The organism is Psittacicella gerlachiana, from assembly GCF_003585965.1.
GTDB classification, from domain to species: domain Bacteria; phylum Pseudomonadota; class Gammaproteobacteria; order Enterobacterales; family Psittacicellaceae; genus Psittacicella; species Psittacicella gerlachiana.
In genome coordinates, this window is sequence record NZ_NRJF01000020.1 from 1 (window position 1) to 45957 (window position 45957).

At 38.9% G+C, this 45957-nt stretch carries 2 protein-coding genes; both read right to left on the reverse strand.

What is annotated here, in order from left to right:
• Window positions 1-338: 338 nt before the first annotated feature.
• Window positions 339-1493, reverse strand: coding sequence for an MBL fold metallo-hydrolase (locus tag CKF59_RS00635; protein ID WP_119534054.1), 1155 nt, complete (start codon window positions 1491-1493; stop codon window positions 339-341).
• A 503-nt stretch (window positions 1494-1996) separates the two neighbouring features.
• Complete coding sequence (locus CKF59_RS07835) at window positions 1997-45841, reverse strand: hypothetical protein (protein ID WP_222985449.1); 43845 nt, start codon at window positions 45839-45841, stop codon at window positions 1997-1999.
• Between the last annotated feature and the right edge of the window lie 116 nt (window positions 45842-45957).

Consider the following 45957-nt stretch of genomic DNA (forward strand, 5'->3'; position numbering starts at 1 on the left):
ATTGAATTTCTTAGTTTATACTAAATCTTAAGCAGCAGAAATTTTAATTCCGTCGAATTCGACGGAATTGAATCAGAATCTGGATGTAACATATTTACATTGTTATCTATAAATAAATAGAATGGTAACTTAGTATATTAAGGAGAACTTACATGGCAAAAGTAAAAAGAGATAAGATTGAAGTAAAATGATTTGAGATTCAAATTTATACTGAAGATTTTGAGAATGACTATATAAGTCTAACGGATATTGCAAGATATAAAAGTGATGTGATATTACCCCCTAGGGGGTAATATCACAATGCAATTATTTTAAGAAATTGACCTTATACAAATTTACTACTTAACTTGTTCCCACCAAGTTTGAGTTGGAAGATCCATATAACTAAAAGTTGTGCCAATAATTGGAGTCCCCACAATTAATTCCGGATAGATTTGTGCTTTTTTCTCGAGATAAATTTTAATTGGAGTATCCCATTTATGTTTGGCAAGATCAAATTTACCCCAATGAATTGGCACTACCCTTTTTGCTCCAAGATCTTTAGCCGCTTGTAATGATTGCTCAGGGAACATATGAATAAATGCCCATTGCTCATTATATTGCCCGTTTTCAATAAATGCGAGATCAAAGCCTCCAAATCTCTCTCCAATTTGTTTGAAGTGATCACCATAACCACCATCACCAGAGAAAAATACTTTAAAGTTATCTGCAGTTGTTATTACCCAAGATCCCCATAAAGTACGTGCATTGTCGTTAAAACTACGTCCGGTAAAGTGTTGGTTTGGAGTTAAGGTATAAGTAATTCCATTGATTTGAGTACTTTCCCACCAGTAAAGCTCGGTTACTTTTTGTGGATCTACACCCCAACGCTCTAAGTGAGCTTTTACCCCGAGCGGAACAACAAAATGATCCACTCGAGTATGTAATTCTTTAATTGCTTTATAATCTAAGTGATCATAGTGGTCATGAGATAAAACTACTACATCGACATGAGGAATATCACTAGTTTTTGGTAAATATTCCATTTTAAATGGTTTACCAATAAAAGATACTGGTGAAGACTCATAAAACACGGGATCGGTCATAATAACTTGATTCTCAAGTTTTCCTACTAAAGTCGAGTGACCTAACCAAATAAACTCTCCATTGGTTAATGTACTTACTTGTGGTTGCACACTAGGGAGCGGAGACTTAGGCGCACGAGGATTTTCTCTAAAAGTATTCTCGGCAATAAAATCGTAGAGTAAACGCCAGCGAGACTTATTCTCTTGTCCTTCAACTTCCACACTCACAGGTATTTCTACGAGATTCGAAAAAGTTTGTGTTTGCACATTGTAAGTTGGAGCTTGCTCCATCCGAGCAAGAGTTTGAGCATTAGGTTTGCCGCCAAATACAGGAGCAAATTTTACAAATAGAAATAAAGCTACGCTTAAGACTACTAAAACTATTAATAGCCATTTAAAAATAAACCAGAATATTGCTAAAAATTTCATACTTTATGTTGTTTTTTACGTTTTCTTATTGTGTTATTACTGCCAAATTTCTTTGGCTATACAGAAGCTCTTAATTAAGATTTATGCTTATCAATTATAAGCAACATAAAAGTAAATAACAAGATATAAAAATTGATAACTCTTATGAATATAAGTTAATAATCATCTCCTTTTGTTTACCCCTCTTTGCTTCTTGTTAGCTTTGGCATAGAGTTTAAGAATGCTAATTATTTTGATCATAGCTCTTTAATATTTATCTTTAATACTTCTTAGTTTTCCCTACACTTTCTTTCCCCCTCCTGTTTAATATCAAGTTATTCCCTTAAATCTCTATAGTTGCTCCCATGCAACTTTAATCATCTCCTTATCCTACAAAATATAATTCAAACTTATAACTCCTTTGAGTTCATGCCAAACTTTTCCTCCTCATAAATAAAAAAAAGTGCTAATTAGCCCAAAAGCTAACTAGCACTTTTAAATTTATTTGTATTTTGTGAGATTAATTACTTCTCAGAACTTTTCTTATTTCCTTTCTTTAATAAAGTGTAGGTTTTTAAATAACCTGGAACTAAGATACAAGCTCTTTCGAATCTCTCGCGATCAATGCCTGAGATATCGTACTTGCTAATTAATTCTCTAATCGCAAGGTTATTGATATCTTCATCACTTACTCCATAACGTTCAAGTACGTCGTCAATTGTGATGTAACATGTCGAAATGCGGAATTCATTTCTCATTACTCCTATACCTTCACCTGCTGGTAATGGTAAGTCACTTTCAGCAACAAAACTTGTATCTTTACGGATTAAGAGATCGCTTTGCTCCGCTAATAACCAATCACTGTAATTAGTTGGTGGAATTTCTGCATCATTACGTTTTACAGCTTTATAGCGAGTAATTGGAGTGTTAGCTACAAGAATACGGCGTTTGTTCGAGAACAGATCCGCATAACCTGTATCGTCTCCAGTAAATGATGAGTCTTTGAGATCTATTACATCCCCACGAATGTTCAGATCTGCTGCTCCACTTGAGTTAGTATTTCTCGTAATCACATCCCCATCGGTAGCTGTAAGGTTCACGGTAGCTTGAGTATTTTCTAGAGCCGTGATTGTAACATTATCTAGAGTTACATTGCTTCCGGTTACACTTACAACTCCACTTTCATTGGCGGTAGAAGAGATTGCTACATTACTTAACTCCACACTTGCGGTAGCATTAATAGTTACATTAGCTCCACCAAGAGCACTTGCACCACTTACATTAATGCTATTATTCGCACGTAAGTTAGTATCACCTGCACTACTGTGAACTGTAGTTCCAGAAATACTTAAGTTTTCACCAGTAATATTAGCACCTTGAGCAGCACTAATATTTGCCTTGCTAATGGTTACTTCCGCACCACTTAGAGTAACTTGACCACCTACAGAAGCATTAGTACCTGTAATCGTTAAGTTATTTGGTGTGGTTACTGCTAAATCACCTCTAGCAGTCAGGTTACCATCAGTTAAGCTTACTTGGTTACCACTTAGACTTACGTTATTTGCGATAACATCTAATTTATCCGTTACTAAGTTATTGCGTGCATCTAATCCTAGATCTTCTTCTACAACAATGCTTGTACCATTTTCTACAGTTAAGTTACCTGTAGTTACATTTAAGCTGTTAGCAATCACTTGGAGATTATTACCTAAAGTGATGTTCTCAGCGGTAATGTTAATTGTACGCACCGCAGTGAGGCTTCCACCTTTCACGCTTACATTACCACTTGGAGATGCAAGGTTAAGATCTCTACCTGCTGAGAATGTAGAATCAGTTGCCGTCAGATTATTTGTACCCGTTACACTGAGATCGCCATGGGTCGTTGCTAAGCTTGAACCTGAGATCTCGGTTTGCGTAGTACTTAAATCTCCAAGAGAAATCTCTTGCTCTGCACTTAACTTAGAATCTGCCACATTAATTGTCGTACTACGGAAACTAATGTTTGCCCTTGCGGTTAAGTTAGAGTTGTTACTTACCTTAATGTTCGTGCCTTTGAGAGCTACGTCAGTTGCATTTACTGCGGTATTACTTACACTTACATCACCAGCTGTTGCTTCTAACAGAGCTTGTCCTGCAGTTGCATTCACTTGGCTATCAGCTAAGTTTAAGTTTTGAGCAGTAATAGTAACAGCTTCCCCCTCTACCTGAGCTTGGCTTAAATCTACTTTAGTGGTTGCAACAAGAGTAGCATTACCAGTTTGCGTTGTGAGACTCGCATTGGTAGCTGTAATCGCCGTAGTCGCTTTTACAGTTACCCCAGTATTTGCATTAACTTGAGCATTCTCTAAAGTAACCTCGCCTGTGGTTGCCTCAAACGTAGCATCCGCTTGGGTAGTCACGCTAGTATTAGTAACTTTTAAGCTCTCACCTTTGATATTTACGCTATTAGTTTGAGCATCTACACTTGTGTTATCAAGAGTAGTTACCCCCTCGGTAGTTTCTACAGTCGCTGTACCAGTTTGAGCGGTTAACTCGCTGCTTGCCATATCAAGACTACGACGAGATCTTACTAACACACGATCTTTAGCTTGAGCTTTGAGTCCGGTAATGCTTGCACTATCTTGAGCGACAAGACTAATATTTTCTTGGCTTGCGCTTAGACTTGCATTGTTAACTACTACTTGGTTTGCACTTAGAGCTACATCTTCCCCTGTGATACTACTATGATTCGTAATCGCAAGGTTAGTTGTTGCACTTAGATTTACGCCACCTTGAGTTGCGGTTAAGTTCGCCTTGTCTACCGAAATATTAGCTGCACTTACCGCTAGTGCCGAAGTGGTTGCGGTTAAGTTAGAATCTGTGAGCGTAACATTATTTTGTACATTTACATTTACCGCTTGTCCTTTCACATTAGAAGCTGTTACTTCTAAGTTAGAGTCCGTAGCCGTAGCTGTAAAGTTCACAGCTCCACTTTCCGCAGTTACTCCCGAATTAGCTACAGTAATATTATCTTTTGCGGTGAAGTCTACATTTGCCTGTTCAGCGGTGTAGTTACCACCAGTTACGCTAATATTACCTTGGGTTGCGCTGATCGCTACTCCTTGTCCTGCATTTACAGCAGAATTACCTAAAGTAACATCTCCCGTTTGGGCTGTTACTTGAGCTGTAGTTGCAGCCTTAACTTCACTATTAGTTAGAGTTACACTTGCTCCGTTTACACTTGCATTCGTCGCTGTTGCATTGACTTTACTGTCAACTAAAGTCGCTTGATTGCTTGCGTTAACTTGAGCTTGTGCTCCTGTCACCGTAGTATTAGTTAAGCTTACATCAGTACCAGTTACTTGAGATCCTGCCGTAGCATTTACGGTAGTGTTATTTAACTCTGCCGTACCTGTACGAGCTTGAACTCTTGTATTACCAGCAGTTGCCGTTACACTTGCGTTATTTGAAGTAACTTCATTACCTTCAACACTTGCTTGAGTACCTGTAACCTGAGTATTTGCACTGAGGTCTACTTTACCTGCCGAAGCATTTACGGTTGCAGAACCTGTTTGTGCAGTTACTTGGCTTGCGGTTGCAGTTACGCCCGTAGTTGCATTTACGCTTGCTTGAACCTTACCAGAAACATTTGCTTGAGTTAAGGTCACACTACCTGCAGTTGCTTGTACTTGAGCACTTGTACCATTAACGGTGCTATTAGTTAGAGATACATTAGTACCCGTAACTTGTGCTTTTGCACTTGCTTCTACAGTAGCATTATTTAACTCTGCTGTACCTGTGCGTGCTTCTACTTGAGCGTCGCCTACAGTCGCAGTGAGACTTGCATTGTTTAGAGTAACTTCATTACCGCTAACGCTTGTGTTAGCCCCTGAAACTTCAGTATTTGCATTTAAGTTAACCTTACCAGCGGTAGCATTGATCGTCGCTGCTCCGGTTTGAGCAGTTAAGCTACTATTGCTTACATTTACCTCTTGACTTGCAGTTACTGCTACATTGCCCGTAGCCTCTACTTTAGTATCACCTAAAGTTGCAGCACCAGTAGTAGCATTAACCTGAGCCTCTTTCGCAACAAGAGCTACATTCGTCAGAGTTACATCTTGTCCACTAATGCTTGAGGTATTAGTATTTGCATAAACACTTACATTATCTAAAGTCGCAGCTCCTTTAGTTGCATTAACTGTAACAAATCCTTCTTTACCAGTGAGGTTAGAATTGCCATTAATGCTTACACTGCTTGCTGTAATGTTCACTGAGCGTTCTGCTACAAGTGCAGTTTGATTTGCAATCTGTACTTTACCTGCAGAAGCACTTAAGTTCACATCCATGCCCGCTTTCGCTACCACTCCAGAAACATTCACCCCATTAGTACCACTTACACTTACGTTACCAGCAGTTGCGGTTAAGTTAGCGTCAGTGATATTTGTTCCCGCAGTTGTAGTATCGCCGATAGATACATCACCTTTAGTTTCTGAGAGGCTACCATTAGTCATGTCTATAGTGTTACCACGCACTACAGCATGGTTAGCTGCACTTGCACTTAAGTTGTTGAAGTTAACCGCTTGACCTGCTACCACTGAGAGATTTTCGCTCGTTGCGGTTGCATTGCTATTGTTAACCTGAACATTATTTGCACTTAAGGCAATTGCTTTACCTGTGAGGTTACTTGTTGCAATTGTGAGATTATGCGTTGCTGCTAAGTTTACATCTCCGTTACCTGAACTTAAGTTCGAGTTATCTACAGAAATATTACTTGCATTTACGGTGAAGCTTGTAGCCGTTGCGGTCACATTAGAACCAGAGATAGTTACATTGTTTTGTACCTCTACATTTACTGCAGTTGCCGTAATGTTAGACTTAGCTACCTGAAGATTTGAATCTTCCTCTGTGGTTGTAAAGTTCACCACCCCATTAGTAGCCTGTACTTCTGAACTTTCTAGGGTAATATTATGACCCGCTTTAAAGTCTACATTGTTATTAGCTGAAGCATAATTGCCCTGAGTAGCAGTAATGCTGCCATTACTTGCATTTACCACTACCGCATTGCTTGCATTTACGCCAGAGTTATTGAGGCTGATATTACCTTGTTGTGCAGTTACGCTTGCTTGATCTCCTGCTTCTAATTGAGCATTAGGTAGAGAGACATTGCCTACTGCATTTACAGTAATATTGCCTTTAGCGGTCACTTGAGCTTTATCGCCCGTAGTACCATTATTTACGATATCTTGAGCTGCCGTTAAGCTAATGTTACCACCTGCAGTCATTGGCGTTGCAGTGAAGGTTAAGTTAGCGGTAGTTGCATTTACTTGGATATCTTTAGTTGCGGTTACGCATGAGTTAGCTAAGGTTACATTGCCACCTTTAAGGTTAGCACTGCCTGTAGCCTGAACTTGCGATTTATCGCTAACCGCTAGATTTACATTTGCACTTAAGTTTACATCACCTGAGGTTGAAGTAACATTAGTGCTTACTGCGGTAATGTTATTTGCATTTACCGCAAGAGTTTGTTGTGCTTCAAGGTTGCTGTTAGTTAAGGTTACATTGTCTGCAACTTTAACGTCGATACTACCTTGTTTTGCGGTGATATTAGTGTTAGTTGCCTCTAAATTACCCGCTTTAGCTTCAATTACTACCTGACCAGCATTATCACTTACCATGATATTAGTACCGGTAGCAGTTATATTGCCTTTAGTTGCAGTAATGTTCGCTAAAGATTTCGCACTAATATTTGTACCCTTGCCTAAGCTTACGCTTGTAGCATTTACTTGAGCCGTTGTACCATTAATGGTCGCATTATTAATTACAGCTTGACCTTTGGTTGCGTTAACAATTGCATTAGCAGTCGCATTAACTTCACCATTAGTAATGCTTACATTAGCTCCGGTTACACTTGCGTTACCAGCAGTTGCTCCTACTTTACTATCAACTAAAGTTGCATTCGCAGTTGCTTCTACGCTTGCATTGCTACCTGTTACGCTTACTTGCGTTAAGCTTACATTAGCTCCGCTTACGCTTGCGTTTTGGTTCGAACTTACTTTAGTTTGCACTAAAGTTGCATCACCTGTAGTTGCAACTACCTGAGCTAGACCATCTTGAGCGGTAATGTTTGCTCTTGTAACTTCAACCTCGCTACCCGTTACGCTTGCTGCACCAGCAGTAGCTGTTACATTAGAATCAGTTACGCTTGCTTTACCACTAGTTGCATTAACTGTAGCGGTAGTACCATTAAAGCTTGCGTTCACTAGGCTTACTTCTTTAGCTGTTACTTGCGCCTGACCAGCAGTTGCATTAACCGTAACATTGTTCAGCGTTGCCGTATTATTTGCTGTTACGCTTGCGTTGCTACCTTGAACATTTACTTTAGTTAAGGTTGCATTTGTACCCGCAGTTACACTTGCATTGTGGTTAGAACTTAACGTTACATTATCTAAAGTCGCATTGCCCTTAGTTGCGGTAACTTGAGCAGAGCCTCCTTGAGCGGTGATATTTGCTCTTGTAACTTCAACTTCGCTACCCGTTACGCTTGCTGCACCAGCAGTAGCAGTCACATTAGAGTCAGTTACGCTTGCTTTACCACTAGTTGCATTAACTGTAGCGGTAGTACCATTAACGCTTGCGTTCACTAGGCTTACTGCTTTAGCTGTTACTTGTGCCTGACCTGCAGTTGCATTAACCGTAACATTGTTCAGCGTTGCCGTATTATTTGCAGTTACGCTTGCGTTGCTACCTTGAACGCTAACATTCGTTAAGGTTGCATTTGTACCCGCAGCTACACTTGCATTGTGGTTTGAGCTTAGCGTTACATTATCTAAAGTTGCATTGCCCGTAGTTGCATTTACAGTAGCTTGACCGTCTTTAGCTTCTACTTGAGCTCGAGTTAAGGTTACATCTGTACCTGTAACTGTTGCTGCACCAGCAGTAGCATTTACGCTCGAGTCAGTTGCACTTACTTGAGCCTTAGCAATTACACTTGCATTGCTTCCGCTTACTTTAGCTTTAGTTAGGGTTGCGTTTACGCCAGCTGTAACTGTAGCGTTACCACTAGTTGCAGTAACATTAGCCTCAGTTAAGCTTGCATTGCCGGTAGTTGCATTCACTTCCGCTGCCGTACCGTTTACTGTCGCCTTAGTTAAGGTTACATTTGCTCCGGTTACTTGAGCTTTAGCGGTTGCATTTACCGTAGCGTTATTTAAGTCAGCATTACCTGCACCTGCGTTTACGGTAGCCTTGCCTTTAGTTGCGGTAACACTTGCGTTGTTTAGGGTTACGCCAACGCCGGTTACACTTGCATTGTTACCCGTCACACTAGTGTTTGCACTTAAGTCAACTTTACCAGTAGAAGCATTTACGCTTGCGTCACCTGATTTAGCAGTGAGGCTAGTATTAGTTGCAGTTACACCTGTAGTTGCGTTAACGGTTACACCTGTAGTTGCATTTACTTTGGTATCTACGAGGTTTGCTTCACCTGAGGTTGCGTTCACTTTAGCCTCTGTACCTGCTTCCACAGTTACATTGGTTAGGCTTACGTTATTTCCTAAGATACTTGCCGTATTTGCTGTAGCGTTTACGGTTACATTATCTAGGCTTGCATCCCCATCTGTAGCATTTACAGTTACATAACCAGCTTTACCAGTGAGGTTAGATTGTTTAATGGTTACACTGTTTGCCGTAACATTTACAGATCTGCCAGCTTCTAGGCTAGTTTTGTTCGTGATTTTCACTTCACCCGCAGATGAACTTAAGTTCACATCCATACCAGCTTTAGCTGTCATTCCAGAAACGTTCACCCCATTTGCACCACTGAGACTTACATTACCTAAAGAAGCCTCTAACTTAGCTCCGGTCACATTAGTTGCTACTGTTGACAGATTACCTAAAGAGATATCCCCTTTGCTTGCCTCTAAAGTACCATTGGTTATATCGATACTATTACCACGAACAATTGTGTGATTTGCAGCCGTTGCCGTGAGGTTATCTAAAGTAACTGCCTTAGTTGCATAAATACTAATGTTCTCATTAGTTGCAGTTACCGTAGTATTAGCAGCACTTACTTGATTACCAGCAAGAACAACTGCCGTACCATTGACATTGCTTTGGTTGAGGCTAAGGTTCTCAGTTGCAGTAAAGTTAACTTCACCAGCTGCCGTTAAGTTCGAAGTAGTTGCACTAATGTTATTTGCGGTTACGACAAGACTACTTGCTGTAGCTGCCACATTAGCATTGCTAAAGCTTACATTGTTTTGTACACCTACGTTAACTTTTTGGGCAGTTACATTGGTATTGCTCACTTGTAAGTTAGAGTCGCTAGCAGTTGCACTGAAGTTCACGTTGCCGTTCTTCGCTTCTACTACCGAGTTCTCTAAAGTAATGTTATTTGCTGCTTTAAAGTCCACACCACTACTTGTTGAAGTATAGTTACCACCACTTGCAGTAATGTTACCTTTAGTTGCACTTACCACTACTTGGTTGCCTGCACTTACGCCTGAGTTATTGAGACTCACATTACCATCTTGAGCAGTTACTTGAGCCTGATCACCCGCTTGTAATTGTGCATTTGGTAGAGAAACATTGCCTACCGCATTTACGGTTATGTTACCTGCTTTAGCCGTAACTTGAGCTTTAGCTCCATCTGTACCGCCGTTTACGATATCTTTAGCAGCGGTCAAGCTAATGTTACCACCTGCAGTCATTGGTGCTGCATTAAAGGTAAGGTTAGCTACCGTAGCATTTACTTGGATATCTTTAGTTGCGGTTACGCTAGAGTTCGCAAGAGTTACATTACCACCAAAGAGGTTAGCACTGCCAGCAGCATTAACTACTGAGTTCTCAGTTACGCTGAGGTTCACGCTCGCAGTTAAGTTTACATCTCCAGCACTTGAAGTAAGGTTAGTATTTACTGCCGTAATATTATTTGCCCCTACCTCAAGAGTATTTTGCGATACCACTTTACTGTTAGTTAAGGTTACATTATCTGCAACTTTTACCGCTACACTGCCTTTGCTTGCAGAGATATTAGTATTAGTTGCTTCAAAGTTACCTTTTTGAGCTTGGATCTCAACTTTACCACTCTCCTCAGTTACAGTGATATTGGTACCTGTTGCTTTAATATCACCTGTAGTTGCGGTAATCTTAGCTTCTGTTTGAGCAGTTACATTAGTACCATTACCTAAAGTTACGCTTGTTGCATTAACTTTAACTACTGAACCATTGAGAGTTGCATTACTAATCGTTGCCTCTCCTGAGGTTGCATTCACTAAAGCCGTACCTGAGGTTGCATTTACTTTACTATCAGAGATTTCTACACTTGTACCAGTTACCGTTGCATTAGTACCAGTTACTTGTGTTCCCTGCGTTAAGCTTGCTTTTCCTGCAGTTGCTTGCACGGTTGCGTTACCTTTGGTTGCCACAATGCTACTATTAGTTGCCGTAACGTCAGTTGCTCCGGTTACCGTTGCAGAAGTATTACCTCTTACGTTTGCATTCACTAAAGTTACTTCACGAGAAGTAGCAGTTACATTCGCATTAGTTTGAGCCGTAACATTAGCATTAGTTAAGCTTACATTAGCTCCACTTACTGAAGCATTTTGTTTCGCAGTTACATTAGTGTTAGTTCCCTTAACATCCTTACCTGCAACTACACTTGCGTCACCGCTTGTTGCATTTACAGTTACGTTAGTTAAGGTCGCATTACCGGTTGTAGCATTCACAGTTGCATTTCTACCCGTAACACTTGCATTAGTTAAGCTTACGTTTACACCATTTACGGTAGCATTTTGTTGTGCTGTTACATTAGTGTTAGTTCCCTTAACATCCTTACCTGCAACTACAAGTGCGTTACCGCTTGTTGCATTTACAGCTACGTTGGTTAAGGTCGAATTACCTGTTGTAGCATTCACAGTTGCATTGCTACCTGTAATGCTTGCATTAGTTAAGCTTACGTTTACACCACTTACGGTAGCATTTTGTTGTGCTGTTACATTAGTATTAGTTCCCTTAACATCCTTACCTGCAACTACACTTGCGTTACCGCTCGTTGCATTTACAGTTACGTTAGTTAAGGTCGCATTACCTGTTGTAGCATTCACAGTTGCATTGCTACCCGTAACACTTGCATTAGTTAAGCTTACGTTTACACCACTTACGGTAGCATTTTGTTGTGCTGTTACATTAGTGTTAGTTCCCTTAACATCTTTACCTGCAACTACAAGTGCGTTCCCGCTGGTTGCATTTACAGTTACGTTAGTTAAGGTCGCATTACCCGTTGTAGCATTCACAGTTACATTGCTACCTGTAACACTCGCATTAGTTAAGCTTACGTTTACACCGCTTACTGAAGCATTTTGTTTCGCAACTACTGTAGTGTTATCTAAAGTAGCATTACCATCTTTAGCGTTCACCACAGCATCGTTCACAGTTGCGTTCACCGTAGAGTTAGCTAGGCTTACACCTTGACCAACCACTTCTACGCTTGAAGCTGTTACATTAGCTTTGCTTAGATCTACTGCACCGGTTGCATTTACACTTGCCTTACCTGCAGCTGCAGTTAAGTTAACATTTGCACCTGTAATATTCTCACCAGCAACTACACTTGCGTTACCGCTGGTTGCGTTTACAGTTACGTTCGTTAAGCTTGCATTGCCTGATGTAGCATTTACAGTTGCATTGCTACCTGTAACACTCGCATTAGTTAAGCTTACGTTTGCACCGCTTACGCTCGCATTTTGAGTTGCGGTTACCGTAGTGTTATCTAAAGTAGCATTGCCATCTTTAGCATTCACTACCGCATCGTTAACGGTTGCGTTCACCGTAGAGTTAGCTAGGCTTACACCTTGACCAACTACTTCTACGCTTGAAGCTGTTACATTAGCTTTGCTTAGATCTACTGCACCCGTTGCATTTACGCTTGCTTTGCCTGAAGTTGCGGTTAAGTTAACATTTGCTCCCGTAATATTCTGAGTCGCAACTACACTTGCGTTACCACTCGTCGCATTTACAGTTACATTAGTTAAGCTTACATTCGCACCACTTACGCTCGCATTTTGAGCAGCAGTTACCGTAGTGTTATCTAAAGTAGCATTACCAGCTTTAGCGTTCACCACAGCATCCTTAGCGGTTGCATTCACCGTAGCATTCGCTAAGCTTACGCCTTGACCCACAACTTCAGCACTTGTACCAGTTACATTAGCTTTGCTTAGATCTACTGCACCGGTTGCATTCACTCTTGCGTTACCTGAAGTCGCAGTTACAGTAACATTTGTTCCCTTAATATCTTTAGTTGCAGCTACACTTGCATTGCCAGTAGTTGCATTTACTTTAGCGTTAGTTAAGGTCACATTACCACCTGTTGCTTTAACAGTAGCATCTTTACTTGCTTGTACGCTTGCATTAGTTAAGTCAACATTCGTACCTGTTACCGAAGCAACATTTGCACTTGCAGTTAAAGTAGCATTATTGATCGTTGCGTTACCTGCGGTTGCATTTACGGTTAACACTCCTTCTTTAGCGATAAGAGCTGTTTTCTCAAGGATATTAACTTCTTGAGCAGTAATGTTAATTGAGCGATCCGCTGTTAAGCTTGAGTTAGCTACATTAACCTTACCTGTAGGAGCACTTAGATTTACATCTAACTTCGCTGTTACGCTTGTTGCAGATACATTCACTCCATTATTACCACGTAAACTTACGTTACCTTCGATAGCGTTAAGTTTAGAAGTGCTAATGTTCGTTGTAGCTGTATTTGCATCTCCTAAAGAAACATCTCCTTTAGTAGCATTCACCGTACTTTGTGCAAGATCAATAGATGTCGCACGGACAAAGCTGTGATTTGCAGCGTTCGCAGTTAAGTTTTCCATTACTGCAGAAGTAACCGCTCTAATCGTAATATTCTCGCTAGTTGCAGTTACCGTTGCATTGTTAACTTTAACTTGGTTACCTGCAAGAGTAACATCTGTACCTTTCACCTGACTATGGTTAGTGAGGCTGAGGTTCTGACTTGCATTTAAGTTTACATTACCCGCAGTTGAAGTTAAGTTAGAAGCATCCACACTAATATTTGCCGAGCTTACATCTAGGCTATTAGTTGAAGCTACATTTGCATTCGCAAAGGTCACATTGTTCTTAACTTTTACGTTTACAGTTGTTGCTGTCACATTAGAGTCAGTTACGATCAGGTTAGAATCAGCATCACTTGTCGTGAAGTTTACATAACCATTTGTAGCATTTACTACTGACTTACCTAAAGTAATGTTATTCGCAGCCACAAAGTCTACGTTGCTATTGGTAGAAGTATAGTTTCCACCAGTTGCAGTGATATTGCCATGTTTAGCATCTACTAACACTGCATTTTGGGCACTCACACCCGAGTTATCTAAGTTAATGTTACCGTTTTGAGCAGTTACATTAGCTTTATTGCCAGCCGTTAATTGAGCATTAGGTAGAGATATATTACCTGTTGCTACTACGGTAATGTTACCACCTGCTTTAACTTGAGCTTTTTCAGTAGCCGTACCACCGTTCACGATATCTTTATTCGCTACAAGAGTGATATTGCCACCAGCATTCATTGGCGCAGCATTGAAGGTGAGGTTACCTATAGTTGCATTCACTTTAATGTCTTTAGTTGCATTAATTTGTGAACTTGTTAAGGTTACATTACCACCCACAAGATTTGCTGAACCTGAAGCATTTACATTTGAACCGTTCGTTACACTTAAGTTCACAGAAGCGGTGAGATTTACATCTCCTGCACTTGAAGTAAGGTTGGTATTATCTACCGAGATATTAGCCGCACTTACACCAAGAGTATTCACTGAAGAAATATTCGCACTAGTAAAGGTAACGTTATTCTTCACGTTTACATTTACATTTTGTGCAGAAACATTTGAAGCAGTTATTTGTAAGTTAGAATCTTCACTCGAAGCAGTAAAGTTCACACTTCCTTTTGAAGCATTTACTACTGATTTATCAATCGTAATATTGTGAGCTGCAATGAAATCTACATTCTTCTCATCAGAAACATAGTTCCCACCTTTAGCGGTAATATTACCTTGAGTAGCATTTACCACCACTTCATTTTTCGCACTTACTCCAGAATTATCTAAGTTGATATCTCCAGTCTTCGCCGTAACGTTCGCTTTGTCTCCAGATTTTAATTGAGCATTAGGTAGAGATACATTACCTGTAGCTACTACAGTAATGTTGCCCTTAGCAGTTACTTGTGCTTTTTCCTCTGCACCTGAACCGCCATTAACTATGTCTTTAGCAGCCGTGAGAGTAATGTTACCCTCTGCAGTCATTGGTGCTGCATTAAAGGTGAGGTTACCTTTAGTTGCATTAACACTAATGTCTTTCTCAGCTGTTACGGTTGAATTAGCTAGAGTTACATTACCACCTATTAGGGTTGCATTGCCTTTAGCTTGAACCACTGAGTTGTTAGTAACACTTAAGTTAACTGTCGCATTTAGCTCTACATCTCCAGTAGTCGAAGTAAAGTTAGTGTTATTCGCACTTATATTATTCGCCGATACTTGGAGACTATCTTTTGAAAGTACTTTACTGTCAGTTAAGCTTACATTGTCTTGTACTTTTATTGCAACACTACCTTGAGCAGCTGAGATATTGGTATTAGTTGCATTTAAATTGCCATCTTTAGCATTAATTGCCACTTTACCACTTGTACCTGTTACGGTGATATTAGTACCGGTAGCATTGATATCACCTGTAGTTGCGGTAATGTTCACTGCTTTTTGTGCAGTTACATTAGTACCATTACCTAAGGTTACGCTTGTACCATTAACCGTTGCATTTGTAGCATTTACGCTCGCATTGTTAATTTCAACTGCACCATTAGTTGCATTAACTACGGCATTATTGGTTGCATTAACTTCACCATTTGTGATTGCCACACTTGCACCAGTTACTGTTGCGTTACCATTAGTCGCAGTAACATTGGTATCTACAAGAGTTGCTTTACCGCTTGTAGCGTTAACAGTAGCATTAGTACCTTTAACTGTAGTGTTAGTTAAGCTTACATTTGCACCATGAACACTTGCGTTTTGGTTAGAGCTTACCGTAGTGTTGTTGAGAGTTGCATTACCAGTTGTAGCGTTAACTGTAGCATCGCCACCAGTTGCCGTTACATTGGTTCTTGTAGCTTCAACTCCTTTACCACTCACGCTTGCCTTACCAGCAGAAGCGTTCACTTCTACATTAGTTAAGGTTACTTTGTCAGTAGCAGTTACTGTTGCGTTACCAGCAGTAGCTGTAACATTAGTATCTACAAGACTTGCTTCACCACTAGTTGCTTCAACTGTTGCATTAGTACCTTTAACCGTAGCATTAGTTAAGCTTACATTAGCCCCATGAACACTTACGTTTTGGTTAGAGCTTACCGTAGTGTTGTTGAGAGTTGCATTACCTGTTGTAGCGTTAACTGTAGCATCGCCACCAGTTGCCGTTACATTGGTTCTTGCCGCTTCAACCCCTTTACCACTTACAGTAGCATTACCGTTAGAAGCAGTAACGTTTACATCAGTTAAGGTTACCTTGTCAGTAGCAGTTACTGTTGCGTTATTACCTGTAACATTAGTATTAGTTAAGTTAGCTTTACCTTCGGTTGCATTAACGAGAGCATTACCATCTTTAGCGGTGATATTCGCTCTTGTAGCTTCAACTCCTTTACCGCTAACCGTTGCATTACCTTTAGTAGCGTTAACGTTAACATCTGTTAAGCTTACGTTGTCGGTAGCTGTTACCGTAGCACTATTACCGGTTACGCTTACATTAGTTAAGTTAGCTTTACCATCGGTTGCATTAACTAAAGCATTACCATCTTTAGCGGTGATGTTCGCTCTTGTTGCTTCAACAGCTTTACCGCTAACCGTAGCGTTACCTGAAGTAGCATTAACTACTACATCAGTTAGAGTTACATTTGCGGTAGCTGTTACTGTAGCATTGTTACCAGTAACGTTTACATTGGTTAAGCTTGCATTACCTTCGGTTGCATTAACGAGAGCATTACCATCTTTAGCAGTGATATTCGCTCTTGTTGCTTCAACTCCTTTACCGCTAACCGTTGCATTACCTGAAGTAGCGTTAACTACTACATCAGTTAGAGTTACATTTGCGGTAGCTATTACGGTAGCGTTGGTACCAGTTACGCTTACGTTAGTTAAGCTTGCATTACCTTCGGTTGCATTAACTAAAGCATTACCATCTTTAGCGGTGATGTTCGCTCTTGTTGCTTCAACTCCTTTACCGCTAACCGTTGCATTACCTGAAGTAGCGTTAACATTAACATCTGTTAAGCTTACGTTGTCGGTAGCTGTTACCGTAGCACTATTACCGGTTACGCTTACATTAGTTAAGTTAGCTTTACCATCGGTTGCATTAACTAAAGCATTACCATCTTTAGCGGTGATGTTCGCTCTTGTTGCTTCAACTCCTTTACCTCTAACCGTAGCGTTACCTGAAGTAGCATTAACGTTAACATCTGTTAGAGTTACGTTTGCGGTAGCTGTTACCGTAGCGTTCGTACCAGTTACACTTACGTTAGTTAAGCTTGCATTACCTTCGGTTGCATTAACGAGAGCATTACCATCTTTAGCGGTGATATTCGCTCTTGTTGCTGTAACTTCTTTACCGCTTACCGTTGCATTACCTTTAGTAGCGTTAACTACAACATCAGTCAGAGTTACGTTTGCAGTAGCTGTTACGGTAGCGTTAGTACCAGTTACACTTACGTTAGTTAAGCTTGCATTACCTGCAGTCGCATTAACTTTCGCTTCACCACCAGTAGAAGTTACATTTACTTTCGTCGCTTCTACGTTTTGACCAGTTACGATTGCAGCTTCGCTAGTCGCAGTAACATTGGTATTAGTTAATGTTGCTTTACCATTGGTTGCCGTAACTGTTGCTGTGCTTCCTGAAACCGTAGCATTAGCTAGATTTGCATTAGTTGCTGCGGTTACATTTGCTTCACCAGTTGTTGCAGTTACATTCGCATGAGCTAAGCTCACCTCTCCAGTAGTTGCAGTAACTGTTGCTGAAGTACCATTTACCGTAGCATTAACTAGGGTTGCGTCTCCACCAGTTACTTTTGCAGTACCTGCGGTTGCATTTACGCTAGCGTTATTTAAATCAGCTTTACCAGTTCTCGCATCAACGCTTGCGTTACCATTTGTAGCTGTAACTGTTGCATTGTTGAGAGTAACTCCTGTACCAGTAACACTTGCATTTGCCCCTGAAACATTAGTGTTGTTACTTAAGTTCACCGCACCTGTAGAAGCATTTACGGTCGCATTACCTGACTTAGTCGTAATGATGGTATTAGTTGCTGTAACACTATTGTTTGCGTTTACAGTTACTCCTGAAGTTGCATTAACCTTGCTATCTTTTAAGGTTGCATTACCCGTAGTAGCATTTACTACTGCAGTTGTACCATTAATTGTAGCGTTAGTTAAAGATACATTCGCACCTTTAACTTGTGCATTTGCTGTTGCATTTACGGTAGCGTTGTTTAAGGTCGCATCACCAGTACGTGCATCAACACTTGCATTACCTTTAGTCGCAGTTACAGTTGCATTGTCTAGAGATACCCCTGTACCTGCAACACTTACATTTACACCTGACACATTGGTGTTATTACTTAAAGTAACTGTACCTTGTGAAGCGTTTATAGTAGCATTGCCTGCTTTAGTGGTAATTGTAGTGTTAGTAGCAGTTACACCTGAAGTTGCATTTACCGCTACACCAGTAGCTGCATTTAGAGTTGAGTTCTCTAAAGTTACATTACCTTTAGTCGCATTAACCGTAACATTACCTGTGTTACCAGTTAAGTTTGACTGACTAACATTTACGCTATTAGCGGTAATGTTAATCGATCTACCAGCTTCTAAATTAGTCTTATTAGCTACTTTAACTTCACCAGCAGAAGAAGTTAAGTTTATATCAAGTTTAGCTTTCGCTGTAACCCCAGAAACATTTACGCCTGCAGAACCACTTGCACTTACATTACCAGCCGTTGCATTTAAGGTTACACCAGTAATGTTAGTATTTACTGTATCTGCATTACCAATAGATACATCACCTTTAGTAGCTGCTAAAGTACCATTGGTAATATCAATTGAGCTACCACGAACAAAGGTATGGTTCGAAGCATTTGCACTGAGGTTGTAAAGATTTACTGACTTAGTTGCACAAATAGTGATGTTTTCACTAGTTGCCGTAGCAGTACTATTACCAACTTTAACATCAGTACCAGCTAATACTACTGCTGTACCATTAACCTGAGTTTTCTCTAAACCTAGGTTTGCAGAAGCAGTTAGATTAACTTCACCTTTTGCGGTTAAGTTCGAAGTAGTAGCACTAATATTATTTGCTTTTACAACAAGACTATTACCTGTAGCAACCACATTAGCATTAGTAAAGCTTACATTGTTTTTAACGTCTACATTTACTTTAGTTGCAGTTACATTAGTGTTGCTAACTTTTAAGTTAGAATCTTCTGCTGTTGCACTAAAGTTCACTTGACCTTTTGTTGCAGCTACCACTGATTTATCAATGGTGATGTTATTCGCTGCTATAAAGTCTACATTTTTATTTGTAGAAGAGTAGTTACCGCCTGAAGCAGAAATACTACCTTGAGAAGCATTAACGATTACAGTGTTCTCTGCACTCACTCCTGAGTTATCAAGACTGATATTACCTGTGGTCGCAGTTACCGTAGCCTTATCGCCAGCTTTTAATTGAGCATTTGGTAGAGACACATTACCTGTAGCGACAACAGAGATATTACCCTTAGCGGTTACTTGTGCTTGTGAACCACTTGTACCACCATTTACTATATCTTGTTTAGCAACAAGAGTAATATTACCGCCCGCATTCATAGGAGCACTATTAAAGGTTAGGTTCGCTGCTGTAGCATTTACCTTAATGTCTTTAGTTGCATTAATTGTTGAATCAGTTAGGGTAACATTACCACCTTGAAGATTTGCTGATCCGGTAGCATTTACGTTTGAGCTTCCAGTTACACTTAAGTTAACTGTTGCGGTTAGATTTACGTCACCTTCTGTAGAGTTGAGGCTGGTTGCATTTACAGTAACATTATTTGCTTTAACAGCAAGAGCATCTCTAGAGAGTACTGAGCTGTTGTTTAAGGTTACATTATCTGCCACCGAAATAGATACACTACCTCTAGCAGCGGTGATATTAGTGTTTTCAGTTTCTAAATTACCTGAGCTTGCATTGATTACTACTTTAGCATTGTCTTTGTTTGCAGTAATGTTAGAACCAACTGCCTTAATACTACCTGAAGTTGCCGTAATGTTAACTTCAGTCTCTGCAGTGATATTAGTACCATTACCTAAAGTCACACTCGTTGCATTAACTTTAGTTGCCGTACCATTGATCGTTGCATTATTGAACGTAGCTGAACCAGCAGTTGCATTAATAATGTTGTCACCTGCAGTAGCGTTAACCGTACTGTCAGTTACATCAATACTTGTACCAGTAACCGTAGTATTTGTCGCTTCTAGTTTAGAGTTTTTACTTAGGTTTACTGCCCCATTGGTTGCGGTAATACAAGCTTCACTACTTGCAGTTAAAGCTGTATTAGTTACCATAACCCCGGTATTAGCTTTAATATCTAATCCAGTCGCTGCTGTAGCTTGAGAATCAACAAAGGTCGCACTACCAGTATTTGCTGTAATACAAACACTAGATATCGTAGTCTGAGCTGTAGTATTAGTTAAAGTAACATCAGCACCTGTAACTACTAGATTTGAACTTGCAGTTACACTTGCATTATCAAAGCTTGCTGTTCCGGAGCGAGCATCAACATTTACGTCATTTGCGGTTGCACAAATAGTTGAACTGTTTACTGTTACGCCAGTACCTGCAATAGTCACACAAGTTCCGCTAACTTTAGATTTATCAGCAAGTGTAACTTTACCGTTAGTTGCAGTTACGTTAGCTACTCCCTCAGTTGAACTAATCGTAGTATTACTTGCATTGATTTCTGTAGTTGCCGTTACATTTACTCCTGTTTTACCAGTAACTTCAGAATTAGTTAAGTTTACAGAATCACCTGATACTTCAGTACTACCTGTAGTTGCATTTACCGTAGCGTTAATTAACTCCGCTTTACCGGTACGAGCCTCTACTTTGGCATTTGTAGCAGTCGCAGTTACACTTGCGTTATTTAAGGTTACACCTGTCCCCTCTACCGACGCACTTGTTCCAGAAACCTTAGAGTTCTCAGTTAAGCTTACTGCACCCGAAGTCGAGTTAACTGTAGCATCTCCTGCAGTTGAACTTACATTTGCTTTCTTCGCTGTAATTGCATTAGTCGCATTTACGCTTGCTCCTGTTTGCCCCACCACACTTGCATTAGTTAGAGTAACTTCGTCACCTGTAACTTGAGCTTTACCTGCAGTTGCACTTACGCTTGCATTTTCTAGCTCAGCTTTGCCGGTACGAGCTACAACTTTAGCGTCGTTTGCCGTAGCATTTACGCTTGCATTATTTAAGGTTACAGATGCACCCTCTACAGACGCACTTGTCCCTGATACACTTGTGTTCTCAGTTAAGCTTACCGCACCTGAAGTCGAGTTAACCGTAGCAGCTCCTGCAGTTGAACTTACATTTGCTTTCTTCACTGTAATTGCATTTGTTGCATTTACAGCCACTCCTGTTTGTCCCACCACACTTGCATTAGTCAGAGTTACTTCATCACCCGTAACTTGAGCTTTACCTGCAGTTGCACTTACGCTTGCATTTTCTAGCTCAGCTTTGCCGGTACGAGCTACAACTTTAGCGTCGTTTGCCGTAGCATTTACACTTGCGTTATTTAAGGTTACAGAATCACCTTGTACGGTTACTTGCGTACCCGCAATGCTTGCATTATCCACAGTCGCTGTACCAGCTGTAGCACAAACGGTCGCTACTCCGGTAGAAGCATTGAGAACAGATTTTTGAATATTCACGCTTTGAGCGGTGATATTAATTGATCTGTTTGCTTTTAGATCTGTAGCATTGGTGATGTTAACTGTACCCTCAGGTGCACTTAAGTTAATATCGTAACCAGCTTTGATGTTCGTACCAGAAACATTAACGCCTTTATCACCACGTAAGCTTACATTACCCGCTGTAGCAGTTAAGTTTGAAGCGGTTACATTGGTACTTGTGGTATTAGTATCACCTAAAGAAATATCTCCTTTAGTTGCATTTAAAGTAGCATTAGTTACATCAATTGTTGTTGCACGAACAAAAGTATGATTTTGTGCCGTTGCAGTTAAGTTCTCAAGTACTGCAGTAGTATTAGCTTTGATCGTAATGTTCTCACCAGTAGCAGTGAGTGTTGCATTATTCACTGTTACTTGGTTACCTGCAAGAGCTAGATCATTACCTTTCACCTGACTGTGGTTAGTGAAGCTGAGATTATGAGTTGCATTTAAGTTCACGCTACCAGCTGTTGAGGTTAAGTTAGAACCATCAACACTAATATTTGCTGAGCTTACTGCGAGACTATTAGTTGAGGTAACATTTGCATTCGCAAAAGTCACATTGTTCTTAACTTTTACGTTTACGGTCTGAGCTGAAACATTCGAAGCACTTACAACTAGATTCGAATTAGCATCACTTGTGGTGAAGTTTACATTACCACTTGAAGCATTAACTACAGAGTCGGTTACCGTAATGTTAGTTGCAGCTACAAAGTCTACATTACTATTGGTAGAAGTATAGTTACCACCAACAGCTGTAATGTTTCCTTTAGATGCACTTACAACCACATCATTTTTCGCACTTACCCCTGAGTTGCTTAAGTTAACATCTCCGTTTAATGCCGTTACATTAGCTTTATTTCCAGCATTTAGTTGAGCATTTGGTAAAGCAACATTACCTGTAGCTACTACAGTGATATTACCTTTTGCGGTTACTTGAGCTTTAGAATCAGCAGTACCACCGTTTACGATGTCTTTAGTTGCCGTTAAGGTGATATCTCCACCCGCATTCATTGGAGCTGCATTAAAGGTTAGATTACCTTTAGTTGCATTGACATTAATGTCTGTACCTGCAGTTACCGATGAATTTGCAAGAGTTACATTACCACCAACTAGATTCGCTGATTTATTAGCGTTAACTACAGATTTATCAGTTACGCTGAGATTCACACTTGCAGTTAAGTTAACGTCACCTTTAACTGAAGTTAAGTTAGTTGCACTTGCTGAGATATTAGCAGCACTTACTACAAGACTTGTTTCAGTAGCAGCAACATTTGCTTTCGTAAAGGTTACATTGTTCTTAACGTCTACGTTTACAGACTTAGCCGTAACATTGGTGTTCTCTACTTTGAGGTTAGAGTCAGTAGCAGTTGTAGTAAAGTTCACTACCCCTGCTTTTGCTTCTACCACAGAGTTGTTCAGAGTAATGTTGTTATTTGCCTGGAAATCAACATTCTTCGCTGTTGAAGCGAAAGTACCACCTGAAGCTGAGATATTACCAGCTGAAGCATTTACTAATACTTCATTTGTCGCACTTACACCTGAGTTACTTAGGTTAACATCTCCACCTAGTGCCGTAACATTAGCTTTATTTCCAGCATTTAGTTGAGCATTTGGTAAAGCAACATTACCTGTAGCTACTACGGTGATATTACCTTGTGCAGTTACTTGAGCTTTAGAATCAGCAGTACCACCATTTACGATATCTTTAGTTGCCGTTAAGGTGATATCTCCACCCGCATTCATTGGAGCTGCATTAAAGGTTAGATTACCTTTAGTTGCATTGACATTAATGTCTGTACCTGCAGTTACCGATGAATTTGCAAGAGTTACATTACCACCAACTAGGTTCGCTGATTTATTAGCGTTAACTACAGACTTATCAGTTACGTTGAGGTTCACACTTGCGGTTAAGTTAACGTCTCCTTTAGCTGAGGTTAAGTTCGTTGCACTTGCTGAGATGTTAGCAGCACTTACTACAAGACTAGTTTCAGTAGCTGCAACATTTGCTTTCGTAAAGGTTACATTGTTCTTAACGTCTACGTTTACAGACTTAGCCGTAACATTGGTGTTCTCCACTTTGAGGTTAGAGTCAGCAGCTGTTGTAGTAAAGTTCACTACCCCAGCTTTTGCTTCTACCACAGAGTTGTTCAGAGTAATGTTGTTATTTGCTTGGAAATCAACATTCTTCGCTGTTGAAGCGAAAGTGCCACCTGAAGCAGAGATATTACCCGCCGAAGCATTTACTAATACTTCATTTGTCGCACTTACCCCTGAATTACTTAGGTTGATGTTACCTTTTTGTGCGGTTACATTTGCTTTATCACCAGCTTGTAACTGTGCATTTGGTAAAGAAACATTACCTTGAGCAAATACCGTAATATTGCCACTTGCAGTTACTTGAGCACGAGATTTAGCATCTCCACCATTTACGATATCTTGAGTCGCAACTAAAGTAATGTTACCACTTGCATTCATTGGTGCTGCATTAAAGGTTAAGTTACCAGTAGTTGCATTAACACTAATATCTTTAGTTGCATTAACTGCTGAGTTAGTTAAGGTTACATTGCCACCGGTTAAGGTTGCATTACCTGTAGCATTAACTACTGAACCATTAACTACGCTTAAGTTCACACTTGCATTTAAATCTACATCACCTGAAGTTGAAGTGAAGTTAGTGTTATCTGCACTAATATTATTTGCAGACACTTTGAGACTGTCTTGTGAAACAACTTTACTGTTAGTTAAGCTTACATTGTCTTTTACGGCAACACTTACGCTACCTTTAGTCGCTGAGATATTAGTATTAGTTGCGTTTAAGTTGCCTGCTTTAGCGTTGATCTCAACTTTACCACTTGCTTCAGTTACGGTGATATTTGTACCAGTAGCATTGATATCACCAGTAGTTGCAGTAATGTTCACTGCTGTTTTAGCAGTTACATTCGTACCATTACCTAAGGTTACTGCAGTACCGTTAATTGTGGTATTGGTAGCATTTACACTTGCATTGTTAACTTCAACTGCACCATTAGTTGCATTAACTAAAGCTGTATTTGAAGCATTAACTTTGCCATTGGTGATAGTTACAGTTGCTCCGGTTACGGTTGCGTTACCAGCAGTTGCGGTTACATTAGCATCTGTTAAGTTAGCTTTACCTGAAGTTGCTTCAACAGTAGCATTAGTACCTTTAACTGTCGTATTGGTTAAGCTTACATTAGCACCACGTACACTTGAGTTTTGGTTCGAGCTAACTGTAGTGTTGTTGAGAGTAGCATTGCCACTTGTAGCATTTACAGTTGCTTCACCATTAGTAGCTGTTACGTTAGTTCTAGTTGCATTTACACTTTGACCAGTAACTGTAGCCGCTCCTGCAGTAGCATTTACGTTAGCGTCAGTTAAGTTTACTTCACCTTTAGAAGCTGTAACTATAGCGGTAGTACCCTTCACCGTAGTGTTAGTTAAAGTTGCTGCTCCTGTAGTTGCATTAACTTTTGCTTCACTATCTTGAGAAGTTACATTTGCTTTATTTGCTTCTACTTCTGTACCAGTAACTGTAGCTGCACCTGTTGTTGCGGTTACATTAGCATCCGTTAATGTTACTTTACCTTTAGTTGCCGTAACTGTAGCTGTAGTACCGTTCACCGTAGTATTAGTTAAGGTTGCACCTGTGTTTGCAGTTACGCTTGCACCTTGGCTAGAACTTACAGTTACGTTATCTAGAGTTGCAGATCCTGTAGTCGCATTAACTTTAGCGTCTCCACCTTGAGCAGTTACATTTGCATTAGTTGCTGTTACATCTGTACCAGTAACTGTAGCAGCACCTGATGTTGCAGTTACATTAGCATCCGTTAATGTTACTTTACCTTTAGTTGCCGTAACTGTAGCTGTATTACCGTTCACCGTAGTATTAGTTAAGGTTGCACCAGTGTTTGCTGTTACGCTTGCACCTTGGTTAGAGCTTACAGTTACATTATCTAGAGTTGCAGATCCTGTAGTCGCATTAACTTTAGCATCACCACCTTGAGCAGTTACATTTGCATTAGTTGCTGTTACATTTTGCCCTTCAACTGTAGCAGTACCTGAAGTAGCTGTTACATTAGACTCAGTTAAGCTTACGTTACCATTTGTTGCTGTAACATTTGCATTATTACCTTTAACTGTTGCTTTAGTTAAGGTTGCATTACCTGCAGTAGCTTCAACTTGAGCATCACCATTTGTAGCTGTTACGTTTACATTAGTTGCAGTTACATTTTGACCTTTAACTGTAGCGTTACCTGAAATAGCAGTTACATTAGAGTCAGCTAAGCTTACGTTACCATTTGTCGCTGTAACATTTGCATTATTACCTTTAACTGTTGCTTTAGTTAAGGTTACATTACCTGCGGTAGCTTCTACTTGAGCATCACCACTTGTAGCGGTTACGTTTGCATTGGTTGCTTCTACGCTTTGACCTTTAACTGTAGCAGTGCCTGCAGTAGCTGTTACATTAGACTCAGCTAAGCTTACGTTACCACCTGTCGCTGTAACATTTGCATTATTACCTTTAACTGTTGCTTTAGTTAAGGTTGCATTACCTGCAGTAGCTTCAACTTGAGCATCACCATTTGTAGCTGTTACGTTTACATTAGTTGCAGTTACATTTTGACCTTTAACTGTAGCGTTACCTGAAGTAGCTGTTACATTAGACTCAGCTAAGCTTACGTTACCACCTGTCGCTGTAACATTTGCATTATTACCTTTAACTGTTGCTTTAGTTAAGGTTGCATTACCTGCAGTAGCTTCAACTTGAGCATCACCATTTGTAGCTGTTACGTTTACATTAGTTGCAGTTACATTTTGACCTTTAACTGTAGCGTTACCTGAAATAGCAGTTACATTAGAGTCAGCTAAGCTTACGTTACCATTTGTCGCTGTAACATTTGCATTATTACCTTTAACTGTTGCTTTAGTTAAGGTTACATTACCTGAGGTAGCTTCAACTTGAGCATCACCATTTATAGCTGTTACGTTTACATTAGTTGCAGTTACATTTTGACCTTTAACTGTAGCGTTACCAGAAGTAGCTGTTACATTAGAGTCAGTTAAGCTTACATTGCCACCTGTCGCTGTAACATTTGCATTATTACCTTTAACTGTTGCTTTAGTTAAGGTTACATTACCTGCGGTAGCTTCTACTTGAGCATCACCACTTGTAGCGGTTACGTTTGTATTGGTTGCTTCTACATTTTTACCTTTAACTGTAGCAGTGCCTGCAGTAGCTGTTACATTAGATCCGGTTAAGCTTGCTTTACCATTAGTTGCATTAACTGTAGCATGCTTACCTGTAACATTTGTATTAGATAAGCTTACATTTGTACCACTTACACTTGCGTTTTGATCTGAAGTTACATTTGTATTACTTAATGTAGCATTACCACTTGTAGCTTCAACTTTAGCGTCTCCGCCTTTAGCTGTTACATTTGCATTGGTTGCTTCTACGCTTTGACCTTTAACTGTAGCAGTACCTGCAGTAGCTGTTACATTAGATCCGGTTAGGCTTGCTTTACCGTTAGTTGCATTAACTGTAGCATGCTTACCTGTAACATTTGCTTTGGTTAAGCTTACATTAGTACCACTTACACTTGCGTTTTGATCTGAAGTTACATTTGTATTGCTTAATGTTGCATTACCACTTGTAGCTTCAACTTTAGCATCTCCGCCTTTAGCTGTTACGTTTGCATTGGTTGCTTCTACGCTTTGACCTTTAACTGTAGCCACACCTTCTGTAGCATTTACGTTAGAGCCAGTTAAGCTCGCTTTACCGTTAGTTGCATTAACTGTAGCATGCTTACCTGTAACATTTGTATTAGATAAGCTTACATTTGTACCACTTACGCTTGCATTTTGATCTGAAGTTACATTTGTATTGCTTAATGTAGCATTACCACTTGTAGCTTCAACTTTAGCGTCTCCGCCTTTAGCTGTTACATTTGCATTGGTTGCTTCTACGCTTTGACCTTTAACCGTAGCTACACCTTCTGTAGCATTTACGTTAGAGCCAATTACGCTTGCTTTACCATTAGTTGCATTAACTGTAGCATTTGAACCTTTAACAGTTGCTTTAGTTAAGCTTACGTTATTACCACTAACACTTGCATTTTGGTTAGAGGTTACATTTACATTATTTAAGGTTGCGTTACCATTAGTTGCTTCAACTTTAGCGTCACCTGTAGTAGCAGTTACATTTGAGTCAGTTAGACTTGCATTACCATTGCTTGCAGAAACTGTAGCTGAAGTACCATTTACAGTAGCATTCACTAGAGTTACGTCTTTACCAGTAACTTTTGCTTCTGCAGTTGCATTAACCGTAGCATTATTTAAGTCTGCAGTACCAGTTCTTGCATCTACACTAGCACTACCTTTAGTAGCAGTTACAGTAGCATTGTTTAAGGTTACTCCAGTACCTACAACACTTACATTATCACCTGACACGCTAGTATTCGCACTGAGACTTACTGCACCTGCCGAAGCATTAACAGTTGCATTTCCTGCTTTAGTAGTAATTGTAGTGTTAGTAGCAGTAACTCCAGTAGTTGCATTTACGGCTACACCAGTAGCTGCATTTAGAGTAGAGTTCTCTAAAGTTGCATTACCATTGGTCGCATTAACGGTTACATTACCAGTGTTACCTGTTAAGTTTGATTGACTAACATTTACGCTATTAGCAGTAATGTTAATTGATCTACCAGCTTCTAAGTTAGTCTTATTAGCTACTTTAACTTCACCAGCAGAAGAAGTTAAGTTGATATCAAGTTTAGCTTTCGCTGTAACCCCAGAAACATTTACTCCTGCAGAACCACTTGCACTTACATTACCAGCAGTTGCATTTAAAGTTGCACCAGTAATGTTAGTATTTACTGTAGCTGTATTACCAATAGATACATCACCTTTAGTAGCTGCTAAAGTACCATTGGTAATATCAATTGAGCTACCACGAACAAAGGTATGGTTCGCCGCATTTGCACTGAGGTTGTAAAGATTTACGGCTTGAGTTGCACAAATAGTGATGTTTTCACTAGTTGCCGTAGCAGTACTATTGCCAACTTGAACATCTTTACCAGCTAATACTACTGCCGTACCATTAACCTGAGTTTTCTCTAAACCTAGGTTCGCAGTTGCCGTTAGGTTCACTTCACCTTTTGCAGTTAAGTTCGAAGTAGTAGCACTAATGTTATTTGCTTTAACTACTAAGCTATTTTGCGTAGCAGCAACATTAGCATTGCTAAAGCTTACATTGTTTTTAACGTCTACATTTACAGACTTAGCAGTTACATTAGTGTTGCTAACTTGTAAGTTAGAGTCGATAGCCGTTGTACTGAAGTTTACATTACCATTCTTCGCTTCTACTACCGAGTTCTCTAAAGTAATGTTATTTGCCGCTTTAAAGTCCACACTACTACTTGTTGAAGTATAGTTACCACCACTTGCAGTAATGTTACCCTTAGTTGCACTTACCACTACTTGGTTCGTTGCACTTACTCCTGATTTATCAAGACTGATATTACCAGTTTCAGCAGTTACCGTAGCCTTGTCTCCAGCTTTTAATTGCGTATTTGGTAGAGATACATTACCTGTAGCAACTACCGTAATGTTAGCACCAGCAGTTACTTGAGCCTGTTGACCATTTGTTCCGCCATTTACGATATCTTGTTTAGCAACAAGACTAACGTTACCACCAGCATTCATAGGCACACTACTAAAGGTTAAGTTACCTACTGTAGCATTTACCTTAATGTCTTTAGTTGCATTAATTGTTGAATCGGTTAGGGTAACATTACCACCTTGAAGATTTGCTGATCCTGTAGCATTTACATTCGAACCTCCAGTTACACTTAAGTTAACTGTTGCGGTTAGATTTACGTCACCTGCACTTGAGGTTAAGTTAGTATTGTCTACAGAGATATTTAATGCACTAACTTCTAAGGTATTCACTGAAGAAACATTAGATGATGCAAAGGTTACATTATTTTTTACATCAACTTTTACAGTGTTTGCAGTTACATTCGAAGAGCTTACCTCTAAGTTAGAGTTAGCACTTGACGCCGTAAAGTTCACACTTCCACTAGTTGCGTTAACTACAGAGTTACTAATAGTTATATTATTAGCAGCAACAAAGTCTACATTACTATTATCTGAAACATAGTTCCCGCCTTTAGCAGTAATATTACCTTTACTTGCCTTAACTACCACTGAGTTCTTCGCACTCACGCCAGAGTTATCTAAATTAACATCTCCATTTGTCGCTGTTACATTAGCTTGATCACCAGCTTTTAATTGCGTATTAGGTAAAGCAACATTACCTGTAGCTAATACCGTAATATTACCACCAGCAGTTACTTCCGCACGCTCATCAGCTTTACCACCATTAACTATATCTTTAGTTGCGGTTAAAGTGATATTGCCAGTTGCATTCATTGGCGAAGCATTAAAGGTTAAATTACCTTGGGTTGCATTGACATTGATGTCTTTTTTCGCAGTAACTGCAGAATTTGCTAGAGTTACGTTGCCTCCTACAAGGTTCGCTGAACCCGTAGCATTTACTTTTGAACCATTAGTTACACTTAGGTTCACGATTGCGGTTAGATTTACATCACCAGCCGTTGAAGTTAAGTTAGTGTTATTTGCACTAATGTTATTTGCAGACACTTTGAGGCTTTCTTTTGAAAGAACTTTACTGTCCGCTAAAGTAACATTATCTTTTACGGCAATATCTACGATACCTTGAGCAGCCGAGATATTAGTGTTAGTTGCACTGAAGTCACCTTCTTTAGCGTTGATTGCAACTTTACCACCAACATTGGTTACCGTGATATTCGTGCCAGTAGCATTGATATCACCAGTAGTTGCAGTAACGTTCACTTCAGTTTTTGCGGTTAGGTTTGTACCGTTACCTAAGGTTACGCTAGTAGCGTTAACTTTAGTAACTGAGCCGTTTACACTCGCATTATTAATTTCTGCTGAACCATTTGTTGCGTTTACTGAAGCAACATTTGTTGCATTAACTTCACCGCCGGTAATAGATACATTTACCCCTGTAACAGTTGCATTACCTGAAGTAGCATTTACGCTACTACCTTTAAGGGTAGCATTACCAGAAGTTGCACTTACGGTTGCATTAGTACCTTTAACTAGAGAGTCTGTTAAGTTTACAGAACCACCAGTTACACTTGCATTCTTGTCTGCAGTTACATTTGTATTAGTTAAAGTTGCATTTCCGGTTGTAGCTTCTACTACTGCATCACCACCTGTAGCACTTACATTAGATTGACTTATAGTCGCATCTTTTTGAGCCACAACTTGAGCTTTACCACTAGTAGCACTTACGTTGCTACCTGTAAGCGCTGCATTGCCGGTAGTTGCATTTACAGTCGCATTAGAACCTTTAACTTGAGCAGTAGTTAAGTTTACAGAACCTGCAATTACACTTGCATTGTTACTATCTGAAGTTACATTTGCATTAGTTAAAGTCGCATTACCTGATTTAGCCTCTACCTTAGCATCACCACCTGTAGCACTTACGTTACTACCTGTAAGCGTTGCATTACCGGTAGTTGCATTTACAGTTGCTGTTTTACCTTTAACTTGAGCAGTCGTTAAGTTTACAGAGCCAGCAATTACACTTGCATTGTTACTATCTGAAGTTACATTTGCATTAGTTAAAGTTGCATTTCCTAATTTAGCTTCTACTGAAGCCTCACCATCTGTAGCACTTACATTGCTACCTGTAAGCGTTGCGTTTCCGGTAGTTGCATTTACAGTTGCTGTTTTACCTTTAACTTGAGCAGTAGTTAAGTTTACAGAGCCAGCAATTACACTTGCATTGTTGCTATCTGAAGTTACATTTGCATTAGTTAAAGTCGCATTTCCTAATTTAGCTTCTACTGAAGCATCACCACCTGTAGCACTTACGTTGCTATCTGTAAGCGTTGCGTTTCCGGTAGTTGCATTTACAGTTGCTGTTTTACCTTTAACTTGAGAGCTTGTTAAGTCTACAGAAGCACCTTGAACGCTTGTACTATTGTCTGAAGTTACATTTGCATTCGTTAGAGTTGCATTGCCTGATTTAGCTTCTACCGTAGCATCTCCACCTGTAGCACTTACATTAGATTGACTTATAGTCACATCTTTTTGTGCTACAACTTGTGCTTTACCATCAGCAGCACTTACATTACTGCCTGTAAGAGTTGCATTCTCGGTAGTTGCGTTTACAGTTGCTGTTTTACCTTTAACTTGAGAAGTAGTTAAGTCTACAGAACCAGCAGTTACACTTGCAGCTTTATTTGTAGAAGTAACGTTTGCGTTAACTAAAGTCGCTTTACCTTTAATTGCACTTACATTCGCTTCACCATCTTGTGAACTTACATTTGTGTTACTTAAAGTTGCGTTACCGGCTCTCGCTTCTACTTTAGCGTCACCAGTTTGTGCAGTTACATTTGAACTCGTTAAGTTAACATCTTTTTCTGCAGTTACTAATGCTTCTCCTGTAGATGCACTTACATTACTTGAAGTTAAAGTTGCACTACCTGAAGTTGCATTAACTTTAGCTGCTGTACCTTTTACTACAGAGTTAGCTAACTCTACAGATCCACCAGTTACACTTGCAGTATTACTATCCGCAGATACTTTAGAGTTAGTTAATGAAGCTGTACCACTAGTTGCAGTAACATTTGCTTCTCCTTGTAGTGAGGTTACATTAGCATTAGATAGAGTAGCTTCTGAACCAGTTACTTTTGCTTCACCAGTAGTCGCACTTACATTACTATCAGTTATGCTAGCTTTGCCGTTTGCGGTCACACTTGCTGAATTACCAGCTACATTTGAGTTGGTAACCTTAGCTTCGCCTGAAGTTGCCTCAACTGTTGCTGCACCTTGTTGTGAAGTTACATTTGCATTAGATAGAGTAGCTTCCGTACCAGTTACTTTTGCTTCACCTGTAGTCGCACTTACATTACTATCAGTTACGCTAGCTTTGCCGTTTGTTGCGGTCACGCTTGCTGAAGTACCAGCTACATTTGAGTTGGTAACCTTAGCGTCACCTGAAGTTGCCTCAACTGTTGCTACACCTTGTTGTGAAGTTACATTAGCATTAGATAGAGTAGTCTCTGTACCAGTTACTTTTGCTTCACCTGTAGATGCACTTACGTTACTATCTGTTACATTTGCTTTACCGTTTGTAGCATTTACACTTGCTGAAGTACCAGCTACTTTTGAGTTAGTAACATTAGCGTCGCCTGAAGTTGCTGTAACTGTTGCGGTATTTTCTGTAGAAGTAACATTTGCTTTGCTTAAGTCTACAGAGTTACCTGTTACTGAAGCTGTACCTGTGCTTGCAGTTACATTTATATCTTTTAAGGTAGCTTTGCCACTAGTCGCAGTAACTGTTGCTGTTTCCCCTTTTACAGTTACGTTTGTAAGCTCAGTTGCTGTGCTTGCACTTACATTAGCTAATTTTGTAGCTACTACTGAGGCATTATTTAGGGTAGCCTTGCCCGAGATTGCTGTCACTACAGCATCCCCTGAAGTTGCATTTACTTCTGTATTCGTTAAATTCGCATCACCAGCTTTCGTGGTAACAGTTGCATTAGCACCCTTAACGGTTACGTTAGATAAAGTTGCTCCTGTAGCAGCATTTACTGAAGCATTCACCGCAGCTGTTAACGTAGAGTTATCTAAAGTTGCAGTACCCTTAGTTGCATTAACAGTTACATTACCTGCTGTACCGGTAAACGTAGATTGATTTACAGTTACACATTGAGCAGTAATGTTAATTGATCTACCTGCTTCTAAATTAGTCTTATTAGCTACTTTAACTTCACCTGCAGAAGAGGTTAAGTTGATATCTAGACCTGCTTTCACAGTAACACCAGAAACATTCACTCCTGCAGAACCACTTGCACTCACATTACCTGCGGTTGCAGTTAAAGTTGCACCAGTGATGTTAGTATGAGCTGTGCTTAAACCACCTACTGACACATCACCTTTAGTTGCAGCTAAAGTGCCATTAGTAATATCAATTGAACTACCACGCACAAAAGTATGGTTCGCCGCATTTGCACTGAGGTTGTAAAGTTTTACAGCTTGAGTTGCACAAATAGTGATGTTTTCACTAGTTGAAGTAGCGGTACTATTGCCAACTTTAACATCTTTACCTGCAAATACTACTGAAGTTCCATTTACTTTAGTTTGCTCTAAACCTAGGTTCTCTGTTGCAGTTAGGTTAACTTCACCCGTCGCTGTAAGATTAGAAGAAGTAGCATTAATGTTATTCGCTTTAACTACAAGACTATTTGCCGTAGCAGCTACATTAGCATTACTAAAGGTTACATTGTTTTGTACATCAACATTTACTTTAGTTGCAGTTACATTAGTGTTGCTAACTTTTAAGTTAGAACCTGCAGAAGTTGCACTAAAGTTTACTTGACCTTTCTGCGCAGCCACTACCGATTTATCAATGGTAATGTTGTTAGATGCAATAAAGTCTACATTCTCATTGGTAGAAGTATAGTTACCACCTGAAGCAGAAATATTACCGGTAGAAGCATTTACCACTACTTTGTTCACTGCACTCACGCCTGAGTTATCAAGATTTACATCTCCTGATTTAGCTACAACTGCAGCATGATTACCCGCTTGTAACTGCGCATTAGGTAATAACACATTACCATTTGCGGTTACAGTGATATTTTCTTTTGCGGTAACTTTTGCTTGTGCACCACTGGTATCGCCATTAACAATATTTTGTTTCGCACTCAGGCTAATGCTTCCTTGAGCAGAATCCATTGGAGAACCACTAAATGTTAGATTACCTGTAGTTGCATTTACAGTAATGTCTTGTTGAGCGGTTACTGAAGATTTAGTTAAGGTTACATTCGCACCGTAAAGGTTAGCAGCCTGTTGTGCATTTACTGCAGAGTTATCTTTTAATTCAAGATTGTTACTTGCGGTGAGGTTTACATCCCCCGCAGTTGAAGTAAATGCGGTATTGGTTGCATTAATGTTTTGAGCATTTACTTTAAGAGCATCTTGAGATACTACTTTACTGTCAGTTAGGTTAACATCTTTGCCTACTTTAATCTCCACACTACCTGTAGCAGCTGTGAGATTAGAGTTGTTACCGATTAAGCTTCCTTGCTGCGCATCAACTACCACTTTACCAGCAGATGCGGTTGCGGTGAGGTTAGTGTCACTAACATCAATGTTACCCGTAGTTGCAGTTAAATTAACTTCATCTTGTCCAGTTACTGTCGTACCTTGTGAAGTCGTAATACTTGTCCCTTGAACTTTAGCGGTAGTACCGTTAACGCTCGTATTTACTAGATTCACAGTTTCTGAAGTTGCCTCTACAAGAGCTTGTCCTGCAGTTGCATTCACTTGGCTGTCAGTTAAAGACACAGACGATCCCTGTACAGTGGCACTAGTACCACGTACTTGAGAATTTTGACTTAGAGTTACAGCATCTGTAGCTTGAACTGTTGCAGTTCCTTCAGTTGAGGTAACAGAAACATTAGCTCCAGTAACACTACCGCTGGTAGCTTTTACTTGAGCACTGGTTGTACCGTTAACTTTAACGTCAGTTAAAGTTGCAGCTCCTGCTGAAGTATTTACATTTGCAGTGCTACCTTGAACACTTAAATTCGTTGCCGTTACTGAAGCACCAACTACACTTGCATCTTGCGTAGCAGTTACGCTAGTATTATCTAAAGTCGCCACACCAGTTCTTGCATCTACTTTAGCACTGCCTGCAATTGCCTCTACACTTGCATTACCAAGAGTTACACCTGTACCTTCTACAGTTGCACGTTTACCTCTAACCTTAGATTTATTACTTAAAGTTACAGCACCATCTGAAGCATTTACGCTTGCAACTCCTTCTGAAGAAGTGATTGTAGAGTTAGTTGCAGTCACGCTTGAAGACGCATTAACCTCTGCTCCTGTTTTACCAGAAACATTAGCATCTGTTAGAGTTACAGCTCCCGCTTGTGCTTCAACTTTTGTCGAGCCATTACTTGAAGTAATGCTTGCGTTATTTACTGCTACCTCGCCAGCATAAGAATTAATAGTTGCTCCTAGATTTCCAGATAGGGTTGCGTTTTTAACTTCAAGTTTATCAGTAGCAGTAACCATTAAAGTACCTTCAGTAGCCGTTACTGTACTATCAGTTACATTTAAGCCTTTACCTGAAGTAATAGTTGCATCATTACCTGCGGTGAGACTTGAGTTCTCTACTGCAGCTTTACCTGAAGCAAAAGCACTGATATCAACTTTAGAATCAATATTACTATCTTTGATTAAGAGTTGGTTATCTTGATCTACATAGGTGTAATCTACATCTTGCTGTAACTGTACTTCATTCGCTTTAATGCTAGAGTTAGTAATATTAAGGTTCTCACTTGATCCTACACTTACAGTTTGATTTGCGGTTAAGTTTGAGCCATCAACATTAATTGAACCTTTAGCATCTGTGCCGTTATTAGCAAGAGTAATGCCCTCTGTAGTTGCAGTTAAGTTCGAATTATTGGTGATATTAATGTCTTTAGTTGCTTCTACTTCGATATTTGTTGCAGTTACATTAGAAGCATTTACTTCAAGACTACCTACCGTAAATTTAACTTCAGCTCCTGCGGTAACATTACTTTGTTTTAAGTTCGCACTATTTGCCACAAAGAATCGAGTTTCTTTTGCTGAATTAATGCTAGTGCTGGTTAAGTTCGCATTTCTTCCCGCATGAACTTCTAGAGTAGAGGTTTTAGTTGTAAATGAAACATTATCAATTTCTACATCTACAGTAGCATTTAGACCTGTTGTAGTAGTTGCATTGAACGCAGACTTACCAGTTAAGCTAATATTTTGAGCGGTAATGTTAATTGAACGGGTTGCATCTATAGTTGTACCATTACTAATATTTACATTACCTTGCGGAGCTGAAAGATTTACATCACGACCTGAAGTAATTTTTGTTCCTGAAACATTAACTTCGTTGTTACCACGTACATTTACATCTGCATCTGTTCCTGTAGTTACAAGAGTTGCGTCTTTAATCGTTGCAGTTAAAGTACTTGCATTTCCTAAAGAAAGCTCTCCAGTGGTTGCATTTAAAGTACCATTCTCTACGTTAATTGTTTGAGCACGTACTTCAATGCCTTGAGCACTGATATTACTATTATTGAAGTTTGTGGTCGTAGCCGCTTTAATCGTTGCTTTACCACTTCTTGCAGTTACATTAGTACCTGTAAGAGTTGTTTGGCCAGCTGTTGACTCTAAATCAACTTGTTTACCTGACACACTTGAGTTATTTACGGTTAAATCGCTAGATCCTTTAACGCTTGTCGTAGCAGTAGAGTTAACTTTTACTTGCTCTAGACTTACTGTAGCCCCAGTTACTACCGCATCTCCTGTGGTTGCATTTACTTCGGTTTTTTCTAAAGTTACTGCTTGACCAGAGATATTAACTTTAGCCCCCACAACTGCACTATTGTTCACAATGCTCACACTTGCTGCATTCACTAAAGTCTCTTTAGCTGCCGTAATGCAACCTAAGCTTGCATTGTCTACAATTAGGCTACTTGCATTAACTTTAGTTTGGGTAGTACCGTAAACCTTACTTGCTTGATTTATGGTCACACTCGAGCCGTTCACAGAAGTGTTAGCTCCTGTTACCGATGAAGTATTAGTAATGTTTACATTTTTACCTTCAACTGTAGTATTGAGACCTGCAATTACGGTAGAGCCATTAATATCCACACTATCTGTTGCCACTAGGCTTGTATTGCCTTGGGTTGCTTTAATTGCAGAGTTGTTAAGAACATTAATGATTTTTCCAGAAACTTTAGTATCTGCTGTTTTTGAGGCTGCGGTAGAGTTATCAACTAAAACACGATTATTTGCTTCTAGACCTACTGAACCTTGTACCTCTAAAGTGGTATTAATCAGACTTAAATTATTTGCAGTTATGTTCAGGCTACGACCTACCTCGATGCTTGAGCTAGTAGCACCTATCAGCGATACATTACCCTCTGGAGATGCTAAGTTCAGATCTAAACCAGTTTTGATCGTAGTATCGTTTACAGTGATATTTTGCGTTCCTGACAGACTTACATTACCTGCAGAAGCAGTTAGATTAGTACCTTTTACAGTTACTACTTCTTTGGTCGTTGCATTACCTAAGTTGATATCCCCTTGAGCTGAGTACACTGATGTACCACTGAGGTTAAGCTTATCTGCATACACACTTACCAGTTTTTGTGCAGAAAGATTAGAGTTAGTAAAGTTTGCATTACCTGTAGCACAAACCGTTAAATTCTCTTTAGCTCTTAAATCAGAACCTGTAGAGGTTAAAGCTCCTGTTTGGATATTAGTATAGCCAGCACTACTATTAATAGTTGAATCTGTAACCGTCAGACTAGTTGTTGCACAGAAGTTAGTGCCACTAGTACTATTTATCACTGAGCCACTTTGTACCCTAGCTATAGCCACAGCAATATTGGTATATCCGGTGCTTGAGAAATTAGTACCATTAGAAGCAGTAAATGCTCTTACATTAGTAACTAAAATGTTTTTCGCACTTACATTAGTAGCACCAAGACCAAATACGTTGTACCCCTCAAAGCTAGCATTAACTTTAGCGGTAAAGTTAGAGTTATGGGTATAAAGAGTACCTGAAGTACCAACTACCGTAATGTTATTTCCACTAAAGTTACTATTACGCAGATTTGCTTTCGTACTATTAATCGTTAAGTTATTAGTTGCAGTTACAGTTGATTTTGCATCTGTATCTAGAGTAGTTGCGTTTAAGTTAACATCATTAGCCTTAATCGATGAGCTATTTACATCGAGATCAGGGGTATTTACATTTAATACCGTACCTGCACTTAGAGTAGAGGTATTAGTTACCGTAACGCAAGAACTCGCATTTATTGTCGTTGTCCCAGTAGTACTGTTAATTACGGAACTATTTACATGTACTTGAGTAGCATTTACAGTTGTACATGTAGTTGAATTAACTGTTGAACCTCCAAGAACATACACATTACCTGATGAAGAAATGTTGGTGGTAGTACCATTCACTGTCGAAGCTTCTAAAACATTTACGCTTTCTGAAGCATTTACGAGAGTATTGGTTTTAGCGTTTACGCTTGCTCCTTTTTGCAGATAAACATTTGCACCGTTAACGGTTGTGCAACCTGCAATTGAGTTTACACTTGATGCTGAAACGGTTACATTTTTACTTGCATCTAACTTAGTTGCAGTTTTAGAGTTAACTGTAGCTGCGTTTTGTACAGACACACTTGTAGCGTTCACTGTTGTTGTCCCTTCAGTTGAATTTACTGAAGCACCATCAACAGTTACATTATCTGTACCTGAAACTATAGTTGAAGTAGTTGAATTTACGTCAGCTTTATTACTAACCTCAATAGTTGGTGCACTTAAGTTAGTAACCTTACCATTTACTTTTGTATTCTCACCTGTAACATTCAGTGATTTAGAAGCAACAAGTTTTGTTGTTTCCGATGAGTTAACTTTAGAAGCTCCTTCAAATTTTAGATTAGCTGCACTTAAAGTAGTTCCAGTTTTTGAATCTATACTAGACGAATTTTGTACAGTTAATCCCGCTGTAGCTTTAAGTTCGGTCTTACCTGCAGTTGTATTAATACTACTTGCATTAATAGTCAGATCACTACCATTTAATGAAGTTAGTTGACTACTTGTAAGGGTAGAGCTTTGATTCACTACAATGCTTGGAGCATTAAGTGTAGTGTTAGCTCCTGAAATATTCGCTTTAGTTGCAACAATTGATCTAGTTGCACAAATTACCGTATTGTTAGTTGAACTTACATTCGAAGTATTGATAGTAACAGTATTACCTGAAATTGAAGTATTTTCTCCACTATGTACTGAACTACTTCTATTAAGTACAACCATACCCGTAGCATTGATACTGGTATTACCTTTACTACTTAAATTAGAGTTGGAACTTCTAAAGTTGGTAACATTATTTACATCAATATTACCAGCACTTAGATTAGAATTACCTAAACCAAAAGTACCATACTTAGTAAAGGTTGCATTACCGGTTGCTGTAAAGTTAGATCCAATTGCATTTAACCTACTTGTCGTACCACAACCCACTACATTTATATTCTTCCCATTAAAACTACTACTTAAAAGGTTAGCCTGATTACTATTAATGGTTAGGTTATTGGTTGCCGTAACAGCTGATAGACAGCTAGTATCTAAAGTAGGTGCATTTAAGTTAACATCATATCCTTTTACGGTTGAGTTAATAATATCTAGATCTGGAGTATTAACACTTAATGCTGTTCCAGCAGCGATTGTTGCTTGGTTAGTAAAGGTTACACATTCACTTGCATTAACCGTGGTTAAACCACCTGTACTATTCACCACCGAACTATTTACATGTACTTGGGTTGCATTTAAGGTTGTACTAGAAGTAGAGTTAACAGTTGAACTCTCAAGCACAGATACCGTTCTTCCCGCAGAAAGATTTGTATTCGTACCATTTACCGTAGATCCGCCGAGAACATTAATGTTCTCTGAAGCATTCACTAAGGTAGTAGTAGCGGAGTCTACTGTTGCACCGCTTTGCAGATATACATTGGTAGCGTTAAGAGTCGTACTACCTGCAGTTGAGTTAACTTTTGAAGCTGAAACAGTTACGTTCTTAGTTGCATCTAGTTTAGTTGCTGTTTTAGAGTTAATTGTCGCAGCATTTTGCACAAATACTTCTGCTCCACTTACAGTAGTTGTGCCTGTAGTAGAGTTTACGGTTGCATGATCAACTACAACTTTAGTGCTACCTGTAACCTTAGTTGAACAGGTTGAGTTCACATCAGCATTATCATTGATTTCAATAGTTGGAGCTGTGAGACTAGTATCCTTACCTTGAACTTGCGTTCCAGTCCCCATAATACTCATAGAATTTGTAGCATCTAATGAAGTGGTCGCTGAAGAGTTAACTTTAGAGCCACTCTCTACTTTTAAGGTCTTAGAATCTAAATTAGTGCCAGTTTTTGAGTCTATACTAGACGCATTTTGTACAGTTAAGCTTGAAGAAGCTTTTAATGTAGTGCTACCCTCTGTAGTATTAATACTACTTGCATTAATGGTCAGATCTGTACCATTTAACGAAGTCGACTTAGTACTTGTCAGGTTAGAGCTTTGATTCACAACAATGCTTGGAGCATTAAGTGTAGTGTTAGCTCCAGAAATATTTGCTTTTATCGCAAAAATTGATGCAGTTGCACAGATCACCGTATTATTCGTTGAACTTACATTCGAAGTATTTACGGTAATAGTTTTACCTGAAAGACTAGTATTTGCTCCACTAGTTATCGAGCTGTTACGCACTAATGAAATTCTATCAGCAGAGATACTAGTGTTGCCGGTAGTAGATATATTAGTAACTGACCCCATGAAATTCGTAACACTACTTACCTCAAAATTCTTCGCCGTTACATTTGAATTAGGTAAACCAAAGGTAGCATATCCTTTAACGGTTACATTGCTACTTACAGCAATATTTGATCTTTGTACCATTAATAATGAAGTTCTACTACTTGTGCCACCACCTAGAACTTCCATATTGGTTGCTTCGAAGATACTATCAATTAAATTTGCAGTGTTACTCTTAATAGCTAAGTTATTAGTTGCGGTAATTGTAGAACAACTAGTATTCAGAGCTGTTGCATTTAAATTAATATCCTTAGCTTTTACCTCTGAATTATTGATGTCTAAATTTGGTGTATTAACACTTGCAGTAGTTCCAGCTCCAAGAGTAGCTCGGTTAGTAAAGGTTACACATTGACTTGCATTAACAGTAGTTGATCCAGCTGAACTATTTACCTTAGAGTTGTTAACCGTAACTACCGTTGCATTCACTAGTGTACTATCAGTTGAATTAACAGTTGATCCACCAAGTACATAAACAAAGTTTTTCGCAGAAAGATTAGTATTCTTACCATCTACAGTCGATGACCCTAAAACGTTAATGCTAGCTGAAGCATTAATTAAGGTCGTAGCAGCTGAGTTAACTATTGCACTGTTATCAAGATTTACATTCTGAGCGTTTAAGGTAGTGTAGCCTGCAGTAGAGTTTACAGCTGAACGTGAAACATTAATGGTTGTACCATCTAACTTAGTTCCTGTTTTTGAGTTAATAGTTGCTGAATTTTGTACAGACACAGTTGTAGCGTTCACTGCTGTTGTGCCTTCAGTAGAATTTACTGAAGCCCCGTCAACAGTTACCTTTTCTTTACCTACAACATTAGTTGCGGTAGTTGAATTTACATCTGCTTTATTGCTTAACTCAATAGTTGGAGCACTAAGGTTTGTAACCTTACCTTTTACTTGAGTTCCATCACCGGTAACACTCAGAGAAGTAGTTGCCGTTAGCTGCGTCGTCTCAGAAGAGTTTACTTTCGCACCACTCTCAACTTTCATATTTGCTGAGTTTAGAGTTGTGCCTTTTTGCGAGTCAATAACTGCACCATCTTGTACCGTTAGCGTTGAAGCATTTAGCTCAGTTTTACCAGCCGTAGAGTTAACTCTACTTGCGTTAATAGTTACATCAGTTCCATTAACAGTCGCTAATCGACTTGCCGTAATTGTTGAACTTTGATTAACTACGACGCTATTTGCCTCAATTGTTGCATTAGCTCCTGAAACATTAGCATTCTTAGCTACAATCGTTGAAGTCGCACAAACATCTGCATTATCACTTGCAGTAACATTAGATTCACTTACAACTACGTTAATACCTGTAACGGTAGTATTAGTACCATTTACTTTAGAACCAGCAAGCAGTTTATTTTCATTTGCTGACAAGGTAGTGTGTTTTGCACTATCTACGCTCGTATTAGTCAGCGTTAAACTTGCAATTGCTTGAACGGTTGCATTCCCTGCAGTAGTATTGATTTGGCTATTGGTTAACTCAATCGTTGTACCATTTACTTCAGTATTATTAGTTGCATTTAAGCTACTATTATCTAATTTAATAGTAGTTGAGTTCAGAAGAATGTCTTTACCAGTAACATTGGCTTTACTTTCAAGAGTAATGCAAGTAATAGCATTTAATCGAGTTGTTTCGCTACTTGAGATATTTGAAGCACTTACACAGATTTGGTCACCAGTTAAGGTTGTGTTTTTCGCTGCATTGATTACAGAACCTTGGTTTACTACAACCTGAGGTGCATTAACGGTAATATTACCTTTTTTGGTTCCTATAGTACTGTTAGTTGAATTAAATGTACCAACATCAGAAGTGAAAGTAGCATTACCTGTTACATCTAGTTTCATACCAACAACACTAATATCGTTACCGGTAATATTTAGGTCACGACCTATAGTGAAACTACTACTTTTTGTTGAGCAAATCGTAATTTCAGCGCTCTCACCACTGAGATTTAGATCTAAGCCAGCTTTTACATTGGTATTAGTTAGATGTAACTCATCCGTGCCACTAAAGCTTACATTACCATGTGAAGAATTAATATTCGTACTCGAAGCATTAATTCTTGAAGTAGTCTCATTACCAAGATTAATGTCAGAGGTTGCTCCTTTACCGGAGATATTTGAATTCTCAATCTCAATTACTAAAGCTGAGAAATTAATTTTTGCGTTACTTGTAACATTAGAATCGGTAACTTTTATCGTACCACTTGAAGTGCAAAGATTTAGATCACCTGTACCTGAGGTTAAGTTAGAGTTATTTATATCTAATAATCCAAGAGCTTTTCCTTGATAGAAAGTAAGTGAGTTAGTTGCTGTCGCATTTGAATTTTTAAAGCTGAAATTACCTTGGTTAGCTTTTACATCAACACTTACTCCAGCAGTTAAATTCGAGTTGTTGAAGTTTAAATCTGCTCTTGTAATATTTACAACTGTATTTTGTCCCGCAAGTAAGTTCGAACCATTTATATTTACCTCACTATAACAAGTTCTATGTTGGTAAACACTAACGTTATTTTTCGCTTTTAAGGTTGAATTATCTAAGAAGAAAGAATTTAACGGTGTTACGTTGCCTGTAGTTAAAGTAACATTATCATTTACCGAAGCTACGTAAGAACCATTGGTAATGTTAACGGCTTTTACTCTCTTATCTCCACCTAAAGTAATGTTACCTTGTGCGGTTATATTAGTGTGATTTAAGCTTAAAACTCCATTTGTAAACAATACTAGTCTGTCACTTGCGTTAGACCCTAAAGCTGTCACACAAGAGTTAAATAAACTTATATTTGCACTTGAACACATTGAGTTAGTAGAAAGATTAACAAAATGACTCTTAATATTTACACCATTCGCAGTTAAGTTTGTTAATCCTAATACCAGCGTCGAAACTCCTGAAGTGGAGTCTGCTTTGTCACTTGTTCCTACAATGTTTGTATTTTCTAAATACACTCTGCCAATAGATACTACTTTAATATCCCCTACTGCAGATTTTTGTAATTCAGATCCACTAATTCTAATCCAAGAAGTTGAACCTACTGCTTTTGAAGAGTTTACAATTAATAAATCACCTGTAGTTACTGAAAGATTACTCCCTGAGATAGATAAATCTTGGTCAATGGAAATATTAACACTCGTAGCACTAAAGTTCGAAGAGCTTATATAAGTTTTCTGCCCCCACACAGTAGCTGTATTGGTTGCTGAAAAATTAGTTCCACAAATACTAATTACCGAGCTATCTGTATTAGCTCCAATATTACTTGCACTTACCGTACTATTACTTATTGCTATTTGAGTTCCTAGATTTTCATTACTAGTTTTGAAAACATTAACATTTCCTGAAGACTTGAACGAAGCATTTCCGGTTAAACTAGCATTAAGGCGATTAACATTTAGACGTGTATTTGAGGCATTAAAAGTTGCATTAGTACCGGTAATATTTAAGCCGTCAATTTCAAACCAGTTAAAATAGTAACCAGTAGTTGCAGTAGCTTGAGCAGAATTAACTCTATCTGTTCTATTTGTAATATTAAAGTACGTTTCTTTAGCAATAATAGTAGAATCTACAAATTTAGAAGCACCAACATTATTACCACCATCATAAACAGCGTAACCAGTGGTAATATTACCACTAAAGTTTTCAGGAGTATTAAAGGTTACATTGGTAACATTAATACTTCCGTATTTATTGTAGAAAGTAATAGTTTTAGAACTATTAAAGTTACTATCACTAAATGAATAATAACTATTACTCACCCCACTAGCATCTAATGAAACATTAGGAGTTACATTTATGGTGATATTTCCTCTTACCCCTTCAAATTTATTTTTTGTTACATTCGAACCCTTATTTCCGGTAATATTAAAAGTAACATTATTCGCAACGTTATAAGAAACACTTCGACAAATATCTAAACTAAAGGCATTTAAATTTACATTTCCTGTATCACTAAAGGTAGAATTCTCAATTGTAATATTTCCATACTTATTACTTCCTGTAAACGAAGCTCCACCAATAGTAATATTTGCATAAGTTGTTGCTGAGTTTAAAGTCGTACCGTTAATACTAATAGTAGTATCATTTTGACGAGACTCTATCAATGTATTATTTGATCTTAATATTGAAGAATTTTCGCCACTATAATTTATATCTATTGATCGATTTGCACCTATAGTTAAGTTGTATGTTGCATACAGATTACTACCTGTAATAGTTACATTACTTGCTCCACTATAAGCACTTACTAAAACATGATTGCCACTAACCGTAGAAGAACCACAAATGAAAATATGTCCAGTTGTACATAAGGAAATATTATTTGCTGCAGTTAAAGTAGAATTGGTAATGTATACGTTCGACTGTACAGGGTTATCTTTGTTTGAGGTATTAAAAGTGAAACAGTTAGCGTTTATAGTTGAATTTATAAAGCTAATCTTCGATCCAGATCTTGGATTTTGAAAATCGATATTACCTTTTAAGGTAATTTTACTATTTAAAAAGGTATAACCAAATCCGTTCTGATCAGAAATATTACCATTCAAATATAAAGTTGTTCCGGTATTACTCGAATTAATTTCATTATTCAAATGATAGAAAAGAATCTCACCTTTAGCTTGTAAAGTTACACTACTCCTATTAAGCCACTCACTTACATTAGTAGCTCTAAGTAGAGAAAAGTAATTACCACTCTGACTTGGATTTACTTGATAAGAATTAGAAGGCATATTTGATAAATCATATTGAGTATAAGTAGAACGAACTGAACTACAAGAAGTTGATCCGTCCCAACCTCGATTAGTTAAATATGGATCTCTATTTAAAGAACTTACATTGCCCTCTCCTACAGTTTTATTAACTATTAAAAGTCCCATAGGGTCAATGAGCCAGTTACCTGCACTACCATAACTGGAAATAGTATCTACATAGATATTCTCAAAAAGATTTAAGTCATCCCCTGAAGTCTCGATAAATCCCCCATCCCCATAGA

What these genes read in the sequence shown, in the direction of transcription:
- CKF59_RS07835 (WP_222985449.1), bottom strand. Translation starts at nt 45,841, where the DNA reads ATGGGACTTTTAATAGTTAATAAAACTGTAGGAGAGGGCAATGTAAGT.
- CKF59_RS00635 (WP_119534054.1), bottom strand. Translation starts at nt 1,493, where the DNA reads ATGAAATTTTTAGCAATATTCTGGTTTATTTTTAAATGGCTATTAATA.